Origin of the sequence: Streptosporangium sp. NPDC050855, from assembly GCF_044456585.1 — a bacterium.
GTDB classification, from domain to species: Bacteria; Actinomycetota; Actinomycetes; order Streptosporangiales; family Streptosporangiaceae; genus Streptosporangium; species Streptosporangium longisporum.
Map to the genome: position 1 here is coordinate 641521 of NZ_JBITFY010000002.1, position 42986 is coordinate 684506.

General features: G+C 70.0%; 42 protein-coding genes and 2 rRNA genes (1 of these 44 running past the window's edge). 24 read left to right on the forward strand and 20 right to left on the reverse strand.

Annotated features, from left to right (window positions below; all coding sequences use genetic code 11):
- Both ACIBCT_RS07960 and ACIBCT_RS07965 read left to right on the forward strand, forming a co-directional pair.
- A protein-coding gene (locus tag ACIBCT_RS07960) for a hypothetical protein (RefSeq protein ID WP_399186629.1) crosses the window boundary here: on the forward strand, nucleotides 1-1383 show its 3' portion. It extends 132 nt beyond the left edge of the window; the window shows 1383 of its 1515 coding nt (coding positions 133-1515); its start codon lies off the left edge, out of view; it ends in the stop codon at nucleotides 1381-1383.
- Nucleotides 1384-2162: 779 nt separating this feature from the next.
- Entirely contained in the window at nucleotides 2163-3677 is a 1515-nt protein-coding gene (locus tag ACIBCT_RS07965; RefSeq protein WP_399186629.1) for a hypothetical protein, read from the forward strand.
- A 180-nt stretch (nucleotides 3678-3857) separates the two neighbouring features.
- On the opposite strand, the gene ACIBCT_RS07970 is transcribed toward ACIBCT_RS07965, so the two are convergent.
- Nucleotides 3858-5216 carry a hypothetical protein gene (locus tag ACIBCT_RS07970; protein WP_399186630.1) on the reverse strand — a complete coding sequence of 453 codons (1359 nt, stop codon included), beginning with the start codon at nucleotides 5214-5216 and terminating at the stop codon, nucleotides 3858-3860.
- A 258-nt stretch (nucleotides 5217-5474) separates the two neighbouring features.
- Nucleotides 5475-6674: an NADP-dependent malic enzyme gene (locus ACIBCT_RS07975; protein WP_399186631.1), complete on the reverse strand. Its 1200-nt coding sequence runs from the start codon at nucleotides 6672-6674 to the stop codon at nucleotides 5475-5477.
- Between the two features lie 269 nt (nucleotides 6675-6943).
- Between ACIBCT_RS07975 and ACIBCT_RS07980 the strand changes: the two genes are divergently transcribed.
- Nucleotides 6944-7474 (forward strand): CGNR zinc finger domain-containing protein, encoded by a 531-nt coding sequence (locus ACIBCT_RS07980; protein WP_344893670.1) that lies wholly within the window; start codon nucleotides 6944-6946, stop codon nucleotides 7472-7474.
- Here the strand turns inward: ACIBCT_RS07980 and ACIBCT_RS07985 are convergent.
- Complete coding sequence (locus ACIBCT_RS07985) at nucleotides 7444-7806, reverse strand: S24 family peptidase (RefSeq protein ID WP_399186632.1); 363 nt, start codon at nucleotides 7804-7806, stop codon at nucleotides 7444-7446. The genes ACIBCT_RS07980 and ACIBCT_RS07985 overlap by 31 nt on opposite strands.
- A 29-nt stretch (nucleotides 7807-7835) precedes the next feature.
- Here ACIBCT_RS07985 and sodN point away from each other — a divergent pair, with 29 nt between their 5' ends.
- The 3 genes from sodN (at nucleotide 7836) to ACIBCT_RS08000 (ending at nucleotide 9943) form a co-directional block, all read left to right on the forward strand.
- Nucleotides 7836-8237, forward strand: coding sequence for a superoxide dismutase, Ni (gene sodN / locus ACIBCT_RS07990; RefSeq protein ID WP_399186633.1), 402 nt, complete (start codon nucleotides 7836-7838; stop codon nucleotides 8235-8237).
- A gap of 483 nt (nucleotides 8238-8720) precedes the next feature.
- On the forward strand, nucleotides 8721-9146 hold the full coding sequence (locus ACIBCT_RS07995) for an anti-sigma factor (protein ID WP_344893661.1): 426 nt from the start codon (nucleotides 8721-8723) through the stop codon (nucleotides 9144-9146).
- Between the two features lie 17 nt (nucleotides 9147-9163).
- A complete protein-coding gene (locus ACIBCT_RS08000) occupies nucleotides 9164-9943 on the forward strand; it encodes an RNA polymerase sigma factor SigF (protein ID WP_344893659.1) in 780 nt (259 codons plus the stop codon).
- Nucleotides 9944-10086: 143 nt separating this feature from the next.
- Here the strand turns inward: ACIBCT_RS08000 and ACIBCT_RS08005 are convergent, their stop codons facing one another.
- Nucleotides 10087-10485 carry a hypothetical protein gene (locus ACIBCT_RS08005; protein ID WP_399186634.1) on the reverse strand — a complete coding sequence of 133 codons (399 nt, stop codon included), beginning with the start codon at nucleotides 10483-10485 and terminating at the stop codon, nucleotides 10087-10089.
- Between the two features lie 87 nt (nucleotides 10486-10572).
- On the opposite strand from ACIBCT_RS08005, the gene ACIBCT_RS08010 reads away from it, so the two are divergent.
- Nucleotides 10573-11523, forward strand: a complete 951-nt coding sequence (locus ACIBCT_RS08010) for a diacylglycerol/lipid kinase family protein (RefSeq protein ID WP_399186677.1) — start codon at nucleotides 10573-10575, stop codon at nucleotides 11521-11523.
- Nucleotides 11524-11802: 279 nt separating this feature from the next.
- Complete coding sequence (locus ACIBCT_RS08015; RefSeq protein WP_344893649.1) at nucleotides 11803-12051, forward strand: WhiB family transcriptional regulator; 249 nt, start codon at nucleotides 11803-11805, stop codon at nucleotides 12049-12051.
- Nucleotides 12052-12377: 326 nt separating this feature from the next.
- On the opposite strand, the gene ACIBCT_RS08020 is transcribed toward ACIBCT_RS08015, so the two are convergent.
- Complete coding sequence (locus ACIBCT_RS08020) at nucleotides 12378-13841, reverse strand: sensor histidine kinase (protein WP_399186635.1); 1464 nt, start codon at nucleotides 13839-13841, stop codon at nucleotides 12378-12380.
- 68 nt (nucleotides 13842-13909) lie between these two features.
- On the opposite strand from ACIBCT_RS08020, the gene ACIBCT_RS08025 reads away from it, so the two are divergent.
- From ACIBCT_RS08025 to ACIBCT_RS08040, 4 genes are all read left to right on the forward strand, one after another.
- Nucleotides 13910-14506, forward strand: coding sequence for a hypothetical protein (locus ACIBCT_RS08025; RefSeq protein WP_399186636.1), 597 nt, complete (start codon nucleotides 13910-13912; stop codon nucleotides 14504-14506).
- Nucleotides 14503-15222: a GntR family transcriptional regulator gene (locus tag ACIBCT_RS08030; protein WP_344893640.1), complete on the forward strand. Its 720-nt coding sequence runs from the start codon at nucleotides 14503-14505 to the stop codon at nucleotides 15220-15222. The genes ACIBCT_RS08025 and ACIBCT_RS08030 overlap by 4 nt, the downstream gene beginning before the upstream one ends.
- Before the next feature lie 41 nt (nucleotides 15223-15263).
- Nucleotides 15264-15986, forward strand: a complete 723-nt coding sequence (bioD, locus tag ACIBCT_RS08035; protein ID WP_399186637.1) for a dethiobiotin synthase — start codon at nucleotides 15264-15266, stop codon at nucleotides 15984-15986.
- A 260-nt stretch (nucleotides 15987-16246) separates the two neighbouring features.
- Entirely contained in the window at nucleotides 16247-17899 is a 1653-nt protein-coding gene (locus tag ACIBCT_RS08040) for an acetolactate synthase (protein WP_399186639.1), read from the forward strand.
- Between the two features lie 141 nt (nucleotides 17900-18040).
- Here the strand turns inward: ACIBCT_RS08040 and ACIBCT_RS08045 are convergent, their stop codons facing one another.
- A complete protein-coding gene (locus tag ACIBCT_RS08045) occupies nucleotides 18041-19816 on the reverse strand; it encodes a serine/threonine protein kinase (RefSeq protein ID WP_399186640.1) in 1776 nt (591 codons plus the stop codon).
- A 392-nt stretch (nucleotides 19817-20208) separates the two neighbouring features.
- Here ACIBCT_RS08045 and ACIBCT_RS08050 point away from each other — a divergent pair, with 392 nt between their 5' ends.
- Nucleotides 20209-20589, forward strand: coding sequence for a hotdog domain-containing protein (locus ACIBCT_RS08050; protein WP_344893628.1), 381 nt, complete (start codon nucleotides 20209-20211; stop codon nucleotides 20587-20589).
- Between the two features lie 51 nt (nucleotides 20590-20640).
- Here the strand turns inward: ACIBCT_RS08050 and ACIBCT_RS08055 are convergent, their stop codons facing one another.
- From ACIBCT_RS08055 to ACIBCT_RS08080, 6 genes are all read right to left on the reverse strand, one after another.
- Nucleotides 20641-20853, reverse strand: a complete 213-nt coding sequence (locus tag ACIBCT_RS08055) for a biotin/lipoyl-binding carrier protein (protein ID WP_344893625.1) — start codon at nucleotides 20851-20853, stop codon at nucleotides 20641-20643.
- Between the two features lie 160 nt (nucleotides 20854-21013).
- Nucleotides 21014-22294: an HD-GYP domain-containing protein gene (locus tag ACIBCT_RS08060; protein WP_399186641.1), complete on the reverse strand. Its 1281-nt coding sequence runs from the start codon at nucleotides 22292-22294 to the stop codon at nucleotides 21014-21016.
- Nucleotides 22291-23637 carry an HD-GYP domain-containing protein gene (locus ACIBCT_RS08065; protein ID WP_399186642.1) on the reverse strand — a complete coding sequence of 449 codons (1347 nt, stop codon included), beginning with the start codon at nucleotides 23635-23637 and terminating at the stop codon, nucleotides 22291-22293. The genes ACIBCT_RS08060 and ACIBCT_RS08065 overlap by 4 nt, the downstream gene beginning before the upstream one ends.
- A 266-nt stretch (nucleotides 23638-23903) precedes the next feature.
- Nucleotides 23904-24848, reverse strand: a complete 945-nt coding sequence (locus ACIBCT_RS08070) for an NAD-dependent epimerase/dehydratase family protein (protein ID WP_399186643.1) — start codon at nucleotides 24846-24848, stop codon at nucleotides 23904-23906.
- Between the two features lie 51 nt (nucleotides 24849-24899).
- Nucleotides 24900-25166, reverse strand: a complete 267-nt coding sequence (rsrA, locus tag ACIBCT_RS08075; RefSeq protein WP_399186644.1) for a mycothiol system anti-sigma-R factor — start codon at nucleotides 25164-25166, stop codon at nucleotides 24900-24902.
- A 64-nt stretch (nucleotides 25167-25230) separates the two neighbouring features.
- Nucleotides 25231-25767 (reverse strand): sigma-70 family RNA polymerase sigma factor, encoded by a 537-nt coding sequence (locus tag ACIBCT_RS08080; RefSeq protein WP_386247759.1) that lies wholly within the window; start codon nucleotides 25765-25767, stop codon nucleotides 25231-25233.
- A gap of 354 nt (nucleotides 25768-26121) precedes the next feature.
- Between ACIBCT_RS08080 and ACIBCT_RS08085 the strand changes: the two genes are divergently transcribed.
- Nucleotides 26122-26862, forward strand: coding sequence for a methyltransferase domain-containing protein (locus ACIBCT_RS08085; protein ID WP_399186645.1), 741 nt, complete (start codon nucleotides 26122-26124; stop codon nucleotides 26860-26862).
- 281 nt (nucleotides 26863-27143) lie between these two features.
- Here ACIBCT_RS08085 and ACIBCT_RS08090 read toward each other — a convergent pair whose 3' ends face one another.
- Both ACIBCT_RS08090 and ACIBCT_RS08095 read right to left on the reverse strand, forming a co-directional pair.
- Nucleotides 27144-27467 (reverse strand): TraR/DksA family transcriptional regulator, encoded by a 324-nt coding sequence (locus ACIBCT_RS08090; protein ID WP_399186678.1) that lies wholly within the window; start codon nucleotides 27465-27467, stop codon nucleotides 27144-27146.
- Nucleotides 27468-27693: 226 nt separating this feature from the next.
- The gene (locus tag ACIBCT_RS08095; RefSeq protein ID WP_399186646.1) at nucleotides 27694-28455 is read right to left on the reverse strand and encodes an SOS response-associated peptidase; all 762 of its coding nucleotides are present in this window, start codon (nucleotides 28453-28455) and stop codon (nucleotides 27694-27696) included.
- 203 nt (nucleotides 28456-28658) lie between these two features.
- On the opposite strand from ACIBCT_RS08095, the gene aroA reads away from it, so the two are divergent.
- Complete coding sequence (gene aroA / locus ACIBCT_RS08100; protein WP_399186647.1) at nucleotides 28659-29936, forward strand: 3-phosphoshikimate 1-carboxyvinyltransferase; 1278 nt, start codon at nucleotides 28659-28661, stop codon at nucleotides 29934-29936.
- An 86-nt stretch (nucleotides 29937-30022) separates the two neighbouring features.
- Entirely contained in the window at nucleotides 30023-31090 is a 1068-nt protein-coding gene (gene rsgA, locus ACIBCT_RS08105) for a ribosome small subunit-dependent GTPase A (RefSeq protein WP_399186679.1), read from the forward strand.
- Between the two features lie 339 nt (nucleotides 31091-31429).
- On the opposite strand, the gene ACIBCT_RS08110 is transcribed toward rsgA, so the two are convergent.
- On the reverse strand, nucleotides 31430-31873 hold the full coding sequence (locus tag ACIBCT_RS08110; protein WP_399186648.1) for a DUF4442 domain-containing protein: 444 nt from the start codon (nucleotides 31871-31873) through the stop codon (nucleotides 31430-31432).
- Between the two features lie 140 nt (nucleotides 31874-32013).
- Here ACIBCT_RS08110 and hisN point away from each other — a divergent pair, with 140 nt between their 5' ends.
- The 6 genes from hisN to ACIBCT_RS08140 all read left to right on the forward strand — a co-directional run bounded on the left by hisN (nucleotide 32014) and on the right by ACIBCT_RS08140 (nucleotide 37800).
- A complete protein-coding gene (gene hisN, locus ACIBCT_RS08115; protein ID WP_399186649.1) occupies nucleotides 32014-32817 on the forward strand; it encodes a histidinol-phosphatase in 804 nt (267 codons plus the stop codon).
- 550 nt (nucleotides 32818-33367) lie between these two features.
- Nucleotides 33368-34375, forward strand: a complete 1008-nt coding sequence (locus tag ACIBCT_RS08120; RefSeq protein ID WP_399186650.1) for a PstS family phosphate ABC transporter substrate-binding protein — start codon at nucleotides 33368-33370, stop codon at nucleotides 34373-34375.
- Complete coding sequence (gene pstC / locus ACIBCT_RS08125; protein ID WP_399186651.1) at nucleotides 34375-35316, forward strand: phosphate ABC transporter permease subunit PstC; 942 nt, start codon at nucleotides 34375-34377, stop codon at nucleotides 35314-35316. Before ACIBCT_RS08120 ends, pstC begins: the two co-directional genes overlap by 1 nt.
- A complete protein-coding gene (gene pstA, locus ACIBCT_RS08130; RefSeq protein WP_399186652.1) occupies nucleotides 35316-36206 on the forward strand; it encodes a phosphate ABC transporter permease PstA in 891 nt (296 codons plus the stop codon). Before pstC ends, pstA begins: the two co-directional genes overlap by 1 nt.
- Before the next feature lie 44 nt (nucleotides 36207-36250).
- Nucleotides 36251-37063 (forward strand): phosphate ABC transporter ATP-binding protein PstB, encoded by an 813-nt coding sequence (pstB, locus tag ACIBCT_RS08135; RefSeq protein ID WP_344893581.1) that lies wholly within the window; start codon nucleotides 36251-36253, stop codon nucleotides 37061-37063.
- 17 nt (nucleotides 37064-37080) lie between these two features.
- Complete coding sequence (locus tag ACIBCT_RS08140; RefSeq protein WP_399186653.1) at nucleotides 37081-37800, forward strand: response regulator transcription factor; 720 nt, start codon at nucleotides 37081-37083, stop codon at nucleotides 37798-37800.
- Between the two features lie 201 nt (nucleotides 37801-38001).
- On the opposite strand, the gene ACIBCT_RS08145 is transcribed toward ACIBCT_RS08140, so the two are convergent.
- Nucleotides 38002-39180 (reverse strand): serine hydrolase, encoded by a 1179-nt coding sequence (locus ACIBCT_RS08145; RefSeq protein WP_399186654.1) that lies wholly within the window; start codon nucleotides 39178-39180, stop codon nucleotides 38002-38004.
- A gap of 380 nt (nucleotides 39181-39560) precedes the next feature.
- On the reverse strand, nucleotides 39561-40448 hold the full coding sequence (locus ACIBCT_RS08150; RefSeq protein ID WP_399186655.1) for a phenylalanine 4-monooxygenase: 888 nt from the start codon (nucleotides 40446-40448) through the stop codon (nucleotides 39561-39563).
- 132 nt (nucleotides 40449-40580) lie between these two features.
- Between ACIBCT_RS08150 and ACIBCT_RS08155 the strand changes: the two genes are divergently transcribed.
- Complete coding sequence (locus ACIBCT_RS08155) at nucleotides 40581-41045, forward strand: Lrp/AsnC family transcriptional regulator (RefSeq protein WP_344893570.1); 465 nt, start codon at nucleotides 40581-40583, stop codon at nucleotides 41043-41045.
- Here the strand turns inward: ACIBCT_RS08155 and ACIBCT_RS08160 are convergent.
- A complete protein-coding gene (locus ACIBCT_RS08160; protein WP_399186656.1) occupies nucleotides 41006-41647 on the reverse strand; it encodes a TetR/AcrR family transcriptional regulator in 642 nt (213 codons plus the stop codon). The two genes, ACIBCT_RS08155 and ACIBCT_RS08160, sit on opposite strands and share 40 nt — an antisense overlap.
- Before the next feature lie 230 nt (nucleotides 41648-41877).
- Between ACIBCT_RS08160 and ACIBCT_RS08165 the strand changes: the two genes are divergently transcribed.
- Nucleotides 41878-42315, forward strand: a complete 438-nt coding sequence (locus tag ACIBCT_RS08165) for a nuclear transport factor 2 family protein (RefSeq protein ID WP_399186657.1) — start codon at nucleotides 41878-41880, stop codon at nucleotides 42313-42315.
- Nucleotides 42316-42706: 391 nt separating this feature from the next.
- Here the strand turns inward: ACIBCT_RS08165 and rrf are convergent.
- Nucleotides 42707-42823 (reverse strand): 5S ribosomal RNA (gene rrf, locus ACIBCT_RS08170).
- Between the two features lie 74 nt (nucleotides 42824-42897).
- A 23S ribosomal RNA gene (locus ACIBCT_RS08175) occupies nucleotides 42898-42986 on the reverse strand; the annotation flags it as partial.

Below are 42986 nucleotides of genomic sequence, written 5' to 3' on the forward strand. Positions count from 1 at the left end.
GTCGACGTCGCCAAGTTCTGGCTGGCCGCCAACGACCACACCAACAACCTCGCCAAGGCGACTCCCTACACCTGGGAGACCAAGGCCACGCCGAAGCTGAGCGTCGGTGGCGGTTACGTCGCCGATGGCAAGCCCGGCGCCGTCAAGCCGACCGGCGAAGAGACCAAGCCCTCCGCGAAGGTCAAGAACATCAACCTGCCGCGCACCATCGGCAAGGTGTTCTTCGTCGACGACAAGGGCGACCTCAAGTGGTGCTCGGCCACCTCGATCCAGGGGCAGTACCGCAACCTGGTCGCCACCGCCGGTCACTGCGTCTACGACGACAAGGCCAACGCCAGCGTCATGGACAACTGGGTCTTCGTGCCCGGCTACTACCAGGGCAAGACCCCTTACGGCATCTACGTCGGTAAGACGGCCTACACCCACTACGACTTCGCCAACTACGAGGACTACGACCGCGACTACGCGTTCGTGACCGTCTACAACGGTGTCCAGATCGGTGGCGGCACCGCCAAGGAAGTCAGCGAGGGCGACTACAAGGCGTTCAACGGCGCGAAGTTCGCCAAGGACGTCTCGATCTCCGAGGCCGAGTACCAGAAGACCGTTGACCTGCACGGTGGCGAGACCTCCGCTGCGTGGGCCAAGGCCGAGACCATCAAGGACCCGGTCGGCCCGAGCTACCCCGGCGCGGTGAAGGTCTTCCAGGAGGTCTCCAAGGAGGTCTTCGACAAGGCCCCCGTCGGCAACGTCAACGGCGCCAAGGCCGTCAACAAGACCACGGTGGAGCACGTCACCAAGGCGCAGTACGACGCCTACACCGGTGCCGGCTACCGCAAGATCGACGCCAAGGGCAACTACACCATCACCCACTACTTCGTGAAGTACTGGGTGAAGGAGAGCAACGTCAAGTCGTACTACAAGACGGTGTTCTACGTCGTCGACGGCTTCATCAAGGACACCGGCAAGCTCGGTGACAACGTCGGCGGCCAGGGCTTCACCTGGAACCAGAAGCCCCAGCAGACGGTGTTCGTGTTCGGCTACCCGGCCGACGCCCACCCCGACGGCAACAAGGCCTACACCGGTGTCACGCCGAAGTGGACCTACGGCAAGACCAACGCCCAGAAGTACGTGCAGGCCGCGACCAAGACCGAAGAGCACATCGGTCTGAAGAGCTCCTTCACCCCCGGCGCTGACGGTGGCCCCTGGCTCGCCAAGTACAGCAACGCCAAGCGTCTGGGCTACGTCAACGGTGTCACCAGCCTCTTCGGTGACCAGGACAAGAACGGCCGCTACGACCTCATCACCTCCCCGTACTTCGACGGTGAGACCGCCGCGATCTACAACAAGGCCGCCGCGGTGTGGTCCGGCTCGATCGTCAAGTAGTAGTAGCTCCCTGACGATCACCCGAGCCTGAGCGTCCAAACCTCAGACTCGAACAGATCCACAGCACCACCAGCTCCACCTGAAGGGGTCCGGCACCAGCCGGACCCCTTCAGTCGTCTCCGCCCATGGCAGGAACGACACGCGTACGGAACGATGACGGCGAATCGATGAGGGCCCGGTGCGATGCACCGGGCCCTCATCGATTCGAGTCTGTCGGGACAGAGGACACAACCTCCGGCCACGGCTCATGCGGGGCGCTCGAGTGGCCGTATCGAGCTCGTTCACCCGCGAGCGCTGGCCGACCTCAGAGCTTCTCCGTTCCCCGCCCGGACGGGGAGATCAGAAGGGAGCGGACAACTGGTGAGCGAGGCTCTCAGACTCCAGCAGCGGCCTTCTGAGAGCCGAATGTGTCGTGCACTCAGGCGAAGCTCCCAGAGTGACGGGGTTTTAGACGCGGCTCCGAGCAAAACGGTGCCATCGAATCGATGTGATCTGTGTCACAGAGGGTGCGTAACGGATCGTAGCGGGCTACTCGCGACTCATCTGTCACTTTTACCTCACGCTTACGCTCATCTGCGGAAACACCACGAACATCAACCAATCCCGACGACACCACCGCACTTGCTTAAACATCACGGATGGGTCACGGGGGTGGAGGGCGGATCTTTACCCCTCGAAGTGGCTTCCGATGCCCAAGATCCACACTGTATGTTTCAGGCATTCCCTTTACTGACGCATGGGACGCAAGAAGCGTTCCACATCAGACCAAGGAGCTCCCCTTGAAGCGCATCCTCCTCCCCGCCGGTGGCGCCATCCTGGCCACCGGTCTGCTGGCCGCTGGTCTGGCCGGTACCGCCAACGCCGTTCCGGACTGGGCCTACGACACCATGGCCAAGGACGCCCCGGCCGCGGTCGACGTCGCCAAGTTCTGGCTGGCCGCCAACGACCACACCAACAACCTCGCCAAGGCGACTCCCTACACCTGGGAGACCAAGGCCACGCCGAAGCTGAGCGTCGGTGGCGGTTACGTCGCCGATGGCAAGCCCGGCGCCGTCAAGCCGACCGGCGAAGAGACCAAGCCCTCCGCGAAGGTCAAGAACATCAACCTGCCGCGCACCATCGGCAAGGTGTTCTTCGTCGACGACAAGGGCGACCTCAAGTGGTGCTCGGCCACCTCGATCCAGGGGCAGTACCGCAACCTGGTCGCCACCGCCGGTCACTGCGTCTACGACGACAAGGCCAACGCCAGCGTCATGGACAACTGGGTCTTCGTGCCCGGCTACTACCAGGGCAAGACCCCTTACGGCATCTACGTCGGTAAGACGGCCTACACCCACTACGACTTCGCCAACTACGAGGACTACGACCGCGACTACGCGTTCGTGACCGTCTACAACGGTGTCCAGATCGGTGGCGGCACCGCCAAGGAAGTCAGCGAGGGCGACTACAAGGCGTTCAACGGCGCGAAGTTCGCCAAGGACGTCTCGATCTCCGAGGCCGAGTACCAGAAGACCGTTGACCTGCACGGTGGCGAGACCTCCGCTGCGTGGGCCAAGGCCGAGACCATCAAGGACCCGGTCGGCCCGAGCTACCCCGGCGCGGTGAAGGTCTTCCAGGAGGTCTCCAAGGAGGTCTTCGACAAGGCCCCCGTCGGCAACGTCAACGGCGCCAAGGCCGTCAACAAGACCACGGTGGAGCACGTCACCAAGGCGCAGTACGACGCCTACACCGGTGCCGGCTACCGCAAGATCGACGCCAAGGGCAACTACACCATCACCCACTACTTCGTGAAGTACTGGGTGAAGGAGAGCAACGTCAAGTCGTACTACAAGACGGTGTTCTACGTCGTCGACGGCTTCATCAAGGACACCGGCAAGCTCGGTGACAACGTCGGCGGCCAGGGCTTCACCTGGAACCAGAAGCCCCAGCAGACGGTGTTCGTGTTCGGCTACCCGGCCGACGCCCACCCCGACGGCAACAAGGCCTACACCGGTGTCACGCCGAAGTGGACCTACGGCAAGACCAACGCCCAGAAGTACGTGCAGGCCGCGACCAAGACCGAAGAGCACATCGGTCTGAAGAGCTCCTTCACCCCCGGCGCTGACGGTGGCCCCTGGCTCGCCAAGTACAGCAACGCCAAGCGTCTGGGCTACGTCAACGGTGTCACCAGCCTCTTCGGTGACCAGGACAAGAACGGCCGCTACGACCTCATCACCTCCCCGTACTTCGACGGTGAGACCGCCGCGATCTACAACAAGGCCGCCGCGGTGTGGTCCGGCTCGATCGTCAAGTAGTAGTAGCTCCCTGACGATCACCCGAGCCTGAGCGTCCAAACCTCAGACTCGAACAGATCCACAGCACCACCAGCTCCACCTGAAGGGGTCCGGCACCATCCGGACCCCTTCAGTCGTCTCCGCCCATGGCAGGAGACCTGATGGTCTTCAACATCGAAGCCCTGAAAAACAGGGAGCCGTTCAGACCGGACTGAGCTCCCCCACCCGCTCGTTCAGCTCGGCCACCGGAGGCTCCGCCGCGTGCGGATCCAGCCGGCGCCGCAGGTCCGCGACGTAGGACCGGGTCCTGGCCGACCGCAGGCCCTCGGCGAGCTCCAGCGCCGACGAGGCGACCGAGCACGCCTCCTCCAGCTCCCCCGAGGCCAGCAGCCCGGCCGCCAGCAGCGACAGGTTGAACATCCGCCCGCGCACGTAGCGCCCGTCCATCTGCAGCGAGCGCCGGGCGTGCCGTACGGTGCCCGGCCCGTCCCCCAGGTCGCGGAAGCAGTGGGCGAACTTCGCCGACAGGTAGGCCTCGTCGAAGTAGGCGATCCAGTCCGGCGCCTCCCCGGTGCCGCGGCGGTCGAAGGAGAGCTCGGCCTCGTGCAGGGACCTCGCGCACGCCGCGCGGTCGGTCAGCACGGCATGGGCGTGCGCCTCCAGCACGTGCGCCTCGGCCAGCAGGGCGAAGACGCCCGCGCGGCGGGCCGAGAGCTGGGCGGCCCTGGCCAGGTCGAGCGCGTGGGCCGGCTGCCCGATGTAGACGGCCTGGTGGCTCATCCCGGCGAGGATCTCGCCGCCGAGCCCGTGGTCACCCGCGCCGCGTGCCAGGCGCAGCGCCTGGATCAGGTACCGCTGGGCCAGGCCGTGCTGCTCCAGGTCGTAGGCCATCCAGCCGGCCAGCCTGGTCAGCTCGGCCGCGGCCGACGCCAGTGCCCTGCCCGTCCGCTCGGTGTACGAGCCGTCGGCGAGCAGCGGCGCGACGGCCGTGTCCAGGTACCTCACCACCGCCGAGCGGACCCTGCCCCCGCCGAACCTGTTGTCCAGCTCGCCGAAGGACCGGGTGACCTCCCGGATCGCCGCGATGTCGTCCATGCCGACGCGCCTGGTGCCCCCGCCCTCGGGGCGGCCCTCCGTCGGAAGGGTCAGCCAGCGCAGGGCCCCCGCGGAGCCCGCTCCGATCGCGAAGGTGGAGTCGAGCAGGAACCTGCGTCTTTCCACGTCCGCTCGCCACAGTGCTGTCACGGTCGAGATTCCCTCCTGCCACGTACGGGTGAACTCCTGCCCGAGGTCGAGAGGCGCCAGGACGGCCGGCAGGCCGAGATCCTCGGGGTCGACGGCCCTGCCGAGCCGGAGAGCGAAGATCTCGGCGAGCAGTCCCGGGACCGGGTCCCTGGGCCGCTGGCCCGCGAGCCAGCGGAGCACGGAACTGTGGTCGTACCGCAGGCCGGGCAGGCCGCGGGCCGTACCGAGATCGTTGAGCCTGCGGGCCAGTCCCTTGTGGGTGAAGCCCGCCTCGGCGATGAACCGCCGGAGCAGTCGATTGGGCTCGCGTTCCATAGTCCTCCTGGTCGTGAGAACCCCCGGTGCGCCGACGGCACGCATGACCGTCCATGCGCGCATACGCTGCCCGATGCACGTCTTACGCACATAGGTAACAGAGAGCTCTTTTTATAGCACGATCCGTGACGAGGCTCGGCTTTTCCGGAAAGCGCGAACGCCCCCCGCCGGTGGGGCGGAGGGCGTTCGGCGTCGGATGCCTGATGGGCGGGTCGTGCCGTGGACGCGCGGGACCCTTCGGGGAACGCGACCGGCCGGTCAGAGGCGGGCGACCCCGTCGGCGCGGGCCTGCGCGGAGACCGCGGCGATGACCGCGGGGGCGACGCGCTCGTCGAACGGGCTGGGGATCACGCAGTCGGCCGAGAGGTCGTCGCCGACCACCGCGGCCAGCGCCTCGGCCGCGGCCACCTTCATGTTCTCGGTGATCGTGGTGGCGCGGACGTCCATGGCGCCCCGGAAGACACCCGGGAAGGCCAGCACGTTGTTGATCTGGTTGGGGAAGTCGGAGCGGCCGGTGGCGACCACCCTGGCGTACTTCCGCGCGATCTCCGGCCGCACCTCGGGGGTCGGGTTGGACAGCGCGAACACGATCGAGTCGGGTGCCATCGACGCGATGGCCTCCTCCGACACCGTCGAGCCCGACAGCCCGACGAACACGTCCGCCCCGGCCAGCGCCCGCTCGATGGACCCGCTCAGCCCGGCCCTGTTGCTGTCGCGCGCCAGGACCTGCTTCACCGGGTTGAGCCCGTCGCGGCCCTCGTGGATGAGCCCCTTGGAGTCGGCCACCGCGATGTCGCCGACACCGGCGTCGAGCAGGAACCTGCTGACCGCGATCCCGGAGGCCCCGGCACCCGCGACCACGACCCGCAGCTCGCCCAGCGACCGGCCGGTCAGCCGCGCCGCGTTCCTCAGCGCGGCCAGGGTGACGATCGCGGTGCCGTGCTGGTCGTCGTGGAAGACCGGGATGTCGAGGATCTCCCGCAGGCGTGCCTCGACCTCGAAGCAGCGGGGCGCGCTGATGTCCTCGAGGTTGATCCCCCCGAAGGAGGGGGCGAGCCGGACGACGGTCTCGACCAGCTCGTCCACGCCGGTGCAGTCGAGGCAGATGGGCACCGCGTCGACGCCCGCGAACTGCTTGAACAGCAGGGCCTTGCCCTCCATGACCGGCATGGCGGCGGCGGGCCCGATGTCCCCGAGGCCGAGCACCGCGGTGCCGTCGGAGACGACGGCGACCACGTTGGAGATCCAGGTGTAGTCCTTGGCCAGCTCGGGCGCGTCGGCGATCGCGCTGCAGACCCTGGCGACGCCCGGCGTGTAGGCCAGTGCCAGGTCGCCCGCGTCGCGGACCGGGACGGTGGACCGGATCTCCAGCTTGCCCCCGCGGTGCAGAGCGAAGGCCGGGTCCAGATCGAGGGATTGGAGGGCTTCGAGAGAAGCGGAGGATGGCGTGACGGCCACAGCGACCCCTGTAGTTCAGTCAGACAGACGGATGTTTCCTTCGGAGACGGCCGGAGGGAGCCTGGTCCCGGGCTTCGGTAGCCGCTCGGGACCTGCTCGCTGAGCACGGTCGTCTGGAGGGGTACGGGGGTCACCCGTTGCTCGATTGTGCCACATGTTGAGACCGCGGCCGTTGAGGAAATCCCGCACTTTCGCGGTCCCGGTGTTAACCTCGCCACACCGTGTAATACTCGAAGTCCACCACACCTCTTACATCGACGGATCCCCAGATGGACCTCACCTCCTATGCCGAGCTGGCCGTCCTACTGATCAACAGCCCCGAGCGGCTGAACGGTCTGGAAGGGCTGCGCCTGCTGCTGGAAGAGGGCGGACGCTACCGCCCCGGCTGCCGCATCACCAGGAGCGACCTGGAGGCCCTGCGCGACCTGCGCGAGGAGCTTCTGATCGTGTTCGAGACCGCCGAGCTGGGTGACGAGGAGGCGGTGGTCGACCGGCTCAACTCGCTGCTGATCCACCACCCGGTCCAGCCGCAGATCTCGGGCCACGACGGCGAGCGCTGGCACCTGCACCTGACCGAGGGCGGCCGGATGGCCGACCAGTACGCGGTGGGCGCGGTGATGGGACTCGCCACCATGATCACCGACCTCGGGGTCGACCGGCTCGGCCTCTGCCAGGCGTCCCCCTGTCGTCGGGCCTACCTGGACACCTCATCCAACCGGTCGCGCCGCTACTGCTCGGAGCGGTGCGCCAGCCGCGCCAACGTCGCCGCCTACCGGGCCCGCCAGAAGGTCGGCCAGTAGCGCAGCACCACCCGGCCGACGATCGCGGACGGCGCCAGGGCCCCGAAGTCCCAGCTGTCGCGCCGGCCGGAAGCCCGCTGGTTCTCGCTCTCCAGCCACCAGCCGTCGTCGTCCCGCCAGGCGGCCCGTTTGACGATGAGCACCGAGGCGTCGGACGGCAGGCGGGCGACGACCAGGTCACCGGGGCGTACGGGCGCGCCGCGGCGCACCCAGAGCCAGTCCCCCGGCCGCAGTACCGGGAGCATCGACTCTCCCTCGACGCGCACTCTCATCGGACGCAACCCCCTCCCACGCGGGCATTCGGAGACGAGTAAGGTCGTTGAACGGACCATTCAGTACCTGGCATCAAGGAAGGATTCCGATGCTCGCACGACTTCTGCGTCCCAAGCACATCGCGTCGGCCCATTGCGACCTGCCCTGCGGCGTTTACGACCCGGCCCAGGCCCGTATCGAGGCCGAGTCGGTCAAGGCCATCATGGAGAAGTACGCCGCCAACGAGGACCCGGCGTTCCGTACCCGTGCGCTGATCATCAAGGAGCAGCGGGCCGATCTGGTCAAGCACCACCTGTGGGTGCTGTGGACCGACTACTTCAAGCCCCAGCACCTGGAGACCTACCCGCAGCTGCACCAGCTGTTCTGGGAGGCCACCAAGCTCGCCGGTGCGGGCGGCGGCAAGGGCACGACCGACGTCGCCAAGGCCGACGAGCTGCTCGCCAAGATCGACGAGATCTCCAAGATCTTCTGGGAGACCAAGGCCGCCTGACCCTCGGGAGGCGTCCTCATATTGATCACCCTGCCCGGATCAGGGAAGCCCTCCGGCGCTCCCTTGATCCGGGCAGGAGCCCTCCCGGGACCCCGTCAGGGCTCTCCTCCGGGACTCATGCCTCGGCGACCCTCACGGGGACTCCCGTGAGGCCGCGCCGGCGACTGGACCGAGGAGAGGGGGAATCGTGAGGAACGAACGATCCCCCTCGACGAGGGAAGGAGCCGGATCTGAGCGGCCGAACCGCGACGCGAAGCGTCGCAATGAACACAGAGCCGGGTAAGAGAGCGGCCTCACAGCGACGCGCAGCGTCGCCATGGGCACCTCTCACCGCGACGCGAAGCGTCGCCATGAAACAGCGTCGCGATAGACACCATCAACATCACCAATAAACGCCCTCAAATCGCCCTGATCGCGAGTCCAAGCGGGCCAACTGGCGTCTCAGGGCTGTAGGTTGCAGTCAGCGACTCTGCGAGGAGGAACGTGACCGAACACACCGAGGCGCCCGCGGTCGGCATGGGCGAGATCCGTGACGTGGTGAGCGTCCGGCTGCCGGCTGCGAGTGCCTATCTGTCCGTCCTGCGCACGGCCACGGCCGCGCTCGCGGTACGGCTGGACTTCACGCTGGACGAGATCGAGGATCTTCGGATCGCGGTCGACGAGGCGTGTGCGATGTTGCTCACCCAGGCCGTTCCCGGCACCGATCTGACCGCCGAGTTCGAGCTCACCGGCCAGCTGATGAAGGTACGCGTCGAGGTCGGCACGGTGGGGAACACCCCGCCGAAGCGTGACGACTTCGCGTGGATGGTGCTCACCGCCCTGGCCGACGATGTGGATGCCGTAACCGACTCCCCCGACCGTATGGCGATCGTCCTCCGCAAGCGCCGAGGCGCGGCGAGGCCGGCGTGACGGAAAGGACTCGTGCCATGGCCGCCAGCGACCACGCGGTGCCCGACCGGGTGCGTGCGCGCCTGCTCTTCGCCGAGCTGGTGGAGTTGACCTCTGATGATCCGCGGCGCCAGCGCATCCGTGACGAGCTCGTCGAGCTCCACCTTCCCCTCGTCGAATACCTCGCCCGCCGGTTCCGCAACCGGGGCGAGTGGCTGGACGATCTCACCCAGGTCGCGACCATCGGGCTGATCAAGTCGATCGACCGGTTCGATCTCGGGCGGGGCGTGGAGTTCTCCACGTACGCCACCCCGACGATCGTGGGTGAGATCAAGCGTCACTTCCGCGACAAGGGCTGGGCGGTCCGCGTGCCGCGCCGCCTGCAGGAGCTCAAGCTCTCGCTCACCAAGGCGATCAGCGAGCTCTCCCAGCGGGAGGGGCGGGCGCCCACCGTGGCCGAGCTGGCCGCGTTCCTCAAGATGAGCGAGGAGGAGGTGCTCGAAGGGCTGGAGTCGGCCAACGCCTACTCCACGGTCTCCCTGGACGCGCCGGACTCCGGCGACGACGACGCGCCCGCGGTCGCCGACTCCCTGGGGATCGTGGACGACTCGCTGGAGGGCGTGGAGTACCGCGAGTCGCTCAAGCCGTTGCTGGAGCGGCTTCCGCCGCGGGAGAAGCGCATCCTGCTGCTGAGGTTCTTCGGCAACATGACACAGTCCCAGATCGCCACCGAGCTCGGCATCTCACAGATGCACGTGTCCCGGTTGCTGGCCAGAACCCTCGCCCAGCTCCGCGAGGGCCTGACCGTGGACGACTGACCCGACGACCGGCCCGACGACCGAACGTGGCGGCCGGCCGTGAACGGCCGGCCGGGACACCGGCCTCCCGCGCCCCGGACGGGACCTGCCGTGCCGATCGAGGCCGGATCACGACCGTCCGCGGCCGATCACGCCGTGAACGCTCAGGAGGCGGACGAGGTGTCCTCGTCCCCGTAGAGCGCGCGCGTCGTCGGCGGGGAGAGCAGGGCGACCAGTCCGATCAGGGCGAGGGCGATCAGCGGGAAGCCGGTCGCCCCCTGGCCGGACTGGATCAGCGTGACCGCGACCGGGATGGCGAAGATCTGCGTCAGCACGCCGGGGCTCCGTGCCCACCGCTCGGCCTGCAGCATCCCCCGGGCGACCCAGAGCAGGGCCGCGCCCACGATCACGCCGAACACGGCGACGCCGACGGAGCTCATCACGTCGGCCGGCCGGCCGGCCACCGTCTCCACACCGGCGTAGCCGCCGAGGATCACGGCGGTCACGCCTTCCAGCCCGGTCACGGCTGCGGCGACGGTGAGGGGCATCGGACGGTTCGGCACGGGCCCAACCCTATCGCCGGGTACCGGCGCCCCCTTCTCCGCCGCCTCGCCCGACCACCGGCGGATACGCTGGGTGTTATGCGCGCGATGCTCCTGGTGAATCCGAAAGCGACGACGACCACTCAACGGACTCGGGACGTGCTGATCAACGCACTGAGCGCGACGATGAAACTGACGATCGAGGAGACCGGTTACCGGGGACATGCGACCCAGCTCTCCCGCGAGGCGCACGCCTCCGGTTACGACGTGGTCGCCGTGCTGGGCGGGGACGGCACGATCAACGAGGTGGTGAACGGGCTGCTCGACCCGGTGGACGGCAAGGGCGGCGACCAGGGCACCGCGGCCGACCGGCCGGCGTTGCTGGCGATCCCCGGTGGCAGCGCGAACGTCTTCGCCAGGGCCCTGGGGCTGCCGAACAGCTCGGTCGAGGCCGTGGGGGAGATCCTGGAGGCCATCCGCGACGGCAGGCGGCGTACCGTCGGCCTCGGTCAGGCGGTCTGGGGCGACCAGAGCAGGTATTTCACCTTCTGCAGCGGGCTGGGGTACGACGCCGAGGTGATCCGGGCGGTCGAGGGGATGCGCGGCACCGGGCGCAAGGCGACGCCCGCGCGCTATGTGAACACCGCCCTGCACCACTATCTGTCGACCGACAAGCGCCGTCCGGCCATGACCGTCGAGGGGCCCGACGTGCCCCGGACCGGCGGTATCTTCATGGCCGTCGTCTCCAACACCTCCCCGTGGACGTACGTCGGCCCGCGGCCGGTCTCCCCCACCCCGTGGGCGAGCTTCGAGACCGGGCTGGACCTGCTGGGCCTGCAGCGGCTGGGCCTGCCCGCCATGCTCCACCTGATGCCCCAGATCATCGGCGACCGCGAGACCCTTCCCACCGGCCGTCACCTGGTACAGCTCCACGACGAGAAGGAGTTCACCCTCAGCGCGGAACGACCGGTGGCGTTCCAGCTGGACGGTGATTATCTCGGTGAGGTCGAGCAGATCACCTTTCGCTCCATCCCGGCCGCGTTACAAGTCCTGGTCTAGCTGGTTACGTGCCGTCAGGGTGTGACGCATCCGACATGTATTTCCGGCAAAACGTTCTCCCAAAACTCTTGCGTGTACTGAGCGTGGCTGACAATCTCAACATTGACGTCGGAACGTAGGACCTTTGAGTGCCACCTCACTCTCGGGTCACCGGCGATCAAGTGGACAGACCCCGGATCGGACAACGACCGGGGCGTCGTTCGCGCAGGTTAGTGAAACTCTTCACAAAGTGAGCCGCCGGAGCCGACGCAAGGGCTCCTCTTACGAAGGAGTGGACGCATGGACTGGCGCCACCGAGCCGCCTGCCGTGACGTGGATCCTGAGCTGTTCTTCCCGATCGGCAACACCGGCCCCGCCCTGATGCAGATCGAAGAAGCCAAGCAGGTCTGCCGTACGTGCAGCATCAGCGAAGCATGCCTGAAGTGGGCCCTCGAGTCGGGCCAGGACGCCGGCGTCTGGGGCGGCCTGAGCGAGGACGAGCGACGCGCCCTGAAGCGCCGCAACGCCCGGGCACGCGCGCGCGTTTGATTGCGACGCTGTGTTCATGGCGACGCTTCGCGTCGCGGTTCGGCCGCTTAGACCCGGCTTCTTCCCTCGTCGGGAGGGATCGCTCGTTCCTCACGATCCCTCCCTCCTCAGTCCAGTCGCCGGCGCGGCCTCACGACGATCCCTTCCTCCTCGGTCCAGTCGTCGGCGCGGTCTCACGGGAGTCCCTGGGAGAGGTCGCCGGGGCAGGAGCGTTGTGAGAAGGCAGGACGCCAGGGCAAGGGCCGTCCGAGCGGCCACTCAGGCGATCATGATCTGACCTCCGCCGTCCGGTCGAGGAACGGTCCCGGCCGGAGAGCGGGCGGGGGTCACAGAGCCGGCAGGGGAATGCTCAGACTGACCTCGGTGCCGCCGCCCTGGCGGGGTTCTACGGCCAGCCGTCCGGACAGCTCGCTCACCACCAGGGTCCGTACGATCTGCAGGCCCAGGCTGGTGCTCCGGTCGAGGTCGAAGTCCTCGGGAAGCCCGCTGCCGTCGTCGGAGACGATCACGTCCAGCCGTTCGGCCCCGCGCGACACGATCACCTGGAGCCGGCCCTGCCGCTGTGCCAGCCCGTGCTGGACCGCGTTCTGCAGCAGCTCGGTGAGGACCATCGCCAGCGGCGTGGCGATCTCCGAGCGCAGCACCCCGAAGGTCCCGATGCGGTGCGGCACGACCTGGGTCTCCGGGGCCGCCACCTCCCCGGTCATCGCGATCACCCGGTCGGCGATGTCGTCGAAGTCGACCTGCTCCTCGGGCGTGTGCGAGAGCGTCTCGTGCACGATCGCGATCGACCCCACCCTGCGCACCGCCTCCTCCAGCGCCTCCCTGCCCTCGGGCTGCTGCAGCCGCCTGGCCTGGAGCCGCAGCAGCGCGGCCACGGTCTGCAGGTTGTTCTTCACCCGGTGGTGGATCTCCCGGATGGTGGCGTCCTTGGTCATCAGCTCCCGCTCGCGGCGCCGCAGCTCGGTCACGTCCCTGATGAGGATGAGCGCGCCGATCCTGCCGCCCCCGACGACCAGCGGGATCGCCCGCAGCTGCACCACCGTGCCGCCCGACTCCACCTCGGTCTCCCGGGGTTCCCTGCCGCTGGCGACGATCATCAGGTTCTCGTTGATGGGCTCGTCGGAGTAGCACAGGGTCGCGGTCGTACGGCCGAGTTCGGCGCCGACCAGGTCGGCGTTGAGGCCCAGCCTCCGGTAGGCCGACAGCGCGTTCGGCGAGGCGTACGTGACGCGGCCCGCACGGTCGAGCCGGAGCAGCCCGTCGCCCACCCTCGGTGAGCGGACCAGGATCGGTTCGGCCCCGGAGAACGGGAAACGGCCCTCGGCCACCATCTGGGCCAGGTCGGACGCGCTCTGCAGGTAGGTCAGCTCCAACCGGGACGGGGTACGCGCGGACGACAGGTTCGTCGACCGCTGGATGACGCCCAGGAAGTGGTCGGCCCGCCGCACCGGGATGGTCTCCTCGCGGACCGGCACCCCGCTCGACCAGTCGGGATCGCCCTCGCGGCAGATCCGCCGCTCGTTCCAGGCGGTCTCCAGCAGGGGGCGTTCCCCCTTCGCGGCCGTCATGCCCACGATGTCGTCGTGGTAGACGGTCGGTCCCGTGGTGGGCCGCATCTGCGCGATGGCGATCCAGCCTGAACCGTCCTTGAGCGGGATCCACAGGATGAGGTCGGCGAAGGACAGGTCCGCGAGGAGCTGCCAGTCGGAGACCAGCGAGTGCATCCACTCAAGGTCCGCATCGTCGAGCGCGGTGTGACGAACCGCCAGGTCGCTTAGAGTCGGCACCCGTGCATCATGCGTTCTTTGCAGGCCCGAACGCGAATCGGGTGAGCCCGGCTGCAAGGATGCCGCCTATGGAGCAGACTGCCGATCCCCTGGCCAGGCCCCGCGCGGCGGCGGCCACCAGGCGTGCGGCGGGCCTGCGGAGAACCCTGCGCGCCCGTACGCCGGACGACGACGGGCTGCCCGATCCGGCCTCCGACGACCACCTCGGTCCGGCCGGGGACGAGCGCCCGGCCGAGGCGGCCGTGGCCGCCGTCCGCACCTGGGGAACCGGTTCCACCGGCTCCCGTCCGGTCACGGGCTCCACGACCCTGTACGCGCGCCTGGAGAGGCGTCTGAGCGCCTTCACCGGCGCGGCCGGTGCCCTGGTGTGCTCCTCCGGCCGCCTGGCCGACCTGGCCGCCACGGCCCGCGGTCTCGGCCTGGGCCTCGGCCTGAAGACGACCGAGCCGGTCGTCCCGGTCGTCCCGGGTCGGCCCGAGGCCGCGCTCCGGGCCGCACGGGTCTGCGCGGAGCACGGGGTGCGCGCCGGATGCCTCCGCCCGCCCTCGGTTCCGGAAGACCGCTCTTGCCTGCGGTCGACCGCACGGGCCAATCTGAGTTCCGATGATCTAGCGGTGATCAGGGGTGCCCTCACCGCCGTGGCCGAGATGAAGGTGACCATGTGAGCGAGGACTCCCCAAGGATCCCGAAGTACTACGACGTCAAGCGCAGCCTGCTCACCCTCACCAAGAGCCTGCCCGCGGGCAGTGCCCTGCCGCCCGAGCGGGCGCTCGCGGTCCGCTTCGAGACCTCGCGCACCACCGTGCGCCAGGCCCTGTCCGAACTCGTGGTCGAGGGCCGCCTGGTACGCATCCAGGGCAAGGGGACCTTCGTCGCGCAGCCCAAGGTGGCCCAGGTCCTCCAGCTGACCTCCTACACCGGGGACCTGCGGACCGTCGGCCTGGAGCCGGACACCAAGATCCTGGACATCAGCTACGTCACCGCCGACGAACCGCTGGCCCGCCGCCTGGCCATCAACGCGGGCGGGCGGGTGCTGCGCATCCACCGGCTGCGCCTGGCCAACGGCGAGCCGATGTCGATCGACACCACCCACCTGTCGGCCCGGCGCTTCCCCCGCCTGCGGCGCGAGCTGGAGGTGCACTCCTCGCTGTACGAGACGCTCTACAACGCCTACAACGTGCGGCTGACCGACGCCGAGGAGATCATCGAGACCGTGCTGGCCACCCCGTACGACGCGCAGGTGCTCAGCGTGGACGCGGGCCTGCCGCTGCTGCTGCTCACCCGGCACGCCTTCGACGCGGACGGCAACCCGGTGGAGTGGGCCCAGTCGCTGTACCGGGGGGACCGCTACAAGTTCGTCACCCGCCTGCGCCGTCCCTGACCTGCCCCCGTCCGCGTCCCGGCCCGCCTAAGGTGTGGCGGGTGAGCATTCTCGTGGTCACCGGGACCGACACCGGCGTGGGGAAGACCGTCGTCACCGCGGCGGTGGCCGCGCTCGCCAGGGAGCGGGAGTCCTCCGTGGCGGTGGTGAAGCCCGCGCAGACCGGCGTGCCCGGCACCGGGCCGGGCGACGTGGACGACGTCATCCGGCTGTCGGGGGTGCGGACCACCTTCGAGCTGGCCCGCTACCCCGCCGCGCTGTCGCCCGCGGCCGCGGCGCGCCTGTCCGGCCTGCCGCCGCTCTCCATGGAGCGGGCGGCGGCCCGGATCCGGGAGCTGGCCGAATCGCACCGGCTGGTGATCGTCGAGGGGGCGGGCGGGCTGCTCGTCCGTTTCGACGAGGAGGGGGCGACCCTGGCCGACCTGGCGCGGGCGCTCTCGGCGCCGGTGCTGCTGGTCGCCCGGGCCGGCCTCGGCACGCTCAACCACACCGCGCTGACCCTGGAGGCGATGGCCCACCGCGGGTTGGAACCGGCCGGGGTGGTCATCGGCTCCTGGCCGGCAGAGCCGGGCCCGGCCGAGCGCAGCAACGTGGCGGACCTGGAGATGCTGGCCGCCCGCCCGCTGGCCGGGGCCCTCCCCGAGGGGGCGGGGTCGCTGGAGCGCGACGCCTTCGCCCGGGTGGCCAGGGCGGGGCTGGGCCCGGCGCTGGGCGGCGGCTTCGACCCGGGCGCCTTCCGCGCCACCCTCAGGCTCTCCCCCTGACCGCTCCCGCGATCGTCCCTGCAGGCAGCTGTCCGAGACCCCCTGAGCGTCCTTCGGGCGGTTCCCGGAACGCCCTCGCGCGATGTCCCGGAGCGGCGCGGCACGGCGCCTCCGGGGACGCCCTCGCGGACCTCCGCGCCCAGGTCCCGGCCGGATATTTCCGGATGGACGGGATAGATGCCGTCCGCATTAGGCGGGGGGTTCTGGGCAGGGGGAACAATCCCTGTCCGGCTAAGTGACTGACTGGTAGGTTGCGCGATATGGAGTCTCCCAAGCACGCAGGTGACATCGCGGTCGCCGTCTCCAAGGCATACGGCATCGAGACCATGTTCACCCTGTCCGGCGGGCACGTCTTCCCGCTCTACGACGGGGCGGTCCATGAGGGCATGCCGATCCTGGACGTCCGCCATGAGCAGAGCGCCGTCTTCGCGGCCGAGGCGACCGCGCGGCTGACCCGCAAACCCGGGCTGGCCGTGCTCACCGCGGGCCCGGGCATCACCAACGGTGTCAGCGGGGTGGCCACCGCGCACTTCAACGGCTCCCCCGTGGTGGTGCTCGGAGGCCGCGCCCCGCAGTCGCGGTGGGGTTCGGGCGCGCTGCAGGAGATCGACCATCCGCCGCTGTTCGCGCCGATCACCAAGCTGGCCTTCACCGGCTCGGGGGCCGACTCCATCGCCCAGGACGTGGAGATGGCCTTCCGCACGGCCCTGGCCCCGCACCGCGGCCCGGTCTTCCTCGATTTCCACATGGACCACCTGTTCTCGGCCGCGCCCCCGCTGGAGGAGGAGCCCGAGACGCTGACCCCGTCGCCGCTGGAGCCCGACCCCGACTCGCTGGCCGCGGTCGCCCGCCTGCTCGCCGAGGCCCAGCGCCCGGTGCTGGTGCTCGGCTCCGACGTGTGGATGGACCGCGCCGACGAGGTCGCCAGGGCCTTCGCCGAGGAGTACCGCCTGCCGGTCATCCCCAACGGCCAGGGGCGCGGCATCCTGCCCGCGGGTCACGAGCTGCTGGTCACCCGGGCCAGGGGGCTGGCCTTCTCCCAGGCCGACCTGGTGATCGTGGCGGGCGCCCCGATGGACTTCCGGCTCGGCTACGGCTGGTTCGGCGGCAAGGACGGGGCACCGCTGGCCAAGGTCGTCCACCTGGCCGACGCGCCGTCCCAGCTGACCACGCACATGGACCCGGCGGCCACCGCGGCCGGCGACCTGTCCCTGCTCTTCTGGAGCCTGGGCGCGGCCTGCGCCAACGCGGGCGTCTCCCCCAAGACCTACGCCCCCTGGGTGGCACAGCTGTCCGAGGCCGCCTCGGCCGCCATCGCCGCCGACGCCGGCCTGCTGGAGTCGGCCTCCGACCCGATCCACCCGATGCGCATCTACGGCGAGCTGAGCAGGATCCTCGCCGACGACGCCGTGGTGATCGGCGACGGCGGTGACTTCGTCTCGTACGCGGGCAAGTACGTCGAGCCGAAGCAGCCGGGCAACTGGCTCGACCCGGGCCCGTACGGCTGCCTGGGCACCGGCCTGGGGTACGCGATCGCCGCGCGGGTGGCCCGGCCCTCCTCGCAGGTCGTGCTGCTGCTCGGCGACGGCGCGGCGGGCTTCTCGCTGATGGACGTCGACACGCTCGTGCGCCACCGCCTGCCGGTCGTGATGATCTGCGGCAACAACGGCATGTGGGGCCTGGAGAAGCACCCCATGCAGATGCTCTACGGCTACGACGTGGCCGCCGAGCTGCAGCCGCAGTGCCGCTACGACCAGGTCGTGACCGCGCTGGGCGGCGGCGGCGAGCTGGTGACCGACCCGTCGCAGATCGGCCCGGCCCTGCGCCGCGCGTTCGACTCCGGCATCCCCTACATGGTCAACATCGCCACCGACCCGTCGGTGGCCTACCCCCGTCACACCACGGGCGTCTGAGGCGGTCCCGGGGTCCGCGCCCCTCCGGCGGGGCGGGGCCCGGGCCCTCGTCGAGAAACAGGGCCCCGGCCGGGACCGGATCCGCCCGCCGTCCGGACGGCACGGGTCGTGACCGGCCCGGCCACGACCCCGAGGACCGGATCAGTACTTGGCGTTGGACGTCGTCGGGGTGGGCGTCGGCGGGCACTCGAAGCCGGCCGCGGTGATCTCCACCTTCTTGGACGGGTCCCACATCGCGCCGGCTCCCGGACGGGACTCGACGATCTTCGGGCACTGCTCGGGCTTGATGTCGGCGCTCGTGAAGACCGCCGCCTTGAAGCCCGCCTGCGCGAGCACCGCGCTCGCCGCCTCCGGCGTCATGCCCAGCGTGTCGGGCACCCGCTTCTTCGGCTGTGGCTTCGGGGACGGGGACTTGCTGGCGGACGGGGAGGGGGTGCCGGGCTTCGGCGTCGGCTTCCGCGTCGTGGGGGTGGGGGTCGGTGACACCTCGGACGCTTCGGGCGTCGGCTCGGGCCGCGCCTCCCTGGTCGGTTCGCCGGTACGCGACGGCTTGGGCGACGGCCTCCTGGTGCGGGTCTTCGTCGGTGACGGCTCCACACTGACGGAGGTCACCGACTTCCTCTGGGGGTCGACCTCGGAGGCGCGGGAGGCGGCGATCCCGTTCACCGTGACCACCACCAGGCCCGCGCACATCGCTGCCGCGACCGCCGAGGCCACGACCAGCCCGGCGCGGCCCCGCGGTCTGCGGGCGGCGCGCCGGCCCTGGCCCTGCGTGTCCGCGCCGGCGGCCCCGCCCGCTCCCGGCGTGCCGGGCCACGGCCCGGCCGTCCGGTCGTCCGCCGTCCGTCCGCCGGTCTGGGCGTGGGTCGCCCGGGTCTCCTCCCAGGCGCCCGCCGGGGTGTCCCAGCCCGGCCGGGCGTCCTGCCGGCCCGTCTGCGGCCCGGTGAGCCCCTGTCCCTGCCAGTCGGTCTGGCCCGTCGCGAACCCCTGCGGGAGGTGGCCCTGCCGGCCGGTCTCCGGGGCGCCGTCGGCCCACTGCCCACTCTGGCCGCTCTGCCCGGGCTGCGCGGCCATGCCCCCGGTCTCCGCCTCGAAGGCGGCCTGTCCGGCCGCGGAGCTCATGGCCGCGGCGCTGGGGAAGCGCCGGGCCGGGTCCTTGGCCAGGGACCGCTCCACAAGCGCGCGTACCGCGGGCGGGACGAACGGCGGCAGCGGCGGCGGTGTCTCGCGGATGTGCTTGAGCGCGATCGTGACCGGCGTGTCGCCGTCGAACGGGCGCTGCCCGGCGAGGCACTCGTACGCCACCACGCCCAGCGCGTAGATGTCCACGGCCGGGGTGACGGGCGCGCCCTCGGCCTGCTCGGGCGCGCAGTAGGCGGCCGTGCCCAGCACCATGCCCGCGTCCGTCAGCCGGCTGGCCGTGTCGGACCTGGCGATGCCGAAGTCGGTCAGGACCAGCGTGCCGTCCGAGCGAACCAGCAGGTTGCCGGGCTTGATGTCGCGGTGGACGATGCCCTGGTCGTGCACGGCCTGCAGGGCCGAGGCCGCCTGGGCGATGAGGTCCATCGCGGCCCCCGGGGCGATGCGCCCGAGCCTGCCCAGCAGGCGGTCGAGCGGTTCGCCGTCGACGAACTTCATCACCAGGTACGCGGTCGCCCCCGCGCCGGGCACCTCGTGCACACCGTAGTCGTAGACGTCGACGACCCCGGGATGGTTGATCGTCGCCATCGCGCGGGCCTCGCCCTGGAAGCGCACCAGGAAGCCGGGGTCGTCCGTACGGCCCGGGAGCAGCACTTTGACGGCGACGGTGCGGGCCAGGACCATGTCCTCGCCCCGCCACACCTCGCCCATACCGCCGGCGCCGATGCGGGTGTTCAGGCGATACCGCCCCGCCAGCGTCGTGCCTTGGGCCACCATTACTCCCCCGTAACCCTGTCCACTCCTACCCCAGAGCTCTCCAACAAAGCGGATCCGTATCGCGGCACCGTCTCGGCGCTGTAACGAAACCCTGCTCGCCGTACGGCTCACATACATGACGCGTGCCGTAGCATCGCACAAAATCAAGAACGTATGGGGGCACTTGTACACCTTGCAGGCCATTGCGCCTGAAGTGAACCGGCGGTCACACCGGGAACAACCGACCCCGATGTCACGGAGACACCCTGCAACGCAGGAGTTGCCTCAATAAAACCCTATAAGAGTACGCAAAGAAGGCCTGAGCGCGAATTAAGGGATCTCTCCGCTACGGAAGGATCAACCCGCGGTGGTCGCAGTACGAGATCACGGCACCAGACCCTATGCTGGCGCGCATGACGCTCGCTCCGGGTCTGCAGGCACGGCTCCTCATCATGGTCGAGCGCGAGGACACCGCCGCCAGGGTCGGCAGCGGGGACGTGCCCGTGCTGGCCACCCCCCGCCTGCTGGCGCTCGCCGAGCAGGCCACCGTCCAGGCGATCGCCGGCGCCCTGGACGCGGGCCGGACCTCCGTGGGGACCCGGGTGCGGCTGGAGCACCTGGAGGCCAGCCCGGTCGGCGCGCACGTCGAGATCACCGCCGAACTGACCGAGGTCGACGGCCGCCGCCTGACCTTCGACTTCACCGCCCGCGGGCGGGAGAACGTCGTCGCGACCGGGACGATCGAGCGGGTGGTCGTCGACCGCGAGCGCTTCCTGGCCCGGCTCGCCCGCTGACCCTCCCCGCGGGGACGATCCTCGGGACCGCCCCCGCGGGCCGGGGTACGGCTAGTCGATGACGGCGATCAGGTCGCCCTCCTGGATGACGTCGCCCTCGGACACCTGCAGCGTGGTGATCACACCGGCGTCCTCGGTGAGGACCGGGATCTCCATCTTCATCGACTCCAGGATGACCAGGGCGTCACCGTCCTGCACGGTGTCCCCCTCTGCCACGAGAATCTTCCAGACGTTCGCCACCATCTCGGCACGGACCTCGGCCACCGGAAACTCCCATCGTTCAGCGTTCTCCCACTGTCCCAGACAGAGTGGATCACGCACGCATATCGGACAGGCCGATGTCGCGTTCCCCGGCGGCGGGCGGGCGCCTCCGGGCTCCTGGAGCCGGTGGGTCGGGGCTCTTGAAGCCGGTGGATCGGGGCTTCTAGAGCCGGTGGATCGGGGCCAGCCTGTCGATCACCTTGGCCATCGCCTCGACGACGGTCGGGTCGTACTCCCGGCCCACGCCGAGCCTGAGCCGCTCCAGCGCGGCACCGGCCCGGTCGCGGTCGGTGGAACCGCCGACCAGGTCGTCGTAGGCGTTGGCCGCCTTGATGATGCGGCTGGCCGTCGGCGGCGCCTCGGCGCAGCCGTCGCACTGGCGGCGGACGATCTCCGCCACCCGGTCCAGCACCCCGGTCTGCCTGATCACCTCCGCGCCCAGCTCGGCGATGCGCCGCGCCTGCGCGGGATCGGTCAGCACCGTGGCACCGCCGGGGATGGGGTCGCGCAGCGACAGCTGGCCGATGTCGTGCATCAGCGCGGCGTACTCCAGCTCCAGCAGCTCGGGTTCGGCCGTGCCGAGCTCGCGCCCGACCGCCACCGCCAGGCGGCTGACCCGCCGGGAGTGCCCGGGCTCGACGTACCCGGCGACCTCGGTGACCCGGGCCAGCGCGCGTACCGTCTGCAGGTAGGTGGCCCTGATCCCGGCGTACTTGCGGAAGGCGACCTGGGTGACCAGCAGCGGGGCGGCGAAGACCAGCAGCGCGGCCATGTCCATGCTGTGCGAGGCGAGCGCGAGCAGGATGCCCGAGGCCGCGACCGCGGCCCACAGCGGCGCCGCCATCCGCAGCTCGTCGCGGACGGCCACCCGGAAGGCGGCGCGCACCTGCTCGGCCCTGAGCATGGCCGCCAGCAGCACGTCGGCCATCACCATGAGCAGGATGAGCAGCGCCATCACGCCGAGCGCGGGCCACCAGCCGCCCTGTCCGGTCACGGCCGTGTCGAAGAGCGGCCCGGCCAGCGGCCGGTACGCCAGCGCGAGCAGGGCCCCGGCGAGCAGCCTGCGCGCCATCGCGTCCAGCCGGGGCGGGCGGCCCACCGCCAGGTGCGGCAGGGCCCCGGCGACCATGCCGACCGAGAGCACCGCGACGACCTGGAGCGCCGGGTGCCGGGCCGGGACGCCGCCCATGTCCAGCAGGAGCGTGTACCCGAGCGCCGCGGCCGCGCCGATCGGCGCCACCTCCCGGTTGCCGGGCATGGTGAGCCTGGCCAGTTCCCCGATCGCGATCAGCACGCCGAAGGCGATGGCGATCTTGGGGTCGAGCAGCCCGGTCGCCGCGGTGTGCGCCACCCCGGCCACCGCCAGCAGCCCGGCCGCGCAGATCAGCAGGAGCTGGCCCGAGTCGAGGGCCTGGAAGGCGCGGGCGCCCCCGGTGCCGTTCATCGCTCGGACACCACCTGGATGGGAACGGTCGGGTCGTCGTGGTCCTTGGCGGTGGTCTCCGCGACGTCGGCCGGGGGCGCGACGACCGTGCGCGGCGGCTCCCAGCCGTCACGGTCGACGGCCTTGATGAACGCGACGACCATCACCGGGTCGAACTGGGTCCCGGCCCCCTTGCGCAGCTCGGCCATGGCCACCTCGCGCGGGCGGGCGTTGCGGTAGGAGCGGTCGGAGGTCATCGAGTCGAAGGCGTCGGCCACCGCGATGATCCTGGCGAACTCCGGGATCTCGTCCCCGGCCAGCCCCATCGGGTAGCCCTTGCCGTCCTGCCGCTCGTGGTGGTGCATGATCCCGGCGAACGCCTCGTCCAGGAAGTCGATGCCGCGGACGATCTCCAGGCCGCGCATCGGATGGAGCTGGATGGCCGCGTACTCCTCCTCGCTGAGCGGGCCGTCCTTCTGCAGCACCTTGGTCGGCACGCCCAGCTTGCCCACGTCGTGGAGCATCCCGGCGTAGCGGATCGCGCGCAGCCGCTCCGACCCCATCCCGATCTCCTCGGCGATCATGCCGGCCGCCTGGGAGACGCGGGTGCAGTGGCCGCGCGTGTAGTAGTCCTTGGTCTCCACCGCCTGGCAGAGCGCGGCGATCGTGGCGTCGTAGGAGCGCTGCTGGGCGAGGTACTGCCCGAAGGCCCAGCGCGCCACGAAGAGCGGGAGCAGCACGAGCACCGCGGAGATCGAGTTGACCGTGGCCCAGAGCCCGGCGATCAGCAGGCCGAAGGTGGCGTAGCCGAAGTAGGACACCATGAACTGGACGATGCCCCGCAGCGGCACCTGGTCGGCCTGGCCGGTGAGCACCAGCACGAGCGCGATCAGCATGAAGTTCAGCGGCACGAAGACGGCCGCCGCTCCCGCGAACGGCACGATGATGTCGTCGAACCCGGCGATGGTCGGCACCCCGGGCGTGCCGCCGAGCCCCACGTAGACCCGGCCCGCGACATAGCCGCAGATGGCGAACTGGGCGCTGTTGAACAGCCGTTTCACCAGCGGGAGGCCGGGACGCACGCTGAACATGGCCGTCACGCCGACCAGCGCCGCCCCCTCCGGGCCGAGCAGCACCACCGCGGCGAGCACGGCGGAGAAGCTGACCGAGACGGCCGCCTGCCGGACGTTCAGCAGCGTGGGCACCGACTCGCACACCAGGAACAGCAGTGTCAGCACCATGAGGTTGGACCAGTCGAGCCGGTCCAGACGGCCGTCCGACAGGACGCTGTATCCGAGCAGCACGAACGCCGCTCCGATGACAAGGACCAGGTAGACCTTGGCAAACCACGGCAGTCCCCGCACAGCGGCCACCCTACGATTCCAAAGGGCGCGTCGCTCAGGTCCAGGAAATCCCGAGAAAGCTCGGGCTGACCGTTTCCTTCACCATGCGCTCCTCCACGTCGATTTCGCACTCAGGCTACAGAAACGAGCCCGGGCACGAGGGCGAGACGACCAATCGCAAGCAAAGCGTAACCAAGCAATCACGCCACGCCACGCGCGCCGGGGACGTGGTCTCGGGGACGGCCCCGGGCGGCCGGGCAGGCCTCGGCAGGCCCCAGGAAAGCCCGTCAGGCGCCCGGGGAGCGGGTCCTGGCCCACTCGACGGTGGCCTTCAGACCGGCCGCCAGATCCGTCTGGGGACGCCAGCCCAGCCCCTCCAGCGCGGGGGCCGGGTCGACGGCCATGGCCGGCAGGTCGCCCAGCCGGACCGGGGCCGTGCCGGGCTCGTCGGCCGCGCCCGCCGCCTCGGCGATCAGGGAGTGCAGCCGCCGGTCGGTGGTCTGGACACCGGTGCCCAGGTTGAAACGGCCGCCGCCGCCCTCGATGCCGCAGGCGCGGGCGAAACCGTCCACCACGTCGTCGACGAAGATGTAGTCGCGGGTCTGGGAGCCGTCACCGTAGACCACGGTGGGGGAGCCGTTGAGCAGCGCGTCGGTGAAGATGGCGACCACCCCGGCCTCGCCCTCGGGCGACTGGCGCGGGCCGTAGACGTTGGAGAGCACCAGCGTGGTGTAGTCGATGCCGTGCAGGGCCTTGAACGTGGCCAGGTAGATCTCCGCGCTCAGCTTGGAGGCCGCGTACGGGGAGCGCGGGTCGGTCGCCGCTCCCGCGGGCACCGGGATGACCTTCGGCCTGCCGTACACCGCGACCGAGGAGGCGAAGACGACCTTGCGGGTGCCGCCCCGGTGGGCGGCGGCCAGCACGGACGCGGTCCCCTCGACGTTGAGCCGGGCGTCGTGGACCGGGTCGGCCACGCTCTTGCGGACGCTGATCTGCGCGGCGAGGTGGCAGACGACCTCCGGCCTCCAGTCACCGGCCAGGTCGGCCAGGGCGGGGTCGCGGACGTCCATCACGTGCAGGGTGAAGCCGGGGTCGCGCTCGGCACCGGCCAGGTTGGCGCGGTCACCGCCGGACAGGTCGTCCACCACCGCGATCTCGTGCCCGTCGGCCAGCAGCCGGTCGACGAGGGTGGATCCGATGAATCCCGCCCCGCCGGTCACGAGTACGCGCATGATGAACCCCCGTTGTCGTATGGCCACGGCCGTACGGAAGATCCTAGGAGGTCAGCGGGCGAGCTCGGAGCGCACCTTGTCGATCCGGTCGAGCACCTTGGCCCGCAGGTCCGCCGAGGCCTCGTCGCAGCCGCAGTGCTTGGCGACCAGCTGCTTGACGACCTGCTCCAGCCCGTACTCCTTCAGGCAGGGATGACACTCGTCCAGGTGCTGGCGGATGTCGGCGCAGTTGCCCTCGTCGAGCTCGCCGTCCAGGTAGCTGTAGACCTTGTCCAGAACCTCGGCACAGTCGGTGTCGTGGTGCTTGCCGCAGCTCATGCGATCACCTCGCCCGGACGCCCGGAGCCCGTGCGGGCGGCCTCGCCGGTCCTGTCTCGCTCGCTCACTTGGCACCCTCCGCTGGAACCAGGCCACGCTCGCGGGCGTAGTCCTCGAGCTGGGTCCGCAGCTGACGGCGGCCACGGTGCAGCCTTGACATCACGGTCCCGATGGGGGTGCCCATGATGTCGGCGATCTCCTTGTACGGGAATCCCTCGACGTCGGCGAGGTAGACCGCGATACGGAACTCCTCGGGGAGCGCGGCCAGCGCCCGCTTCACGTCGGTGTCGGGGAGGTGCTCCAGCGCCTCGATCTCCGCCGACTTCAGCCCGGCCGAGGTGTGCGACTCGGCCCTGGCGAGCTGCCAGTCCTCGATCTCCTCGGCACCCGACTGCTTGGGTTCCCGCTGCTTCTTGCGGTAACTGTTGATGAAGGTGTTGGTCAGGATCCGGTACAGCCAGGCCTTGAGGTTCGTGCCTTGCTGGAACTGGTGGAAGGACGCGAAGGCCTTGGCGAAGGTCTCCTGAAGAAGGTCCTCGGCGTCCGCGGGGTTTCGGGTCATCCGAAGCGCGGCAGAGTAGAGCTGGTCGAGATAGGGCATGACATCCCGCTCGAACCGTGTGCTCCGCTGCTCCAGAGTCTCCTCGTCTGTCGCAGGGACCGGACCCACCCCCTTAAGATCGCCGGAGTCCTGCTGACGCGGGACACCGTACTGAGCGGAGAATACCCGTTCAGCACGGACAGGCCGATCACCGGGGCGGGTGACTGGTTCGATGAGGGCGAGCATCTGCTTGCCAACCTCCGAAAGGATCGTGCGTTGTCCGCTTGCAACACGCTCGTCCGGTCATCTGTTCCCGCAAGATAGAAGGTGACGAACGGCCCGGTACGGGGAAAAAGAACATACGTACCGGTAGGAGTTAAGACCACCGGATCCTCCCGACGCCAGGAGCTGCTTGTGCTGCCCATCCCGGCCGAAGAGCTGAACGGCTCAGGTGCGCTCGGGCCGTACTGGACCTTTTACCACGCGGTCGTGGCCGAGCAACTCGGCCGATGGCTCCCACAGAGCCCCTCCACCGTCCTCGACATGTCCGGCGGCAACGGCCGCTGGGCCGCCCAGGCCGCCAAGGCCGGGCACCGCGTGGTCGAGGTGGTCGACTTCCGCCGCCCCGCGGACGTCCAGCCGCTGCACGACATCTCCAAGGTCAGCCAGGTACGCGCCGACGACCTGCGCTTCCTGCCCGATGGCAGCGTGGACGCCGTGATGGCCGAGGAACGCGCCCTGTCGGTGGACCTGATGGCCGAGTCCGCGATCGGCGACGTCGCCCGGGTCCTGCGCCCCGGCGGGCGGGCCCTGGTCTGCGTCGACTCCCTCGTGCTGGGCATGGCCATCCTCGCCGAGCAGAACTACTGGGCCCACCTGCGCCAGACCGGCGAGGTCATGCTCGTGCCCTGGCCCGACGGGAGCATCACCCGCTGCTTCAGCAGCGTCCAGCTCCGCGAGCTGCTCACCGACGCCGGCCTGGAGGTCGAGTGGATACGGCCCCGTACGGTGCTGTCCCCCTCGACCGTCGACCACGTGCTGGCCTCCGACTCGCGGGCGCTCACCTGGCTGGTCAACACCGAGCTGGACACCCACCCGGAGGACGACGACATGGTGGGGATCCACCTGGTGGCGAGCGCAAAGAAGCCTGCTTAGGGCGACGCTGTTTCATGGCGACGCTGGCGCGTCGCGGTGAGAGATGCCCATGGCGACGCTGGCACGTCGCGGTGAGCCCGCTCTGATCCGGCTCCTTCCCTCGTCGGGCGAAATCGCTCGTCCCTCACGATTCCGCCCTCCTCAGTCCAGTCGCCGGCGCGGGCTCACGGGAGCCCCGGGGAGGTCGTCGGGGCATTGGCGCACCTCGACAAGGCTCATGAGGCGAGCACCCGTGGAATGAGCGGGGCTCGTGGGGGCGATGAGGGAAACGTGACCCGAGGTCAGCGTCTGCGTTCACGCCTGGACTGGCACTGCATGCAGCGGGCCGCCTCGGGGCGGGCCTCCAGCCTGCTCTCCGGGACGGCCCCGCCGCAGTCGGCGCAGAGGCCGTAGCGTCCCTCGTCCATCCGGGTGAGCGCCTCCTGCACCGAGCGCCGGTGCCGGGTGGCCACCTCCAGCAGGGCCTGATTGCGGCCGGATTCGGTCAGGTGCAGGCCGCCGTCGGCCGGTGAGCGCTCCCGCAGGGCGGGAGAGTCCCCGCGGAGCACCTCGATGGACCGGTCGAGTTCGGCGAGCATGCTCTGCAAGCGCTCGCGCATGGTCATGACATCCACGACTCCGCACCTCCGGGCGACGGGGGCGGCCTGTGAAGGGATCCCCCGACTCTCCCGTCAGGCGCAAAGGGGGTGAGCTCTGCGGCGGTGACCTCTTCGTCGCGCCCGAGGCACCGCTTTCCTCACCGGATGCCCGCTCCCCGGAAGTTTTACACCGCGTGGCCGATGTTTTACGGGTTCGCGGGCCGGCCCACCGGAACCGGCGGGCCGGACGGCGTCAGGAGCGCTTCGTGCTCTCCCCCTCGCCGATCTTCATCGGCTCCAGCAGTTCGGGGCCGTTGTTGCGCACCGAGTTGACCGCGGTGGAGACCGGGTAGATCTCCAGGCCGGTGGAGCCCGCGGGGATCAGGAACTCCTTCGCGTCGGCCACGCCCGGGTCGAGCCAGTCCCTCCAGCGGTCGCGCTCGATCAGCATCGGCATCCGGTCGTGGACCACACCCGCCGCGTCCACGGCGTCGGTCGTGATGATCGTGCAGGTCACCAGCCAGGAGAGCGGGTCGTCCTCGGCGCGGCCCTTGTCCCGCCAGAACTCGTACAGCCCGGCCATGGCCATCACGCCGCCGTCGGCGGGATGGACGAAGTAGGGCTGCTTCTTCGGCTTGCCCTTGGCGTCCTTCTCGTCGAGCACGGCCCACTCGAAGTAGCCGTCGGCCGGGATCAGGCACCTGCGCTCGGCGAACGCCTTGCGGTAGGACGGCTTCTCCGCCACCGTCTCCACCCGCGCGTTGATCATCTTCGAGCCGATGGACGGGTCCTTCGCCCAGGCGGGGACGAGCCCCCAGCGGACCACGCGGAGCTGCCGCACCGCACGACCCTCCGGAGCGCTCTTGGGCACCCGGCTCATCACCGCGTACACCGGTTTCGTGGGCGCGACGTTGTAGTCCGGCCTGAGCTCGTCGTCGGCGGCTCCGTCGAGCTCGACCTCGAACTCCTCCAGCAACTCCTGCTTTTTCCGCGCAGAGGCGTATCTCCCGCACATACCTCCACCTTGCCACGTCCTACCCGACGAGGACCCCCGGCCTCGGCCTTCGATCTTGCCCCATCCGGTACGACGGGCGAGGGCACCCCGCCGCGGCGCCGTCCGGCGGGAGGTCACGACCGTCCCCCGCGCGCCGGACACCGCAGATCCGGGTCCCGCGCCACTCACACCTGTCCCCACCGGGTCCCGGTAGGCTTTTGACCATGTCCGCTCCGCTGTGGCCCGCCCCGACCGCGACCGAACCCGTCCGCGCGACCGTCGCCCTGCCCGGGTCGAAGTCCGTGACCAACCGCGCGTTGCTGCTCGCCGCGCTGGCCGAGGGCCCCGGCACGGTACGGCGCGCGCTGCGCAGCCGTGACGCCGACCTGATGGTGGACGCGCTGCGCGCGCTGGGGGCGACCATGGTCCCCTCCGACGAGAGCGCCTCCGCCGTCGACTGGGCGATCACGCCGGGTCCGGTCACCGGCGGTGCCCGTATCGACGTGGGCCTGGCCGGTACGGTCATGCGCTTCGTGCCGTCCATGGCGGCGCTGGCGGCGGACGAGGTGTTCTTCGACGGCGACCCGCACGCCCGCAGGCGCCCGATGGGGCCGATCCTGCACGCGCTGCGCGCCCTGGGCGCCGAGGTGAACGGCGACGCGCTGCCGTTCACGATCAGGGGCCCGCTGACCGGTGGCGAGGTCCGGCTGGACGCGTCGGGCTCCTCGCAGTTCCTCTCCGGCCTGCTGCTGACCGCCGCGCGCTTCGCCAAGGGCGTGACGGTACGCCACGACGGCCCGCCGATCCCCTCGCAGCCGCACATCCGGATGACGGTCCAGATGCTGCGCGAGTTCGGCGTCGTGGTGGACGACTCCGAGCCCGACGTCTGGCGCGTCGAGCCCGGTCCCATCGGTGCCAGGGACTTCACGGTGGAGCCGGACCTGTCCAACGCGGCACCGTTCCTGTGCGCCGCCATGGTGACGGGCGGCACGGTCACCGTCCCGGGCTGGCCCGCTCACACGACCCAGCCGGGCGATCAGCTGCGCACGCTGCTGGCGGACATGGGCGCCTCCGTGGAGCACACGCCCGACGGGCTGGCGGTCACCGGCACCGGGCGGATCGGCGGCATCGAGGCGGACCTGCGGGACGTCGCGGAGCTGACCCCGACGATCGCCGCGCTGGCCGCACTGGCCGACTCCCCCAGCAGGATCGGCGGCGTCGCCCACATCCGCGGGCACGAGACCGACCGGCTGGCCGCCCTGGTGGCCGAGATCAACGGCCTGGGAGGCGACGCGAACGAGACCGAGGACGGCCTGGAGATCCGGCCCCGCCCCCTGTCCGGCGGGGTGTTCCACTCCTACGCCGACCACCGGATGGCCACCGCCGGAGCGGTGATCGGCCTGGCCGTGCCCGGCGTCGAGGTGGAGGACATCGCCACCACGGGTAAGACCCTGCCCGAGTTCGCCTCCATGTGGGCGGACATGCTGCGCGGCGCGCGGTGAAGGGCGAGCGACGGCCGGCAGGCCCTGGAGGCGCCCGGTAGCACCGCCCCCGCGGGGGCGGCACCGGGCCGGACGAGGCGGAGAAGCTGAGAAAGCGCGAGTACGACGAGGACGACGTCAGGGTCAGGCCGGGCAAGGGATCCCGGCCCCGGACCCGGATCCGCCCTGCCCACGAGGACGCGGTCCCCGCCTTCGTGGTCGCCGTGGACCGCGGGCGCTACACGTGCCTGGTCGAGTCGGCGGGCGAGAAGGGACGCCGCCGCAAGAAGGACCACGCCGAGGGCGCCGCGATGAGCGGCCGGGTCGTGGTCGCCATGAAGGCACGCGAGCTGGGCCGCAAGGGGATCGTGGTCGGTGACCGGGTCGCCCTGGTGGGCGACGTCTCCGGCATGGAGAACACGCTGGCCCGCGTCGTACGCGTCGAGCCCCGCGTCTCCATGCTCCGCCGCTCCGCGGACGACACCGACAACACCGACGGCATCGAGCGTCCCGTGGTCGCCAACGCCGACCAGCTGGTCATCGTGACGGCCCTGGCCGACCCGCCGCCCCGGCCCCGGATGATCGACCGGATGCTGGTCGCGGCCTTCGACGCCGACATCGAGTCGCTGCTCTGCCTCACCAAGTCCGACCTCGCCTCACCCGAGGAGCTGGTCGCGCTCTACGCCCCCCTCGGGGTGCCGTACGTGGTGGTCCAGAAGGGCGGCGGCCTCGACGAGGTACGGACGCGCCTGAAGGGCCGCATCAGCGTGCTCGTCGGCCATTCGGGCGTGGGCAAGTCGACGCTGGTCAACGCCCTGGTCCCGGACGCCAACCGGGCCGTCTCCCACGTGAACGCGGTCACCGGCCGGGGCCGCCACACCTCCACCTCGGCGGTCGCCCTGGAGCTGCCGGAGGGCGGCTGGATCATCGACACCCCCGGCGTCCGCAGCTTCGGACTGGCCCACGTCTCGGTGGAGACGGTGCTGGCGGGCTTCCCCGACCTGATCGAGGGCACCGTCCAGTGCCCCAAGGGCTGCAACCACCTCTCCGACGAGTGCGCCCTGGACGCCTGGGTCGCGGCGGGCCACGCCGACCCGGCCCGGCTCGCCTCCCTGCGCCGCCTCCTCGCCAGCCGGGAAGGCGCCCCGGAAGAGGACCACCCCCAGGACCCCTGACCCCTGGACGCGCCCCGCCCTCTGCCCCTCGGCGACTCGCCCTCCCGAGAGCTCCCGAACCGCACCACGCCATGTCGCCGACACAGCCTCATGAGCATCCCTTCGGGACCCCAGTGAGTCCGCGCCGGCGACTGGACCGAGGAGGGCGTGATCGTGAGGAACGAGCGACCACGCCCGACGAGGGAAGGAGCCGGATCCGAGCGGACTCACCGCGACGCGTCAGCGTCGCCATGTGTCAGCGCCGGATCCGAGCGGACTCACCGCGACGCGCAGCGTCGCAATGAACACAACTCACCGCGACGCGTCAGCGTCGCAACGAACACAACTCACCGCGACGCGTCAGCGTCGCAATTTAAACGTCCACGTGACCGTCATCTCGGATACCACGGTGCCGTCGGCGGTCCTGATCTCGATCAGCACGTCGAACTCGGGGCGCTCTCCCGCGTCCAGTTTGGCCACGACCTCCTCCTTGGAGGCCTGGAGGCGGGCCTCGGCGACGATCTCGCCCTTGGCGAGCTTGAGGTAGCGGATCGTCGCGTTCGTCACCAGCGGGGTGACCCGCGACAGCTGGTCGCCGAAGACCGAGATCATGGTGGCGCCCGAGGCGACCTCGGCGACGCTGAAGAGGACCCCGGCGTGCGGGCCGCCCACGTGGTTGTGCAGGTCGGCCCGGTCGGGCATCCGGGCGACGGCACGACCCGGTTCCACCGTGTCGAACGAGACGTCCAGCGTCCTGGCGAACGGGACGCTCTGCAGCATGAGGTCACCCACATCGAAGGTCATGACGAGAATGCTACTCGCTGGTAACTTAACCGTCGACGGATGATTTACGCGCTATTCCAGTGCCTGGTGGGGCGCGACACGATTGTTCCCCTTGCTCCGCTCTCCTCCGTACGGCCGGTGACAGGGTAGCGTTTCCCCCCGTGACGGGTTACAACGACGATCTTCGCCTGGCGCACGTCATGGCCGACGCCGCCGACGATCTGACCATGCGCAGGTTCAAGGCCATGGACCTGCGGGTGGAGACGAAACCCGACCTCACCCCGGTGAGCGACGCCGACCAGGCGGCCGAGAAGGCGATCCGCAACACCCTCTCCCGGGCCCGTCCGCGCGACGCCGTCATCGGCGAGGAGTTCGGCGAGAGCGGCCGCGGCGAGCGCTCATGGATCATCGACCCGATCGACGGCACCAAGAACTACGTGCGCGGGGTGCCCGTCTGGGCCACCCTCATCGCCCTGCTCGACCAGGGACGCGTCGTCGTCGGCCTGGTCTCGGCCCCCGCCCTGGGCCGCCGCTGGTGGGCCGCCCGCGACAGCGGCGCCTGGACCGGCAGGAGCCTGACCAAGGCCACCCGCTGCCAGGTCTCCTCGGTCACCTCCCTGCAGGACGCCTCGTTCTCCTACTCCAGCCTGGGCGGCTGGGAGGAGGCCGGAAAGCTCGACGCGTTCCTCGACCTGAACCGTTCCGTCTGGCGCAGCCGCGCCTACGGGGACTTCTGGTCGCACATGCTCGTCGCCGAGGGCGCGGTCGACGTCTCGGCCGAGCCCGAGCTCTCCGCCTGGGACATCGCGGCCCTGACCGTGATCGTCGAGGAGGCGGGCGGCATCTGGACCGACCTGTCGGGCGTCCCCGACATCGACGGCGGCAGCCTGCTGTGCAGCAACGGCCCCCTGCACGGCAGTGTGCTCGAACGCCTCGGTTCCGGGCCGCTGACCCTTCCCGTCTGATGTCCTCCGGGGCGGTCCGTCACCGTCTCCGTCCGCCCCCTTCCGGACGGTCCGTCGCCGGCTCTCGCCCGCCCTCCTCCGCGGAGCCCGCCGCCCGTACGCGACGGCCCCGGGCCGGACCCCGTCCGCTCACCCGGATGTCCGGAAGGTGAACGGATCGGTGCACCGGACGTGACCGGCTGCCGAAGTCCCCGGTACCGGGGCCGGCCCGTCGGGCCGCTCCCCCGCTCGTTCCCGGGGCATCCGCGTCCCGTACCCGGGGCCTCGGCCCCGCACCACGGCCCTCATCCGTCCCGACCAGCCCGGATCCGCCCACCGGGCCACTCCCGGCCACCGCGCGCACCACGTCCGGGTAATGGAGCCGTCACGGCCCCTTGAGCGTCCACCGCGGTCCGGAAACCGGTGTCATGCCCTCGGCCAAGCCCCGATATTCACACCCGCGGGCTCACCTCTTCCGGCCCCGGTCATGGCTCGTTTCATCTCCGTTCACTTTGCCCCGGTTTCATCGGAGTCATCGAGAACAGATCTCACTACGGAGAAGGAACATACCGTGACCAGTGGACAGCGCCGTCTCAGCGCGGTGGCGACGGCCGCGCTCGTCGTCTCGCTCGCGGCCGCCTGCGGTGGCGACGCCAAGCCCAGCAGTGACGGCAGCACCACCGCCGCGAACCCTTCTGCCGCGGGCGGCGAGGGCAGCGCGCAGCTGAGCGGCGAGATCAAGATCGACGGCTCCAGCACCGTGGCCCCCCTCACCCAGGCGGCCTCCGAGCTCTTCAGCGAGGAGCAGCCCCAGGTCAAGGTGCCGGTCGGCACCTCGGGCACCGGCGGCGGCTTCGAGCGGTTCTGCGCCGGCGAGACCGACATCTCCAACGCCTCCCGTGCGATCAAGGACGAGGAGAAGGCGGCCTGTGACGCCAAGGGCATCAAGTTCACCGAGCTCACGGTGGCCGTCGACGCGCTGACCGTCGTGGTCTCCAAGGAGAACGACTGGGCCACCTGCCTCACCACCGACCAGCTCAAGAAGATGTGGGAGCCGGCGGCCGAGGGCAAGGTCAAGACCTGGAAGGACGTCGACGCCAAGTTCCCGGCCGAGGAGCTGAAGCTCTACGGTCCCGGCACCGACTCCGGCACCTTCGACTACTTCACCGACGAGATCAACGGTGAAGAGGGCGCCAGCCGCAAGGACTACAGCCCGAGCGAGAACGACAACGACATCGTCACCGGTGTCGCGGGCGCCAAGGGCGGCCTGGGCTACTTCGGCTTCACCTACTTCGAGGAGAACGCCGCCAAGCTCAAGGCCCTGGAGATCGACTCCGGCGAGGGCTGCGTGGCCCCGAGCGTGGAGAGCGCGCAGGGCGGCAAGTACACCCCGCTCGCCCGCTCGCTGTTCATCTACCCCTCCACCACGGCGGCGAAGCGGCCCGAGGTCGCGGCCTTCCTCGACTTCTACGCCGGCAACATCAACGCGATCGCCAAGGACGCGAAGTTCATCCCGCTCAACTCCGAGCAGGAGGCCAAGCTCAAGGCGGACATCACGTCGCTGAAGAGCGCCGGCTGATGTCGGCACAGCACCGCACGACCGTTCCAGGGACCCCGGGGTCCCTGGCGCGGTCGCGCCCGCGTTACGGCGAGTCCGTCATCAAGGCCGTCCTGCTGGCCGCGGCGATGGTGTCGGTGGCGACCACGGTCGGCATCGTCATCGCCCTCCTGGAACCGACCATCGAGTTCTTCGCCGCGGTGAGCCTGGGTGAGTTCTTCGGCTCGACCAGCTGGGGGCCGCTGTTCAACCCGCCGTCGTTCGGCGTGTGGCCGCTTCTGGTCGCGACGCTGGAGATCACCCTCATCGCCGTCGTGGTCGCCGTGCCGCTCGGCCTGGCCGCCGCGATCTACCTGTCGGAGTACGCCTCCGCCAGGACCCGTAAGATCTTCAAGCCGGTGCTGGAGGTCCTCGCGGGCATCCCCACGGTGGTCTTCGGCTTCTTCGCCCTGACCTTCGTCACCCCGCTGCTGAGGGACGTCTTCCCCTTCCTGAACCTGGACGGCAAGAACGCGCTCGCCGCGGGTCTCCTCGTCGGCGTGATGATCATCCCGATCGTCGCGTCCCTGTCGGAGGACGCGATGGCGGCGGTCCCGAACGGCCTGCGCGAGGGCTCGTACGCCCTCGGCGCCTCCAAGATGCTCACCTCGGTGCGCGTCGTGGTCCCCGCCGCGTTCTCCGGCATCGTCGCCGCCATCATCCTGGCGGTCTCCCGGGCCGCGGGCGAGACGATGATCGTGGCCATCGCGGGCGGTTTCAAGTCCGTCTTCACGCTCTACCCGGGCAACGAGATGGCCACCATGGCGGCCTTCATCGCCCAGGCCGGCTCCGGCGACGCCTCGGTCGGTTCGATCGCCTACAAGACCATCTTCGCGGTGGGCTCCCTGCTCTTCGTGATCACGTTCACGATGAACTACTTCAGCGCCCGCATGGTCCAGAAGTATCGCGAGGTCTACGACTGATGGCCATCCTCACCACCCCGCGCTCCGCCGTGCAGCTCGCGAGCAAGGGACGCCCGCTCAAGGAACACCTCTTCCGCATCGCGCTGATGGCCAGCCTGGCCATCGCCCTGCTGTTCCTGGCCATGCTCCTCGTCTACGTGGTCGAGGAGGGCTGGCCACGCCTGAACTCGGTCCTGTGGGAGAACCAGCCCTCGATCCGCCGCCCGGAGACCGCCGGCATCCAGTCGGGCATCCTCGGCACCCTGTGGATCATCGGCCTGACCGCGGTCATGGCCCTGCCCACCGGCATCCTCGCGGCGATCTACCTCGAGGAGTACGCCGACAAGACCAAGTGGTACAACCGGCTGATCGAGCTGAACATCTCCAACCTGGCGGCCGTTCCCTCGATCGTCTACGGCATCCTCGGCCTGGGCATCATCGCCCGCTGGCTGCAGTTCGGCTTCACCGTGATGACCGGCGCGGTCACCATCTCGCTGCTCGTGCTGCCCATCGTGATCATCTCCGCCCGCGAGGCGATCCGCGCGGTGCCGCCGTCGATCCGCGAGGGCTCGCTGGCGCTGGGCGCCACCCAGTGGCAGACCATCTACCGCCAGGTGCTGCCCGCGTCGATCCCCGGCATCGCGACGGGCTCGATCCTGGCGCTCTCCCGGGCGATCGGCGAGGCCGCCCCGTTCCTGATGCTGGGCGCCGCGACACTGGTCCGGTTCAACCCGGAGGGCGTGTGGAGCAGCTTCTCCGTCCTGCCGTTGCAGATCTACAGCTTCATCAGCCGTCCCCAGGAGGAGTTCGCCATCCTCGCCGCGGCGGCGATCGTGATCCTGCTGGCGATCCTGCTCCTGATGAACTCGGTCGCCATCTGGCTCCGTAACCGCTACCAGAAGCGCTGGTGAGGAAAGAAATGTCCGAGATTGGAATTTCCGTGCCGAATGTGAACGTGCGCGGACCCGAAGTCCCCCGTACCATCGAGGCCCTCGACCCGGTCTTCACCGTCTCCGGGCTCAGCGTCTTCTACGGCGACTACGAGGCGGTGCGCGGGGTCGACCTGACCATCGGCAACCGCGAGATCACCGCCATGATCGGCCCCTCCGGCTGCGGCAAGAGCACCGTGCTGCGCTGCTTCAACCGGATGAACGACCTCATCCCCGGAGCCCGCGCGGCCGGCAAGATCCTCTACCACGACGAGGACCTGTACGGCGACCACGTGGACCCGATCGAGGTCCGCCGCCGGATCGGCATGGTCTTCCAGAAGCCGAACCCCTTCCCCAAGTCGATCTACGACAACATCGCCTACGGCCCCCGGGTCAACGGGGTCAAGGGCAACATGGACGACATCGTCGAGGGCGCGCTGACCAAGGCCGCGCTCTGGGACGAGGTCAAGGACAAGATCAAGCAGAACGCGCTCTCCCTCTCCGGAGGCCAGCAGCAGCGTCTGTGCATCGCGCGGGCGATCGCGGTGAAGCCCGACGTGATCCTCATGGACGAGCCCTGCTCGGCCCTGGACCCGATCGCGACCACCAAGATCGAAGACCTGATGCAGGAGCTGACGCGCGACTACACGATCGTGATCGTCACGCACAACATGCAGCAGGCCGCCCGCGTCTCGGACCGCACGGCGTTCTTCACGGCCGAGGTGGACGAGGCCGGGGTACGGCACGGCCGGCTGGTGGAGTTCGACGAGACCAGCCGCATCTTCACCAACCCCACCGACAAGCGGACCGAGGACTACATCACCGGCCGCTTCGGCTAACCCATTGGAGGATCCGGGTGATCCAGCCGCAAACGGCACCCGAGGTGGACGAGGACACACGGACGGCGCCCATGCTGCTGGTGGCCGATCCGGAAGCGGCCATGGCCCATGACCTCGCAGAGACCCTGGAACGCGAAGGCGTGAAGGTCATGGCCGTCACCGACGGCGCCCAGGCGCTGTTGCAGGCCGGGGCGTTCCGGCCCGACGTCGTTCTCGTCAGCGCCTCTCTGCCGGTCATCGGCGCGGTCGAGTTCGTCCGCGCGGTACGGCTCACCAGAGCCGTACCCGTTCTGCTGGGCGTGGGCGAGGGCCACGCCCAGCAGGCCGTTCAGGCACTGGCGGCCGGGGCCACCGCGTGCGTCGCCCGCCCGTACCGGGTGCCCGAGCTGTTGCCGCTCATCCACGCCGCGTTCAGCGGTGACTCCGCCACCCGCGGCACCCTGGTGGTCGGCGGGGTGGAGCTGGACGTGAACGCCTACCAGGTGAGCGTCGACGGCCGGATCGTCCACCTGCCGCTGCGCGAGTTCGAGCTGCTGCACTACCTGATGCGCAACGCCCACCGTACGGTGACGCGGGAGCAGATCATGCGGCACGTCTGGCACTCCACCGACACCACGTCGACCAACACCATCGCGGTGCACGTCAAGCGCCTTCGCGCCCGCCTCGGCGACAACGACGACCGGCTGATCCAGACCGTCCGGGGAGTGGGGTACCGCCTGACGGCCAAGGCCTCCTGACCGGACACCGGCGGACGACGCGCCACGCCGCGCCACCGGGCTCCGGGGCCCACGGCTCGCGGGACGACGACATCGCACCCCCGAGCCGGACGACCCCGGCGTGGCCCCGGCGTGGCCCCGGAGCGGTTCCGGAGCGATGCGGGGGCACGTTCCGGAAGCGGGTCTTCCCGAAGGGCCCGGCATGGCCGCTCCGCGGGCCGCTCAGTCCTCGTCGGCCGCGCCGGCCCTGCGGACCTCACCGGCCTCACCGGCCCTGCCGGGTCCACCGGCTGCGCCCTCGCCGCCCTCGCCGCCCTCGCCAGCCTGGCCGTCCTCGCCGTCCTTGCCGTCCTTGCCGTCCTCGGCGCCCTCGCCACTTCGGCCGCTCTCGACCGCCCGGCAGCCGAGCCCGCCCCGGAAGGCGGCCATGACGCGCTCGACCGCACCCTCGATCTTGGCGATGCCGGTTCCCATGCTGAGGCTGTCCCCGGTGAGGACGGCCACCGCGTAGTCGTGCCCGTGCCCGCGGATCAGCCCGGCGCTGACCACCACCCAGCGCCCGTTCGTCACATGCCGCAGCCAGCCGTTCTTCAGCGCCACGCGGTCCCCCTCGCACGCGCCCGCGCTGATCCCCCACTTCTGGTCGGGGGCGACCCTCTCCATCAGCCCGAGCACCCGGCGGCGTGTCGCGGGTTCCAGCGGGCTCCTGTCCGTGGCCAGCGCCCTGACCAGCCGGGTCTGGTCCTCGGCGGTGGTCTGCGTGATGCCCCAGCAGTACAGGTTCACGCACCGGCCGCCGGGCGTGTGGGTCCGCCTGAGGCCGAGCCTGCGGTTCGCCACGTCCAGCCCGTTCTCCAGGCCGATCCGCTCGTACAGGCGGTCGGCCGCGCCGTTGTCGCTGAAGCGGATCATCTTGCGCGCGTCGGACCTGGCACGCCGGTCGAGGTCGCGCCACCGCGTCTCGAGCAGCAGCGCCGCCAGGATTCCGATCTTGGACGCACTGGCCGTCGGCAGCCGCAGGGCCCGGTGGTAGCGGTAGTGCCGGCCCGTGGTCAGGTCCCGTACCGAAAGGGTGGTCCGCCCCCCGTACGCCGCCAGGAACGCGTCCAGCCTGCGGCTCAGCCTCCCGGAGTGGAAGCGCGGAGGCTCGGCGGCCGGCGCCCTGCCGGAAGCGGACGGCGGTGCGGTCCCGGGGAAGGTGGGCGGGGGGTCCGCGGCCAGGAACGGCCCGGTCGGGGACGCCGTGGACATCGGGGGCGTCGGTGCCGCCTGAGGCGTGGAGGACGGGGTCACCGAGGACAGGCCCACCGGCGACGGGTCCCGGTGCACCCCGCATCCGCTGATCTGCGCGATGGTCACCAGGATCACGGCCCCGGCCACCCGGCTACCGGCTCTTGTCATCACATCCCACCGCTCTCCCATGACGTCGCGATCGGGATATGTCCAACCGAGAGTGACAGGAAGACGATGAAGTGGAACCTAGCCCCAATCAGGGCATGAGCCAGGAAATGTCGGACCGGATCGATGCCCGGCCTTAGGGAACGGCGGCGATTAACCGGGGGACGATCTCACCCCGGTCGCCCCCGGGCCGGCCACCGGCGACCGGCCGGGCGAGCATCGGCGGCGTCACCTCCCGTGAACGGCCGGGCGCCCGCGGTGGTGTCATCCTCCGGGATCGGCCGGGCGCCCGCGGTGGCGTCACCATTCGCGGTCGATCGGCCGGGCGGCCGGGGTGGCTTCACCTCCGGCCGCCCCCACCGGCAGGGCGACGAGCCCGTCGTTCAGCGGGCGTCGGCGGTCAGCCGCGCGATGCTCTCGTCGTCGCAGGTCTCCCAGAACCCTCCGACGACGTCCTCGAGGTGCTCCAGCGACTCCGCCCTGAACAGCACATCCTGATATTTCGTGATGTCGTAGTGGGTGGTGCCCATGGCGGCGATGTCCAGCGGACGGATGTCCATCCCCCGGAACTCCTCGATCTCCCCGTAGGAGGACAGGATGCCCGCGCCGTACGCCCGCAGCTCGCCCTGGTCCGTCATCACGCCGAACTCCAGCGTGAACCAGAAGATCTTCGAGATGAACTCCAGGGCCTCCTTGCCCTCCACCCGGCGGGCGGCCTGCCCGGCCAGGCGGTAGAGCCTGGAGTACCGGTCGGAGGCGAGCGCGTTGGCGTGCCCGATCACCTCGTGGATCACGTCCGGCTCGGGCGTGTACAGCGGCGTGGAGTGGTGCCGGATGTACTGCGTGGAATGGAAGAGGCCGTCGGCCAGCACCCCGTAGAAGTCCCTGAGCGGCACCAGACCGGCGGCCGGCAGGTACCGGAACCCGGTCAGCGGCTCCAGCAGGTCCCCGACCTCCTGCAGCTGCGGGATGCGCTCGGCCGGCAGCCTGAGCCGCTCCGCCGCGTTCACGTACTCGGTGGTGGCGTACTTGTGGTGTTTGAGGGCGAGTTCACGACTGACCAGGGCCCACACCTCGTGTTCCTGGTCGGTGTACTCGGCCGTCGGGATCGGCGTACCCGGTACGTAGCCCACCGCGAGCGCGGCGATCGCGTTGCGGCGAGCGCGGTAGACCGGGTCCGCGAAACCGGGATGACCCGCGCCGAGCTCGACCTCGATCGTGCCGTCGTCACGGGTCGCCACCGGTGCGAAATACTGCGCTTCCTCGAACATGTAGGAAATGACAGCAATTTCTCGAATCGTTGACAAGAGCGGCCAGTTCCACTGGGCGATCCGCTCAGGAACGCACGGCGACTCCCCCTGAGGACTGGTCGAATCGACCAATCCGGTGCGATCCTCGGAATCATGTCGATAGACGAGCTGGACGGCCGCCTCCTGATCACCATGCGAGCCCACCCGCGCATCGGCCTGACCGAGCTGGCCCGCCTGCTCGGCGTGGCCCGCGGCACCGTGCAGGCCCGCGTCGAGAAGCTCACGGCCCGCGGCGTCATCGCCGACTTCGGCCCCACGGTCACCCCCGAGGGCGCCGGGTACCCGATCCTGGCGTTCGTCTCGCTGCAGATCGCCCAGGGCCGGCTGAACGAGGCCGTACGCGCCCTGGAGTCCGTACCGGAGATCCTGGAGGTGTACGGCACCAGCGGCCAGGCCGACCTGCTCTGCCGGGTGGTCGCGCGCGGCACGCCCGAGCTTCAGGAGATCATCGCCCGCATCCTGGCCTCCCCCGCGGTCCAGCGGACCGACACCACGATCGCCCTCTCGATCCAGGTCCCCTACCGGATCGAGCCCCTGCTGCGCGCCGCGTCCGGCTGACCCCGCAACCCCCCGAACACGATGGCCAGCGTACGGCGCTGGAGGTCGGCGTCCCAGCCGGCGTGAAGCGCTCCGTGGCAGAGACCGGTGAGCAGGGCGAGCACCTCGTCGAGCCGGACGTCCTCCCGGACGGTCCCGGCCTTCTGACCGCGGACCAGGAGCGTCTCGATCCCGTCGCGCAGCAGCTGGAGCGAACCCGCGACCTGGAGATCGACGCCGGTCTCGGCCAGCAGGGTGACCACGGTCCTCTTGTGCGCCGCCTGCTCGACCACGCCCGCGATGAAGTCGAACAACTCCTCACCGGGACGGGAACCGGCGGCGAGAGCGGACAGCTCCTCGGTCAGCCGCTCCAGCAGGCCCTTCATGATGGCCTGCAGCAGGGCCTGCTTGGTCGGGAAGTGCTTGAAGACCGTGCCGATGGCGACCCCCGCGCGGGCGGCGACTTCCTCGGTCGACGCCGAGGGCCCCTTCTCCGCGAAGACGGCCTCGGCCACCGCGATGATGCGTTCCCGGTTGCGCCGGGCGTCCGCACGCAGCGGCCTGGCGCCGCCGGAATCGTCCGTACGGTCCGATGACGGCTTGGCCGGGGTCATGGGCTCCATCCTCTCCACGATGCTTCAGAACGCGACACCGGGGCGGCACCCGGGCGACACCGCACGGCCGATGACACGAGGCCGGCGCGACGCCGACGCGGGAAGACGTCGGCTGCGGGCGAGGCCGAGGCGATGTTGGCACCTGGTGCAACGACGCGACGTTGACAAAGTGAGTACTGACTCACGATCATAGAGTGAGTTTCTACTCATCTTAGTAGTCGTTCCCGAAAGGATCCACCATGCCCGAATCCATTCTCGTTCCCGGCCCCGTCGACCTCTTCGACCGCATGCGACGTCACTGGACGGAGAACACCGGTGGCATCGCGGACGAGCTGGCCGACGACGCCGTCATCGAGATTCCCTTCGCCACCGAAGGCACGCCCCGGCGGCTGCAGGGACAGGAGGCGGTCCGTCGCTTCACCGGTCCCCAACAGGCCGCGTTCGCCCGGCAGTACAGGCTGGAGGAGATCCGCGACGTGGTGATCCACGAGACCGCCGACCCCGAAGTGATCGTTGTCGAGTACGAGCTCACGGGTACCGTCGTCGCCACCGGGCACCGGGCCTCCTCATCGTTCATCGGCGTCCTCAGGGCGCGAGACGGCAAGATCGTCCTATGGAGGGAGTATCAGAACCCCCTGGTGATGGCCGAGGTCGCCGAACGACTGAGGAACGGCTGACGAACGGCCGCGGTGGACGATCCGGGATCGGCGTCGAATCAACAGGCCGGTAGGCCCGGGTGCCTGCGATCGACGCCAGGGCGGATCGCGGCCGGCCGGGTCCGGTGGCCCTGCCAATCGGCTGAGGCCCTGCGAATCGGCTGACGTGTGGGGGCCGGATCGTGGGGCGATTCCCGGCGGCCGATCCCTGCTTTCGATTCGGCCGGTGTCCTTGGTGCGTTCGCTGCCGTCGACGAGCGGAAGGCGTGACGGCTGAGAGCACGCCAGGGGCCCGCAGGAGAACAACCCCACCAAGGCCAGAAGAACCCCCCGGGAAAGAACCCTCGGGAAGCAAGAAAGCACCCCGGGAAACACGAAAGCCCCCACCAACGGTGGGGGCTTTCGAAAGATTGTCCGGCGGTGACCTACTCTCCCACACCGTCCCCGGTGCAGTACCATCGGCGCTGAAGAGCTTAACTTCCGGGTTCGGAATGTAACCGGGTGTTTCCCCTTCGCCATAACCGCCGTAACCCTATGAAACACACAAACCAGAACACTGGTTGTTGTCTCAGAATTGCGTAGTGGACGCGAGCATGATGCTTTGTGGTCAAGTCCTCGGCCTATTAGTACTGGTCAGCTCCACACATTACTGCGCTTCCACTTCCAGCCTATCAACCCGGTCGTCTCCCGGG

Coding starts and splice junctions, on each gene's coding strand:
- ACIBCT_RS07970 (WP_399186630.1), bottom strand. CDS start 5,216: ATGGAACGCGAGCCCAATCGACTGCTCCGGCGGTTCATCGCCGAGGCG.
- ACIBCT_RS07980 (WP_344893670.1), top strand. CDS start 6,944: ATGGACCTCACCTCCTATGCCGAGCTGGCCGTCCTACTGATCAACAGC.
- ACIBCT_RS07985 (WP_399186632.1), bottom strand. CDS start 7,806: ATGGTCCGTTCAACGACCTTACTCGTCTCCGAATGCCCGCGTGGGAGG.
- sodN (WP_399186633.1), top strand. CDS start 7,836: ATGCTCGCACGACTTCTGCGTCCCAAGCACATCGCGTCGGCCCATTGC.
- ACIBCT_RS08000 (WP_344893659.1), top strand. CDS start 9,164: ATGGCCGCCAGCGACCACGCGGTGCCCGACCGGGTGCGTGCGCGCCTG.
- ACIBCT_RS08010 (WP_399186677.1), top strand. CDS start 10,573: ATGCTCCTGGTGAATCCGAAAGCGACGACGACCACTCAACGGACTCGG.
- ACIBCT_RS08015 (WP_344893649.1), top strand. CDS start 11,803: ATGGACTGGCGCCACCGAGCCGCCTGCCGTGACGTGGATCCTGAGCTG.
- ACIBCT_RS08025 (WP_399186636.1), top strand. CDS start 13,910: ATGGAGCAGACTGCCGATCCCCTGGCCAGGCCCCGCGCGGCGGCGGCC.
- ACIBCT_RS08040 (WP_399186639.1), top strand. CDS start 16,247: ATGGAGTCTCCCAAGCACGCAGGTGACATCGCGGTCGCCGTCTCCAAG.
- ACIBCT_RS08045 (WP_399186640.1), bottom strand. CDS start 19,816: ATGGTGGCCCAAGGCACGACGCTGGCGGGGCGGTATCGCCTGAACACC.
- ACIBCT_RS08050 (WP_344893628.1), top strand. CDS start 20,209: ATGACGCTCGCTCCGGGTCTGCAGGCACGGCTCCTCATCATGGTCGAG.
- ACIBCT_RS08060 (WP_399186641.1), bottom strand. CDS start 22,294: ATGAACGGCACCGGGGGCGCCCGCGCCTTCCAGGCCCTCGACTCGGGC.
- ACIBCT_RS08070 (WP_399186643.1), bottom strand. CDS start 24,848: ATGCGCGTACTCGTGACCGGCGGGGCGGGATTCATCGGATCCACCCTC.
- rsrA (WP_399186644.1), bottom strand. CDS start 25,166: ATGAGCTGCGGCAAGCACCACGACACCGACTGTGCCGAGGTTCTGGAC.
- ACIBCT_RS08080 (WP_386247759.1), bottom strand. CDS start 25,767: ATGCCCTATCTCGACCAGCTCTACTCTGCCGCGCTTCGGATGACCCGA.
- ACIBCT_RS08090 (WP_399186678.1), bottom strand. CDS start 27,467: ATGACCATGCGCGAGCGCTTGCAGAGCATGCTCGCCGAACTCGACCGG.
- ACIBCT_RS08095 (WP_399186646.1), bottom strand. CDS start 28,455: ATGTGCGGGAGATACGCCTCTGCGCGGAAAAAGCAGGAGTTGCTGGAG.
- aroA (WP_399186647.1), top strand. CDS start 28,659: ATGTCCGCTCCGCTGTGGCCCGCCCCGACCGCGACCGAACCCGTCCGC.
- ACIBCT_RS08110 (WP_399186648.1), bottom strand. CDS start 31,873: ATGACCTTCGATGTGGGTGACCTCATGCTGCAGAGCGTCCCGTTCGCC.
- pstC (WP_399186651.1), top strand. CDS start 34,375: ATGTCGGCACAGCACCGCACGACCGTTCCAGGGACCCCGGGGTCCCTG.
- pstA (WP_399186652.1), top strand. CDS start 35,316: ATGGCCATCCTCACCACCCCGCGCTCCGCCGTGCAGCTCGCGAGCAAG.
- ACIBCT_RS08145 (WP_399186654.1), bottom strand. CDS start 39,180: ATGACAAGAGCCGGTAGCCGGGTGGCCGGGGCCGTGATCCTGGTGACC.
- ACIBCT_RS08150 (WP_399186655.1), bottom strand. CDS start 40,448: ATGTTCGAGGAAGCGCAGTATTTCGCACCGGTGGCGACCCGTGACGAC.
- ACIBCT_RS08155 (WP_344893570.1), top strand. CDS start 40,581: ATGTCGATAGACGAGCTGGACGGCCGCCTCCTGATCACCATGCGAGCC.
- ACIBCT_RS08160 (WP_399186656.1), bottom strand. CDS start 41,647: ATGGAGCCCATGACCCCGGCCAAGCCGTCATCGGACCGTACGGACGAT.
- ACIBCT_RS08165 (WP_399186657.1), top strand. CDS start 41,878: ATGCCCGAATCCATTCTCGTTCCCGGCCCCGTCGACCTCTTCGACCGC.